Below are 57671 nucleotides of genomic sequence, written 5' to 3'. Positions count from 1 at the left end.
AAATAATTTTTGGAGTGTTAAGCTTTAAGAAAACTTTAATTTACAGAAGATTAGTTCTACAGTTATGTTTGAATTGTCTCTTTTTTTATACGACAAGTATTTATTGCTGTTAATAATGTAATCTTCGAATTGTAATTCTATATTATAAAAACCAAGATTTAGCAGAAATTTGTAAATCATTCTTCATTGGATGTATGAGCACTAATCTTTTTCTGTCTGTACGTTCATTCAGAATTTTTTAAAATAAAATTGCTATGGAACAAAATAATCAAAACAAACGTTATCGTCCCTTAAGTGTATCAGGACTGGGCGGAGTGGCAGCGGGAAACGGATTTCATGAAAATCCCGATACTAGTATTACGCAAGCCTTGGAAGAGGCATGGAATAATGGTGTACGTTATTTTGATACTTCACCTTGGTATGGCTTAGGACTTAGTGAACGCCGCTTCGGGCATTTTCTTAGAAATAAAAAACGTGAAGAATTTACTCTCTCCACAAAAGTAGGCCGTTTGCTTACTCCAGACAAAGATTTCAAATTAGAAAATGGTTTGTGGAAAGGAAAGCTTAATTTTTCTTATCGTTACGATTATTCCGCAGAAGGAATTAGAAGAAGTATCGAAGATAGTTTGCAGCGCTTAGGCCTGCCGTATTTAGATATTGTTTATATACACGATCTCTCTCCAGATAACGAAGATATGAAGGAAAACTGGACAAAGTACTTTGATGAAGCCATGAAAGGAGCGATTCCGGAACTAACCAAAATGCGTGAAGAAGGTATTATAAAGGCCTGGGGTTTTGGTGTAAATACTCTTGAACCAGCATTGAAAGCAATTGAGCAGGCAGATCCCGATATTTTCCTTTCAGCAACACAGTATTCCTTAATTAAGCACGAAGAGGCATTAAACAAATTGTTTCCTCTATGTGAAGAAAGAGATATTTCTATAGTTGTAGGTGCTCCGCTAAATGCTGGCTTTCTGGCAGGTGTTGAACGATACGATTATTTGGGAACATTCCCTGACGGTGTAATTGAAAAGAGAAACAGACTGCTTGACTTATCTATAAAACATGACGTTGATCTACGTACAGCTGCGCTTCAGTTTTCTGCAGCACCTAAGGTTGTTTCTGCGGTTATTCCGGGAGCCTGGAATGCAGAACAGGTTTTTGAAAATGCCAATTCTTTCAAGAAATCAATTCCTAAAGCTTTTTGGGAAGAACTTAAACATGAAAAACTGATTGCAGAAAATGCTCCTGTGCCTAATGATAAATAAAATGTAAATTTCCAGAGGGGGGACTTAAGACAATTTTTTTAATGCTGAATAATTTATAGTAAGTATGAAAAGTGCAAACAATACAGAGTCTTAGCTTAGATAGATTTTTGTTTTTATTAATTTTTTTTTGCTGTAATTTTGTGTCATATTTATGCCTCAAAGGTGTAAATCATTATAATAACAAATGACTATACAAGATTTAGCAGGTAAATATTCCATTTCTGGAAGTAATCAAGATGAGAGTAACGAGCTAACCTACAAGGGTATTTTAACCTTGACACTAGATAAAAATAATAGAATTGCAGCGCATTGGCTTATTAACGATTCGCAGATTCAAAAAGGACATGGCTTTTTTAAGGATAATATTTTAGTAATTAATTTTAGTTACAAAGGAGATGATAAGAAAACTTATAAAGGTGTTGCAGTTTATAGATGCATTACCAAAGATGTCTTAAATGGATTTTGGTCGGAAAAACACGGAAATCCGCTATATTTGGGAGCAGAAAATTGTTTAAGAATAGAAAGTACCGAAAGATTAAATTAAATCTCGTAGAAAATCCAAACTAAATGTAGATATTAGATTTTCATTAATCTTTATTTCACACAAGGTAACTGCAAAACATTCGCATTCAACGGCTGTTCTATTTTTCTTTCCAGCTTTTCATCATTTACGGTAATATAAATTTCCATCGAACCAGTTCCCACTTTTAGAGCAAGGATGTGACCTCCGTAAGCATCAAATTTGTCATCGGTTGCAACTCCGTGCATGTGTATAGATGGTTTGTTTTCACTCCAGGCAATAGAACCTGTAATGCTTCCCATTTCTACTTTATTGAAAGTTTTTGGGTGAAATTTCTTTTCTCCAAAATCATAAAAACCAAAAGTAGCATCTTGGGCAAAACCAATTCCTGTAAAATTTGCTGATGGAATTTTTTGTTCTTTTGCCAGATTTTCAATTTGAGAAAGAACATTATCGCCTTCGCGAAGAACCATTAAATAACCATAATTTGTTTTGGTATAACGACATTTTTGAGTGTCATTACTTTGCTGCGCTTGTGATAAATTAAAAGCCAGACAAAAAAAATAGTTCAGTGATAATTCTTTTTATTTGATTTTTCATACTGATAAATTGTAAAGTTAATTCGTATTTGTACGCGTATCTAACTGCATAATTCTATTATAATCTTCGTTATATTTTTCTGGATCTGAAGCTGCATATTCATTTTCTGGTTCTGGAATTACATGAATTTTTGAATCGCTTATAGAGATAACTGCCGAGCAGACATAAATTCCAACTTTTCCTTCGTTGTATTTAAAATCCAACAAAGTTAATTTGACAATATCATTGATTGATAGTTCGTAATAATTTCCGTAACGGATAATCTTAAAATAGATTTGTTTTTCTTCTCCAATTTCAAACTGATTGGTTTGAATATTTTCGAAGATAAAATTGTTCTTCACGTCTTTTTCATTAAATCCCCAAGCTCTAAACTGAACAAAGCCATTCATAAAATCAATCGAAATATAATATCCTGTTCCTTCTTTGTCACATTCAATTACAAAGCCGGTTTTTCCCATTCCTTCAACAGCAAGAGTTCCTTCCCAGACAAAATCGCTTGATGGTTTTTCGAAACCATAAATTTCGTAGCCGCTTCGACAGCCAAAGCGCCATTTATTTTCATTCTCTAAAACAAATTCGGCTGTTGGATTTCCTAAAATAGGCAAAGGATGAGGCAGATCTTTTTGTAGAATGGTCTTTTGATAAAGTTTTTCCCAGTAATAATAGCTTTTTAAAAGAAGTCTTCCGCTTTTATCAATATCTAATTCTTTTGGCGGCGGAATAACACGGTGTGTGTTCACATTTCCGTCAGCGAAATAAAAATTATAGACCAAAAAGTGTTTACCATCTTTTACAACACGTGCGGCATAATTTCCTTGTGGCAGCAATACATTATTATGAAAAGCAAAATATTCGCCTTTAAATTCAGGAGCAGACCAATAACGGACTTTAATATCTTCTCTAATAGATCCTAAAAGATAGTGCATTCCCTTGATTTCGAAAACGCATGGGCATTCCACATCGTCATAAACGTATGGAATATGAAGCGGTTTTTGCAACACATATACGTCTTTTTCTCTCTTGGCAACACCAATGCATCCTCGACGATAAATTGGCCCAGAGGCACTTCGAGCACAAATTAAAAGATAATCTTCACCTTTATACTGATATTTAAAAGGATCTCGAAAACTAATCCATTCTCGCGGATTATTATTTTTTCCTTCATAATGCGGAGCTTCGCTTTTAAATGGAAGTCCATATAAGTTTTCTTTTTTCCAAGTAATTAAATCGGTTGAAATTGCTCGGCCAACTTTCTGTTCAATCCCTTTATCTTGACGTTTTAAGCCAGTATAATACATTTCGTAACCATCACCTTCTGATTTTTTGCTGACATGCATAGTCCATAACATATCATCATCCCATTCTCCAGGATCACCTACAAATAAGGCGTTTTTTACCCTTTTCCACGAAAGACCGTCTTTTGATACTGCATGAGCAATATAATCGTGATTTGGAATAATTAAATGAAATAAATGGTGAATTCCTTTTTCATCTATAAATACATCAACATCTCCAATTTCCCAACTACTAAATCCTGAACCTGAATACATTTTATTACTTATTTAATCTGTTAGTGTAATTATTTTTTGAATACATAGAAATATATGCATTCATTTTTTATCAACTCAATAATATAAAATCTATATTTCTATATGTCTATTGTTTAAGAACCAGCGTGTTATTTAATGATTTTATAATGTTTCAATCCTTCTAAAATCCCTTCAGATGCTGCAGTTTTGGCGACGTAAATGCTTTTTGTTGTTTCGTAATCTGCCAGCTCGGCGCTTCTGTTTCCAACAATAATTCCTTTTACAGGACCTCTAAACATATCTACATCATTTCCTGAATCTCCTGCCGCAATGACATTTGACAACGGAATAGACCACTTACGGCATAGAAACTTGATAGCATTTCCTTTAGAAGCTCTCTTCGGAATAAAATCCAAAAACTGACCGTGACTCGGAATTATATTTACTTTGTACCAGCCCGTTCCTAAAACGCGGATTAGTTCTTCATGATCGTAGTTTTCCTTTTCATAGTAATAAGAAATTTTATAAGGATTCTGAGCTTCTTCTTCCTGTAGTTTGATCCATTTAACAGTTTTCAATCTGTTTACAATGTCATCTCTTTTCCATCTTCCTGCTAAAAATTTTGCCCAGCCTTTGTCAAGAATATAATCTTTGCCGTTGGTATAATAAATTTCGGTCCCAACAGAGCAGATAATAAAGTCGGGGAGAGGAAATTCTTCTTCGTCAATTACTTTTTTGACCAAATCTAAATTTCGTCCAGAAGCCATTGCAAAAGCCATTTTATCCGTACGATTGATAAGATGTTTTTTTAATTCCTTTAAACCAGGATTGGCAAGTTTAGGTTCAATAAGAGTTCCGTCGATATCTGAAACTAACAAATGATCGATTTTTCTTTTTAAACGGCTGATATTAATATTGGGATAATGCTGTTTTTTGATTCCAGCTCCAGAAGAAAGCGATAAATTTTCATTAATCAATTCAACATATTGATTGACGTGGCTTACCCAGCTGTAATGTTTTTGAATATTGATAGCGCCATTATTAGAATAATATTTCCATTGATTTTCATCTGTTAAAATATTTCGAAGCGCTTTTTTAATTTGATTTTCTTCCTGCGGATCTACTAATTCTCCATTTTGGCAGACGGGAATAATTTCTGATGGTCCTCCGTTTTTGGTAACAACCACAGGAAGTCCAGAACTTGCTGATTCAATAACGGTCAAACCGAAATTTTCATGCAAAGCCAAATTCACAAAAACACCTCTTTTTTCTGCGGCATATCGATAGATAATAGAAACTTCATTCTCGACATCATGCTTTTTAGGAATTGCCATTTTTCCGTACAAATCGTATTTATCCATTAGCAGAAGCAAGTCAGTCAAAACATTTTTTTCCGATTCTGGCATTTTGGCTATATCTTTTCGGATACCTGCAAAAATTACCAGATTGGCAATGCTTTGCAGTTCCTTATCTTTTCCGTAAACTTCAATTAAAGTGTTCAAGTTTTTATGACGATCAGGCCTTGAAAGTGCTAGAATAATAGGCTTATGCGGATTGGTAAGAAATTTTGAAATGCTTTCTGAAACCCAGTATTTTCGCTGTATTTCTTCCATATTTTTTTCAGAATCACCTTCTTGAAAATAATACGGAACAAATTTTCTTGTATCTATTCCTGGAGAAATCGCATGGTATTTTCCTAATTCGAAATTTTTGTAAGCTTTATAAGTTTCAATTTCCTGTTCGGTTGAAGTAACAATAAATTCGGAAAGTTCTAAGGTTCTTTCTTCAGCCGCCATTCTTGCTTTAAATTTGAATTTCTTTTCAAGATCTTCCTCAATTTGTCCGCTTTCTAATAATTTTTTCTTTTTGTAGAAACCTAATGAATGTCCTGTATGAGCAAAAGGAATATTTAAAATTGCTGATAATTCTGCAGCAGCATATCCGGCATCGGCATAATGAGAATGCAGCCAGTCGGGAAAAATGTTGTACTGTTTAATATGTTGTACAACGCCATTTACAAAAGTGTCCAAACCTTCCCAAAGCTGTTCTTTTGCCTTGTATTTTTTTCCTAAAAACGGAATTCGTCTGATGTCTAATTTTTCATTGATAATTTCAACTGGAACTGCGTATTCGGGAGAAAGAGATGGATCGTCAATTAATCTTGTAAAAAGGTGAACGTGTTCTACGTCTTCGTGTTGTGATAAAAATTCTGCTAATTCGTAAATGTATTTAGTTTGTCCTCCATTATCGGCATCTCGTCCTATTTCAAGACCAGAACCTTTTAGGAGTCCGTGAATATTTATAAGAGAAATTCGTAATTTTTTCATCATTCTTCATTATTGTTTGAATCGCCAAGTTACTATGCTCATGCTGATTTAGTAGAAATAATTACAGTTTTAATTTACATATTTCCCATGTTTTCCGTGCATTTTCTAATGTTATAACTATAAAAAAGCCCGATATTGAGATATCGGGCTTATATTAATAAATTTTAATTTAGTGCTAATTTTTATTTATTAAATCGTCAATAGCCACTAAAGGAATTTCAGGGTTTGCACCATCCGATCCTGCTACTAAGGCTCCTGTAGCACAAGCAAAATTTAAAGCTACCTGCGGTTCTTTGCCAGTTAAAAGAGAAGTCACTAGAGCGCCTAAGAAAGAATCTCCAGCACCAACAGTGTCGGCCACTTTAATGGTATAACCAGAATTTGAATAAAGATTTTTGTCCCATAGCAATAATGCTCCGTCTTTACCTTTCGTTACACATATTGCTTTTGCATTAGTTAAAGAACAGATAAAATTCATGTTTTCTTCTAAAGTATGAAAAGGAGAATTTAAAGCCTGGCTGATTTCTGTTATTTCTTCATCATTAAACTTTATAAAATCAGCAGACTGCATTAATTGTTGTAGAATCTCATATGTATAATGAGGCTTTCTTAAATTAACATCAAAAACTTTATAAGCATTCGTAATTAATAATTCTTCAAGTGCTTGTCTGGATACCTCATCTCTGCAAACTAAACTTCCGTAGATTAAAACGTCTGCCTCTTGAACAGATTTTCTAGCTGTATCATTTGGAATAATTTTATCCCAAGCAGATGGATATAGAATTTCATAAGTTGCAGATTTACTTTCGTCTAAAGTTACATTTACCAATCCTGTTGGAAAATCGTCTGATGTTAAAATCGTATCTGTATCTAATCCCAGTCGTTTTACCTCAGCAATAATCGCTTCTCCATCCATATCGTTGCCGACACAGCTTATCATATTTACATCAGCTCCTAATGATTTCATTCGAAGTGCAACATTAAGCGGAGCGCCACCGATTTTTTTTTCATTTCCAAAAATATCCCACAATACTTCTCCAAAAGCTACTGCTTTAAGTTTTTTGTTGTTAATCATTATAAATTATCTTTTTGTATGTATTCAAGCAATTTTGATTTTGCAATTTTATAAAAATAGTGAAGATAGGTGGTATATGCAACTCAATTCTTGATTGATGTCTTTGAATTTTTGGATTGTTAACTAAAATTCAGTTTATTCAAAAATTTTAGTTTAAGCCATTGCTAATAAGTTACTGTCTTGAAAATTTTTAAATCCTTAATTTTTTAAGTCATTATTTCCTTTATAAGAAACAATCAACAAAAGTTAAATTTTTACGGAAAGCCGTAAAAAAATACCAAATTATTAAATTATTTTGGCAGCATAATTTACATAACCCCAAATTATATAAAAATGCTTATGCGGAAACTTTACCTACTGTTACTTTTTTTTGTGTCTTTTATTATCCATTCTCAAGATATACTTTGGGAAAAATCCTATGGAGGCACACATGCTGATTACCTTTTTGATGCCCAGCCAACAGCCGATTATGGCTTTATTTTGGCTGGAAGTTCACTTTCTAATAAAACGGGAAATAAGGCAGAAGACAATCATGGAGATTTAGATTATTGGATCTGGAAGATGACCGAAAAGGGAGAACTGGACTGGCAGAAAAGTTTTGGCGGTTCCGGTTTTGATATGCTTCAAAGTATCAAAAATACCAGTGACGGCGGATTTATTCTTGCAGGAACTTCAAGCTCAGCTAAGAGTTTTCAAAAGAAAGAAAATTGTAAAGGTCTTTCCGATTTTTGGGTAATTAAACTTAATGCAGCGGGAGACGAGCAGTGGCAGAGAACAATTGGAGGAAATGGTCAGGAAGAATTACTCTGTGCCTTTCAAACCAAGGATGGAGGTTATATCCTTGGAGGTTCTTCCAGCTCAAGTCCGAATTCTATCTCAACTTCAAAATTTGACGAAAAATCCTTAATAACCGATCCTTATGCTAAGTCAGAAAAAAGCAGAGGAAATATGGATTATTGGATCGTTAAATTAGATAAGCAAGGTGTTATAGAATGGCAGAAAACCTATGGCGGTCAATATGCAGATTTATTAAGGAGTATGGAGCAGACTTCGGATAACGGTTATATTCTGGCAGGTTATTCGAATTCACCTATTTCAGGCGATAAAACAGAAGGAAATAAAGGAGCTGGTGATTATTGGGTTTTAAAGCTTAATGATACAGGAGAAATTCAATGGCAGAAGACCTATGGCGCAGATGGAGATGACCAGCCGTATGTAATACACCAGACTAAAGACGGCGGTTATATTGTTGGCGGAAACTCAAACAGTTCTAGTGCATTGAGTAGTCAAGGTGGCATCGTCGGAAATGGAACTGATTATTGGATTTTAAAGCTGGATGAAGAAGGAGAGGTTGTCTGGAGTAAAACATTTGATTTTGGAAAAGTTGATATTTTAACATCGCTGGTTGAAAACAATGATGGCACTTATTTAATCGGCGGTCATGCACGTAATTCTGGCCCAAGATCAGGGGGCGGGTTAATGTCAAAAGCAGCAAGTTTGATTGCTAAAGAAAAAGATGGTATTAACGATTATATAGCTTTAAAAATTAACGATCAAGGAGAAGAAATTTGGAGTAAGACTGTTGGAAGCGGTGGAGAAGATATTCTTAGAAAGTTAATAGAAACTCGTGACGGCGGTTATCTGATGGCTGGTACATCTAATTCTGGTTCATCAAAAGATAAAAATTCCAATATCGGCTCTAATGACTTCTGGGTTGTAAAATTAAAGGACAAAGCCAAGGTAGAAAAAGTTAAAGCAAGCATTGAAGCTATCCCGAATCCAGTTTCAACTTATACCAATGTGATTATCGGCTATGATTTTAATAAAGGAACAGCAAGTGTTGTGGATATGTTAGGCCGCACACTACAGAATTTTGAAATCTCCAGTAGAACGGTTCCAGTTGACTTAAGTTACTATGCTGAAGGAATCTACATTATTAAAATCCAGACCGATGTTAAAACCGAATCGGTTAAAGTAATTAAAAGAATAACAGGTAAATAAAATGAAATATTTTATACTTTTCAAAAAGGCGTCAGGTTTTCTGCTGTCTTTAATATTGTTTTTGAGTTTTTCTGAATGTTTGTTTGCACAGAGCACAAATACTCCGAAACCCGATTTTGTTCCCAAGTCTCCTGAGGCAGCGGCATTTTTAAAATATGGCGAGTATCCTGTAGATTTATCTACTGGAGTTCCTGGAATTTCAATACCATTATATACTATTGATACAAAAGATTTTAAACTACCAATATCTTTAGACTATCATGCTTCTGGAATTAAGGTAAACCAGGAAGCAACATGGGTTGGTCTTGGCTGGAACTTGAATGCTGGTGCACAGGTTATTTTAAGCCCAAGAGATGAGATTGATGAGAATAATCTTTATGTAGATGAGATTCCAGACGCGGATGGTCTTATTAATTACTTTAAACTTCATCCTTATAAACATGAAGCGATAGCTTCCATATCTCCTGAGCTAGATAAATCAAGAGTTAAGGATATATATGTTTTTTCATCTCCAACTGTCAATGGAAGTTTTTATATAAAAAATTTCTCCAGCAATGAAGTTGTAACAATACCTCCAAATGCTTTTAAAGTTGATTTGATTGGTAATGATAGAGCAAATTTAAAGTTTAAAATTACGGATTCACAAGGAAACATTTACACGCTTAACACAACAGAATCTTCTGTTAGATCAATGACTCACAGTGATCGCTATATTAGTGCTTGGTATGTGGATGAAATTAAAACCCCATCTAATAACAAAATAACTTTTGTTTATCAGAACGATGGAGTTCTAACAGACAAGAGTTTTTCGCAAAGAGTTGAAATTACAAAGAAAACAACTTATGGTTCTACTTGTACAAGTCCTGTTACTACAAATACCGTAGGCGCAGTAATTGACGAGAACAGTAATACAGAAACAACGCTAAAAAAAATAAAAGAAATTTATTTTAACGATGGAAAGTCCAGAATTTTGTTTACAAAAAATATTGGCAGACAAGACTTGTTTAATGGAGCTACAAATGGTTATTTAAGTAAAATCGAAATTCAACAAATTGCATTTGATGGCTTTGAAAGTATTAAGGGATATACATTTGAATATTCTTATTTCAATACAGGAAGCACTTACAATGATAAAAGATTAAGATTAGATCGTCTAACAAATTTATTTGGAGAAAATGAGGAAGAATTTATCTATTCAACAATTTCTTTGCCTAACAAAACATCAAAAGGGCAGGATTATTTTGGTTACAATAATGGTATGACTAATAATATTGATTTGATTCCAAAACACTATCTAAGTGCTCCTTATCCTACTGAAGTTGGTAAAGCAGATCGTTCCGTTAGTACATCGGTAATTCAGGCAGGAATTTTAAAAGAAATACACTATAGAACAAAAGGTTGGACTAGATTTAATTATGAAAATAATCAATTTTATGGAGTTGACATTTTTAATAAATACGTTCCAGTAATAGTAAATAGCAATCTAATTCAAGGTACAGGAGGTACAGTACCGGTAAAAGAAGGACCAGGACCTGATGATGGCAACATTTGTTTGAATACAAATCCTGAAGATTGTGTTAATTATGTATCCATCCCTTATGTAGCCAATAACGCTACAGGAACCCTGACATTTAAATTAAATAAGCCTGTAGGAGATAATCCTACTTTACTTAAATATCACTATGCAAAGGTGAGAATATTTTCTGGATCAAGTATGGTCTATAATTCAGGAAGTCTGGTTGGACAAGAATATAATGTTTCGATTTCTTTACCTCAGTCTGGTACAATTGAAGTTGAAGTGTATGGAAAGTATTACAGTGTTCAGAATCTACAGCTTAAATATGTTAATAATGACGCAACACTTAAAAATGTTTTAGGTGCAGGCTTAAGAATTAAGAATATTGAAAATTATGATGATAACAACTCACTATTGTTAAAAAAAGAATATGATTATTCAGATATAAATGATGCAAGCCGTACAAGTGGGAAACTGATTAATGAAATGACCACTACTTTTTCAACAAAGACTTTTACTAACTATAATTATTACACATGTGATGTTGAAGGAGCAATTTGCATGCCAGGATTAAATTCTCAAGGTACTTATAGTATTTCTTCAAATTCAAGGTTTGGTATAGAAGGAAATTCTGTTGTTTATAAATATGTAAAAGAAAAGCAGGTTGATATTAAAAATCAAACCAATAATGGTTTTACACAATATGAGTTTACTACAGGAGGAGATGAAATTCCGCTCGGTAGTCCTGCAGTACAAATTTCTACAACATGGAAAAGAGGAAAAGCTCTTTCAAAAAAGATATACAAAACAATTGGAGCCAATAACTATATAGTCGAAGAAGAAAAAAACACATATTTTGAAGATAATTCTAACACTTCTTTTTATGTTGGTTTTAAGATGTTTCGTAATTCAACAACAAATATTCGAGAAAATTCTTCTGATCCTTTTACTCCAACATGTCCCTATTTTCTTGACGGTGGTATTGAAGTTTTGCAAAGTATTGAACCCGTTAGTTTTAGGGTGCCTTTATTATGGTATTATCAAAAAACAACGCAGAAATCAAGTTATTTTTATAATTCGTCAAATAGTTTGATAGGGACGGTTGTGACCACAACAAATTTTAATTATAATCCTTCGCATCTTCAGCTGTCGTCTCAAACAACTACCAATTCTAAGGGCGAGGTTTTAGAATCAAAGTATTTTTATGCGGGAGATCCAGAAATGACTTCCAAACCATTTATAAATGAGTTAAAGAATGCTTACATGATTGGCATTCCTTTAAACACGCAGACATTTAAAGGTGGAAATAAAGTGTCAGAGCAATTAACTAATTATGATAAAAGCGTTTCTACAAATAATTTATTACTTCCTAAAGCTGTATATGCGAATAAGGGAGCAGCAGGAATAGATATTTCTACTGATAAAAAAATAACCTATGATTTATATGATGATAAAGGAAATATTTTGCAGTATACTCCTGAGAGTGGAATTCCGGTTTCAATTGTATGGGGATACAATAAGACACAGCCAATCGCTAAAATTGATAATGTAGCTTATTCTTCTATTTCCCCAGAAATAATCACAAATTTGCAGACTCTTTCCAATAGTGACAATGATAATTGTATATCTGGTAATTGTTCAGAACAGTTGTTGAGAAATGCATTAAACTCGTTTAGAGATTCTCTTCCATCCGCATTTGTCTCAACATATACCTACAATCCCCTTGTAGGAGTAACAAGTGTAACAGATCCAAAGGGATTATCTTCTTATTATGAATATGATAAAGACGGCAGGTTAAGATTTGTAAAGGATAAAGACTTAAATATACTTCAGAAATACTGCTACAATTATAAAGGCCAGACAATTGACTGTGGAGATAATTCATCAGGTAGTGTTGTAATTTATAAAAGCGCAGCACAGAACGGTTCATTTACAAAAAATAACTGCTCTTCTGGTGGTACTGGTTCAAGTGTAATATATAATCAGGCTGAAGGGGTAGCAATTTCTACAATTTCACAAGCTGATGCAAACACATTAGGACTGGCTAAATTCAATACAGATGGACAGGCTTACGCCAACTCTAATGGATATTGTACTTATTACAGCACTGCCCAAAGCGGCTCATTTATTAAAAATAATTGTTCTGCGGGAGGAACTGGATCAAGTGTGTCTTATAGCCAAGCCGCTGGAATTTTAACTTCGACAATTTCTCAGGCAGATGCAGATGCGTTAGGTGTGGCAAAGTTCAATGCTGATGGTCAAGCTTATGCCAATGCAAATGGATATTGTAATTTTTACAGTTCTCCCCAAAGTGGAACATTTAACAAAAATGATTGTGCTCTGGGCGGAGCAGGTTCAAGTGTATTTTACAGTCAAGCGGCTGGAGTTGTTACTTCAACAAGCTCTCAGGCAGAAGCAGATGCATTAGGATTGGCTAAATTCAATACGGACGGACAAGTTTATGCTAATGCGAATGGTTATTGTACTTTTTACAGTGCAGTGCAAAATGGTTCTTTTACCAAAAATAATTGTTCGGCTGGGGGAGTAGGGTCATCTGTTGCTTACAGTCAATCAGCAGGAGCTTTAACATCTACGACTTCTCAAGCAGATGCAGATGCTTTAGGATATTCTAAATTTATTACGGATGGTCAAAATTATGCGAATGCCAATGGCTACTGTACCTATTATAGTGCTGCTCAAAGCGGATCATTTACTAAGAATAATTGTGCTTCAGGAGGCATAGGTTCTAGTGTATCTTACAGTCAATCAGCTGGAGTTGTTACTTCGACAAGTTCTCAAGCAGAAGCAGATGCATTAGGATATTCAAAGTTTATTAGTGATGGTCAGATATATGCTAATGCAAACGGATACTGCACATATTACAGCATTGCACGAAGTAATTTTTTTGTTAAGAATAATTGTCCCCCTGGTGGATATGGTGCAATGGTCACTTATAACCAAGCGGCAGGAGCAGTTACATCAACAATATCTCAGGCAGATGCAGATGCTTTAGGACTTGCTAAATTTAATACTGATGGTCAATTTAATGCGAATGTCAATGGGTATTGTACTTTTTACAGTGCTGCACAAAGCGGTTCATTTACCAAAAATAATTGTAGTCCTGGATCAACAGGTTCAAGCGTAGTTTATACTCAAGATAGCGGAGTGTTATCTTCTAATATTTCACAAGCTGACGCTGATGGTATAGGATTAGCAAAGTTTTATGCTGATGGTCAGGCTTATGCTAATGCAAATGGTTATTGTACATATTATAGTGCCGCAATGAGTGGTCAATTTACCAAGAATAACTGTGCTGCCGGAGGATATGGATCAACCGTGACATACTCTCAGCCTGCTGGTTTTATGACATCGACATCCTCACAGGCAGACGCTGATGCATTAGGATTGTATTTCTTTAATGCTAATGGTCAATCGTATGCCAATGCAAATGGATATTGTACTTTTTACAGTTCTCCCCAATATGGATCATTTACTAAAAACAATTGTCCTTCAGGAAGTGCTGGTTCAACTGTCGCTTATGGGCAAAACTGGGGTGTTTTAAGTTCAACAATTTCACAGGCAGATGCAGATGCTTTAGGATATTCTAAATTTATTACAGATGGACAAGCTTATGCCAATGCTAATGGATATTGTACTTATTATAGTGCAGCACAAAGCGGTTCTTTTACCAAAAATAATTGTGCTTCAGGAGGAACGGGCTCAACAGTAGTTTATACTCAAGGAGCTGGGGTCTCTACATCTACAATTTCTCAAGCAGATGCAGATGCATTAGGATATTCTAAATTTCTTAATGAAGGACAAGCTTATGCCAATGCAAACGGGAATTGTACATTCTATAATGCAGCAATTAGCAAAACATTTTTCAGGAATAACTGCCCAGCCAATACAGACCCTGGAACCTATACTTACAATATAGGATATGGTCAATATACAAGTACTATTTCACAAAGTCGAGCAGATCAGCTGGCAGAAGATGCGATGGAAACTTATGGACAAAGGTGGGCAAATGAAGAAGCGACTTGTACTTTCTTTAGTGCTGCAAAATCAGGCACTTTTACCAGAAATAATTGTGGAGCAAATTATACAGGAGGTGCAGTTACTTACTCTTTACCATATGGTGCACGCCTCTCTACTATTTCTCAGGAAGATGCAGATAACAAGGCCCAAGCCGATGTTAATAATAATGGACAGGTTTATGCTAATACAAATGGAACTTGCACAGCTATTCCTCAGCCGGTAACTTTTACTTATGAATATCTTTTTAGCAGCACAGCTAAGTTACTTTATCTTGATGTATATGCTTCTACAGCAAATCATTCTGGTGCAACTTTGTATTTTAACATAACATATGTTCGTTTAGTAGGAACTCAACAATCCACTCAGTCTTCTACTGTAGTGGTCAATCCTCAAATGGCAGATCAAAGTTTTGCAATTTCAGTAAATGCAAAAAGTATTGTAAGTGTTGAACTTGTAAACATTGTTAGAAATTAATAGTAAAAGAAAATTTAATATAAATGAAAAAATATATACTAGTACTAATTTTACTGTTTTTTGCTAAAGTAAATGTAAAAGCTCAGACCTTCAGCGATGATAACTTTATTTATACGATAGCACCCAAAAAAGCAGTCCAGTCGGCAAATTTAAACACGCTGACAAAAGAAGAAATGACTCAGAATCTGACCTATTTTGATGGGCTTGGCCGCCCCATTCAAACTCAGATTATAGGACAGGGCGGACAGGGGCAAGATCTTATTACGCCAATTGAATATGATGGACTTGGCAGACAAATAAAAGAATATCTTCCTTATGCAGCAGCAAATAACGGAACTAACTATTCTAAAATTGATTTTAATACCGCTCTAAGCTCATCAATTTCATTTTACAGCGGAATGTATAACACATCAAACCCATATTCACAAAAAGAATTAGAATCCTCTCCCTTAAACAGAGTTCTAAAGCAGGCAGCTCCAGGAGCTTCGTGGGAAATGGGAAATGGACATGAAATAAAATTAGAGTACCAGAGCAATACTGCAGATGAGGTAAAGTTGTATCAGGCATCAACATCCTGGAGCGCTGGTTCTGGTTTGTACGATATTTCATTTTCAGATGACGGATATTATGCAGAAAACCAGTTGTATAAAAATGTAACTTATGATGAAAATACAACTGCAAGCCCTGCAGAAGGTTCTGGATCTACGGTTGAATTTAAGAATAAAGAAGGCCAGGTTGTTTTAAAAAGAACCTATGATGCAGGCGATAAACACGATACCTATTATGTTTATGATATTTACGGAAACCTGACTTATGTAATTCCTCCAATGGCCGAAGGGACTATTACTGCAGATGTTTTAAACGGTTTATGCTACCAATACAAGTATGATGATAAAAATCGTCTGGTAGAGAAAAAACTGCCTGGAAAACAATGGGAATTTATTGTTTACGATAAATTAGACAGGCCGGTTGCAACAGGACCAGCATTATCTCCTTTTAAAGATGACACGGCTGCAGGCTGGATTATCACTAAATATGATGCTTTCAGCAGACCGGTTTATACAGGCTGGAGTAACCAGACATCAAATGCTGCTACTCGTAAATCTTTGCAGGATGCCCAGAATGCTGCTGCAGTTTTATTTGAAACTAAGCAGACATCTGGAAACATTGACGGAATCGAAGCATACTACAGTAATGTAATAGCACCGACAAATTTTAAACTGCTCACAGTTAATTATTATGATAATTACGAATTTTCTAACGCACAGCCAGTTCCAAGCACGGTCGAGGGACAAGCGGTTTTAGCAAATATTAAAGGTCTGGCTTCGGGCAGCTGGACAAGAGCAGTAACTGCAGCATCTTCTACAGCCGGTGAAACGAGTACGATATTTTATGATGACAAAGCCAGACCTGTAAAAAACTATCTTCAGAATTATTTAGGAGGTTACACTTCAAGTGAGAGTAAAATTGATTTCGCAGGCAAAACGCTGTATTCCATTACAAAACACAAGAGAACTTCTGGAAATACAGAAATAACAGTACGAGAAGAATTTACGTATTCGCCTCAAGATCGTCTGCTGATCCATACACACCAAATAAATGGCGGTGCAGTACAACTGCTTGCAGATAATACCTATGATGCGCTGGGGCAGCTGGAAAGTAAAAAGGTTGGAAACAATACAGGAGACCCGCTACAAAAAGTAGACTTTAAGTATAATATAAGAGGCTGGCTTACCGCAATAAACCAAACCAGCAACTTACAGCAGGATACTGATCCAGTTGACTTATTTGCTTTTAAAATTAATTACGACACTGTTCAGACTAGCGCAGCAGGTGTAAACGCGTTGTATAATGGTAATATTTCTGAAACATTCTGGAAAACAGCTTCGGATGTATCAGAAAGGGCTTACGGGTATAAATATGATAACCTAAACCGCCTTAAAAATGCAGTTTACGAGAAAAACGGTGTAACTACAAGTGCTTACGATGAAAATCTGACTTACGATAAAAATGGTAATATTAAAACATTGAGCCGTAAAGGAGATTATGATCCTCAGGTAGGAAATATTGACATTGATGATTTAGTCTATACATATACTGCAAACACTAACCAGCTTACCAAAGTAGAGGATAGTTCTAACAACGTGAGCGGATTTAATGATGCAAATAAAGCAGACGATGATTACAGCTATGATGATAATGGTAATATGATTACCGACAAAAACAAAAACATTACAGTCATAAGCTACAATCATTTAAATTTACCAAAGAAAATAACATTTGGAACAACTGGAAGTATTGAGTATTTTTACACTGCAGCAGGGCAGAAAATTGAGAAAATTGTTACCGAAGGTGCCGTAACCACTACAACCAATTATTTAGGAGGCTACCAGTACAAAGACAATGTTTTAGAGTTTTTCCCGACAGCAGAAGGTTATGTGAAGAATACAGACGGTGCACTTTCGTATGTTTTTCAATACAAAGATCATTTAGGAAACGTTCGCTTGAGTTATGCTAAGAACCCCACAACACAAGTTCTTGAAATTATTGAAGAAAATAATTATTATCCTTTTGGATTAAAGCATAAAGGATATAATGATTATTTAGCTGGTGTAAATAAGTATAAATACAATGGCAAGGAACTGCAAGACGAGCTGGGGCTTAACATGTACGACTATGGTGCACGTAATTATGACCCCGCAATTGGACGTTGGATGAACATTGACCCATTAGCAGAAATATCAAGAAGATTTTCTCCATATACTTATGCACTTGATAATCCAGTATTTTTTATAGACCCAGATGGTAGAAAAGCCGAAGCTGGACAATCTGGAAATTATTATGATTGGGATGAAGGAATTTATAAAAATAAAGATACGGGAGAACAAGTTGATGCTAATGTGGCTATTGCAAGCCATACCAATGGTATTGACCCGCCCAAAAAAGGAAGTTCTTGGGGAGCTAAATTTAGAAGTATGGCGGACTCAGCTAGTAAATGGGTTGATAATGCTTTTGGTAACGATGCTAGACAGATGACAGATAATGCTAGTCAATGGGCAACGGATTATAGTGAAGCTCATTCGAGTATAGGTGCAGGCGATATTTGGGCTAAGCAGATGGAACCTATCAAAGAGCTTTACGAATTAGGTTTCGGTGCTACAGGTGTAGGAATTTCAAATACCAGAAGTTTTGCAAAGTTTGCACCAGAGGGTTACACTGTTGCAGCAGAAAAGTTTGATTTTTTCCTTGGGAAAGTTACTTCGTCTCCTGATAATACGAGAAGGTCTTTACAGAATTTAAGTGATTTAACAAAAATGGGCAAAGCTTCTAGAGTTGCGTTAATAAGATTGTTTAATAGAGCATTTTCATCAGGAACTGAAATAAGTACGAAGATTACTCCGTATGGAACAACAATAACAAAACAGGTACAAGTTGGTGAGCATGCATTAAATGTAGGCTTTTTCTATAAAGCAGGTAATATGGATGCTACTCCAGCTGTATCAACTATTATTCCTAAATTAAAACATTAAATATGAATATTAAATTTGAAAGAATAAAAAGAGCTGAATTTAAAAATAAGCAAAATTCTATTGTTTTATTTGAGAAAACATCAGACGACAATTTCGGAGAAATTCAATGGAATGGATGTGTTTTTCAATTTGGTTGGAGAGGAGATTTTATTTTACCTGTTGTAAAAGAGATTGATTTGATGAGATTTGGTTTAGGAGTTGACTTTAATTTTGTTATTGTAGATATTGTAAAAAAAGAAATCATATATAAAATAGAATTAGATGACTACTTTATTAATTTTATTGTTAAAGGTAATGTGATTTATATTGCTTCTGAATTAAAAGTAATTCAACTAGAGATAGATAATTTTGAAATTTTAAATGAGTTTTATTTACCTGAAATATTTGATGATTTTGTTATAACTAATGATTCAATTATAGCTTCATGTATAGACAATCAAACCATCAACTTGAGTAACTTTTAAAATACAACTCCTTTACTTTAAGCGTTTCGCTTTTGGACTCAATTAAAGTAAATAGCCACTCCGTAATTGAGTGGCTTTTGCTTTTATAGCACTTTAAACTGTACCAAACTGTTAAAATAGAACTCAGATTAGCCTGTTTTTGCTAGGAAACCTTAATAAAATGATAAGTAACGATTCAAGACGCCCGCCCGCCCGACATGAGCTATTTTAACATCAAAATCCAAGTTTTGCAAACAATTAGCTAATGGTGTAAAAAATATTACAAACAAAAGCGTTGAAAATACGAAAAATGGGTTTACAAAAAATACAGTTGATGCAATTAAAAAAAATACAAACGAATGAATAAGAAAAAAACACTTTTATTGTTGATTTTTTTAGTACTAATTTTTTTAAATAAAAATGTACTAATTTATAGACCATTATTAAATTTTGTTACTACTAAAACAATAACAGGAAAAATTATTGATAAGAAGAATTTTTTAAGAAGAGGTTATTTAACAAATGCATCTAATTTTTATTATGAATTTAATATTAATGGTAAGGAATATAGTAACCCTAGCTATGATAATAATTATAAGATTGGTGATTTTGTCCTAATTGAGTATAGTGAGTCATTTCCTTTTATAAATAGAATAAAGGAAGTTAAATAGTAAATTGTAATTCGTAATGTATAAGATGTTTTTTGTGATTAACTTTTTCATTTAACATCTACAGAAAATCAGATATTTATATTATTATGCGTAAAAACTAAAACAGCCTTCGGGCTGTTTTTTTATTTTATAATGCCTTAAAATGAAAAATGAAGTCAAACCCAACTAGGTGTTACAGATGTGTTGGTAGCAAAACTATACATTTATACTTAAAATTATATTCTTAAAAAATTGCATAATGCTATTGGGATATGTTAAAAAAATATGTTCATAAACTGTTGATAAATAATACATTGCGAATTGTGTTAAAATATTATTTCCAGTCATTAATTATTATAAATTTATAATTGAATGACAGCTAATTACTGTGAAAATTTTTTAAATATGGGAAAAGCTATACAATTACAGGTACGTAAGGAACTGAACGGAAATCAACAGTTCAATATTATTAAATTAAAAGGCAGTTTGATCTCTAAGGGATATACTGAAATTATACATATCAGCGATCAAGATGACGAATTTCATATTAATTCATTTGAGACAAAAATTGAAGCACGAAGAGAAGTACAAGAATTCATTCAGGATTTTATTATGAAAGAAGATCTAGCCAATACAATTAGTGTATTAAGTAAAGGGTAGATGCTATCAAAGTCATAATAAAAAAGCTGTACAAATGTCTCTGACTTTGCGCAGCTTTTTTGTATAAATTTCATAAATTTTAAATAAAGTAACTTTAATCCTGCTTAAAACTCTTTAGCGAACCATCCTCATTAAATTGTATTGAATATCTTTCACGGCTGCCGCTAATAGTAGTTGGATACCATTGAATTTGATTTTTATAGATTGCAATATATACATTTTCTGCAGGTACAGCTCCTTGGATAGTTTCGGCTTTTTTGTTGTAAAGGGCAAACATTTTAGCTGCATTTACAAAACTGATTTTATTCAGGGAAATTAAACGATCTTGAATATCATCTTTAACAGATAGCTGAATTGGTCTAGGCTCCGACCATTTATTATCCCTGTATTCGTAACCATCAACATATTTCGGATTTTCAGGATGCTGAAGCATAACATTTATAATTCCGTTATCATAAAAATATAGAATTGAATAAACGAAAATTTCTTTTCCATTATATTGTGGCAGTTTTCGAAGTTCTTCTTCTGCTTTTATTAGTGTATTAATATCTGAAAGAAGCGCTCGTTTTTCGGTTGAAGAATTTACTTTCGCAGGATTATTGATAATTGTTTGATCCTCTTGTTTTTTGTTTTCTTTATTTACTAATGTGTCATTGGGTTTAAATGTTTCATCAATACTTTTAGATATTTGGTTACAGCTTATAAATGATAAACCGCAAACCATTCCTATAATTAGTTTTCTCATATTTATACAATATTGTTTAAATCGCTTGCAAAAGCAATTTGTGTTGGATTTTCGGGTAAATAAAAAATCTCAATCTCTTTTTGTTTGGTCATATCAAGTTCTAGAAGTCCAATAACTTTCTTTAAACTGCTTTTATGAATATGCTGTTTGTTGTCTTTATATTCGAGCTCAAAACGCATCATTGGTTGTTCATTAATATATGTTCCCGTCTGACTGACATTAATCAATCTCGCCGCAGTTTTTATTCCTTTAAATTTAATCAGAACAGAATCATCGTTTAGACCGGTTAGTTTGCTCAAGATAAATCGTAAAAGAAAACGATAGAATAAAATTACAATTGGGCAAATAATTAACGGATGCCCAAAACTCATAAAGCGCCAGCCCATACCTTGACTTTCAGTTTTATAAGCATAAATATAATAACCAGCTACAGCAATTATAACAATTATCCAGCTCAATAGTCTTAATACCAAACCCAAATAATTGAATCCTGCATTTGTCGTTGCAATAATAAAATGGGGTAGCTGTTTAGAATTTCTATTGAGCAGTAAGTTTAGTTTCTTGCCAGTTTCAAAACGATGTTCTTGAGGTTTACTATCCGTAATAATTGTTTTATGGGTAATTTCGGTATCAGAAAGATTTTTAAACAATAACTCAAGTTCGTAAGTATTTAATTTAGATGCTGGTTTTGAAATTTTTACAGCATTTATAATTTTTGCTTCTCTTTTTACACCAGTCTCTTTTATTGCTTCTAAATTTCTTTTTGTGATAAAAACCTGCAATATCCATTTTTGGAAATATCCAATTAAAATAATCAGCCATATTACTATTGATAAAAATACTATGCAGAGCGCCAGCCACGGATTTTTATCATTTAATGCATTAATATCAAATTCGTCATTGATATTATAATACATCAGCATCGGAAAAGGAATTGCAAAAAAGAACATGTAGATTGCCCAAAATGTAATAGCAAGATATTTTTTCATTCCTTGTGGTATTTAAAGTTATGAATTTAATTATGATTTGTAAACAGCATTAAAATGCTTTTTTACAATTGGGTACTAATCAAATTTACATAAAATATTAAATTTCTTACGTACGATTTAACAAATTTTAGATATTGACTTTTTGAAATATAGCTTTTTCTAACAACAAAAAAGTCCCAGTTTTTTTCTGGAACTTTTAATTTTGTAATTGAAAATGCTATAAATCAAGATTTATTTATCCATGAGCTTCAACAGAAACGTCATTCCATTTTTCCCAATTTTCCAATCTTTGTTCATAGCTTTGTTTTACGAATGGAAGTGCCACTTTTCCAAGTAATAATCGTAAAGGAGGATTTTCGTTTTCGACTAGTTTTACGACTGCAGAAGCAGTTGCTTCTACTTTTCCGAATATATTTTCTGATGCTGTCATTGCTTTTTTAATTTCGTCATAAGCAGGTAAACTTTTGCTGGTAATTCCAGTATGCCAAATATTAGATGCGTATCCATTTGGTTCTAATAAGGTTACATGGATTCCGAATTGTTTTACTTCCGAAGCTAAAGTTTCACTTAAACCTTCAATAGCAAATTTTGAAGCGCTGTAAAGTCCCATTGTGGCTGGTAAAGTTGCCAATCCTAAAATAGAAGAAACTTGAATAATATGCCCGCTTTTTTGCTCTCTCATAATAGGTAAAACGGCTTGTGTTAACCACAAAGTTCCAAAAAAGTTAGTTTCAAATTGTTCTCTTGCTTCCTGTTCACTAGCTTCTTCAATCGCGCCGGTAAGCGCGTAACCTGCGTTGTTTATTAAAACGTCAATCGTTCCAAAATGCTGTTTTACTTTTTGTACTACTTGAAGAGATTCCTCTCTGTTATTTACATCTAGTTGTAATGGCAGAATTGCATTCCCGTATTTTTCTTTTAAATCGTTTAAAGTGTCTAAATTTCTAGCAGTTGCTGCTACATTGTATCCTTTAGCTAAAAAAGCTTCTGTCCAAGTTCTTCCAAATCCTTTTGAAGCTCCTGTAATTAAAATTGTTTTTGACATGGTAATTGTTTTTATAATTAATTAATTTTAAATATGACTGATCGGTCATTTTTATGGTAAAAAAAATTATATCGAGTTTTCAGATATAATTTTTTTAAGTGTTTCTTCTATTGTTTTCATATTGTCATTATTGCCAGACATACGGGACATTAAATGACCGCCTTCAAGCATGGCAAAAAGCACAGTGGCAAATTCTGATCCTTTCCATTTCGGATTAAATTCTCCATCAGCGATTCCTTTTTCTATTATAGCAGATAAAAGCTGTTGTCCTCGTTTAATGCCTGTGTTCACTTTTTCTTTTACAATCGGATTAGTATCATCGGCCTCAGTTCCAAAATTTAATAACGGACAGCCGCCGCTAACAGGTGGATTAAGTGGATTGCTGAAAAAATCGATATAAGCAAAAAGCTGTTCTTTGGCACTTTTCCCCTGACTTAATTGCGCCTGAAGTTTAGTGCTTAATATTTTCATATTGTGGTCTACGGCAGCGCAGGCCAAAACATCTTTATTTTCAAAATGAACATACATACTTCCTTTAGACAATTTCGTAGCCTCCATGATATCGCTCATAGAAGTAGCAGCAATTCCTTTTGTATTGAAAATAGGAGCGGCTTTTTCTATAATAAATTGTTTGGTTTCTTCCCCTTTTGTCATGATAGGTTGTATTTGATGATGCAAATATATGACCGATTGGTCATATATGCAAATATTTATGAGATTAATTTTTTAATTATTTGTTTTTAAGATTTTTAGTGAGAGTTAATTTAAGTAAAGACTTTTTGAAATCACTAGACTTAACGCAGTTTTTTCAATTTAATTCGCTCGATTTTTTTTCGTTTTTCATTTCCAAAACCACGATCTAATTTATTAGATTCATTGTTTGTACATTATTCCAAAAGATAAATAAAAGTTACTGATGGAAATCAGATTTTAACAAAAAGTGGCAATATTCATTAGACTTCCTAAAATAAGAAGTTCTGCTCTCGACACGGCCGCGCACACAAATAAAAGTTTTTTAATAGTATACGCAGGCTCCAACCAGCGCAGTATCAGGTGAGACAATCCAAAATAGATATGTATGTCGACATTCCTATGAGCAGAACCTTCTTCTTTAATTTTAAATTTAATCCAAGTTTATTTGAAATGCTTTTAAGCTGATAATTTGAATAGGGTAAATGTATTATCATCATTTTTTTCAAAACATGATTCTAATCATGCTGTTAGATATTTATTTTTTTATTTTTTGCCTAACTTTTATCGATTATATAAAATAATAAAGCTGCAACTTTTTTAGTGTTGCAGCTTTATTGTAAGAAGTATAATGTCTTTTATTTTTCTATTAACTAGAGAAATGTAAACCTTTGTTTTTAAAACTATTATATAATTCTTGTCTCGCCAGACTTATTGTTTCTTCGGTTCTGTAAATACTACACCAAAATTTGATCAGAAGTTTAAATTTTCCGTCAGAAATAGCGCTGTAATAAATCTGAGATGGTTTTGCATTATTTACCATTGGCAGATTAGCAAGTGTTTCGTTTACAACTAAATTGATTTCTTCTGGAACGGTTTCACCAACGATTTCAAAAGTAACTTCAACGAGTTTGAAATTATCAGTATAGGTCCAATTGGTAATGTTTTGAGATAATAAATTACCATTCGGAATAATGATTTCAGCACCGTTTGGCGCATTAATTTTAGTAGTTCTAAGTCCCATAGATTTTACACGGCCAGATTCTGAACTAATTTCAACAACATCACCAATCTGAATCGGTTTATCAAAAATCAAAATGATTCCTGATACAAAGTTGCTGACGATATTTTGAAGACCAAGTCCGACACCGACACCTAAAGCTCCTAATAAAATACTCAATTTGTCTAAAGGCATTCCTGACGCCGCAACCGCAAGCAGATATCCGCTTATTAAAACTACTAATCGGGTAATTAATAATTTTGAATGCTGTCTTTTGTTGACGTTTTCTTCGTTTTCATCATCAATTTCACCAAAGAAATACGCCACATACTTTTGCAATAAATGCGCAACCCAAATAATAATAAAAAAAAGAACAATGTTACCAAGTGTAAATGTGATGCTTCCGATAGTATTTGGATGATTTAATATTTTTTGAAAAGCAGCACGAAGTGATTCCCAAATATTAAGATTTGAAGCAATTACCACAAGCCACATATAGCTGATTACGATAATAAAAGGTTTTTTTAAGGTATCTGATAAATTTTCGAAATCAAACATTTTTTCGATTCCTCTTTTTACTCGCGTAGTATAAATCTGCAAAAGGATAATCTCTAAAATAATTTTTAATAAAACGCTTAAAGCGACAATCTGCGTAAGCGAAATAAATGCTGTAAGGCTTAACATATTGGAAAGAGAAACTCTTCCGAACAAATTAAAAAGAATTGATAAACCATTTAATCCGATAAAAATGATACTTGCCCATTTAAAAAATCCTTTAATGTAAAGTTCTTCTTTTAGGGTTTTAATTTGCACCAAACCATATCGAATTCCTAAAATATTAATTGCAACAAAAGCAAAACGCTGTAATAACCCTATTGTAATAAATAAGTCTAAGAAACAAAGGGCAAAAAACAATCCGAGTAAGAAAAGCCAATTGCGCATAGCAACTTTAGACCATTGATTTTTAAAGAGTACAGTTAAAACTCCAAGCAAAAGAAGCTGCATTAATTCTAAAAATAATGCCGGTGCATATAAATTGGTAACAACAGCGATGTTTAATGCAATTACTAAAACAGGCAGTAAGACACCACGATTTAAATATTTGAAATTTAAAAGAGAAAGACTTTCGCCGTATCCATTTGCTTTTAGATATTTTACGTTTCTGGAGATGTACCAAAACAAAAGTCCCATGAAGAAACACAAAGTGATCAATCCGCCTGCTTTGTAACCTAGATAATAGGCAGCAACATTTTCTTCAATTATAATTTTATTTTTAATGTTGTGTGTCACCTTTTTATTGGCAGCCGAATCTGTGATCTGCCATAAAGTTGGATATTCTTTCTTAAAAATGCTGATTCCAGATTTTTCAAGTTTACTTTCAACTGTAATTAAAGCGCTAGAAACAGCAATTTTTCGCTGTACAGTCAATCGCTTCTTATTGTTTAAAATGGTTTGGTTTTTAGTCATAAGACTATCAGTTCCAACATATCTCTTTCTAAGATCAGCAAATTCTTTCTTGAACTGCTTGCGGCGAATGGTGTCTTTAAGTAAAGTAATTAAAGTTTTGTCTTTACGAAGATCAATTACGCGGGTTTTAATTTTTTCAAGATTAAGATTTCGAGCGTTTATAGCTTTATTCTGTTCTTCTAATTCTTGCTGGATTTCTTGCAGTACAATGCGGTACATCTGCTGGTTGCGCACATTAGGATTGGCGCCTTTTAAACTGGCTAAAATAAGGTTCAGTTTACTTTCTGTACGTTTCATTTCGCCAAAAAGATGATGAGTATCACCTTCAAAATCAATGTCATTGTAAGCAGATTCTAATACTTCTCCTGCTTTTTCGATCGCCATTAGGTAATCGCTGTCTGTTGCTGTGGTGTCGTTAAATAATCTGCCGGAACTTTCTTTTTTGACAGGTTTTTGTTCTTGCGAAAAACTTTGCAGAGAACAGAAAAGAAATAAAAACAGAGCGAAAAAATAAAATGTTCTTTTTTGAAAAATCATAATGTAAATGGCTTATTTAGGGAGATCAAATTTAATTTTTTTTGCAAAACTTTTCGTGAAGAAAAAATTAAATTAGACATTTCAGCACATTTTATCGTCAGATTACGATTATATCTCTCTCAAAGCGATTTCTTGCTTAATTTCTTTTAATGAATTTGAGTTGTCAATTATAATTGAAATCATCGAAAAGGGAATTACAATTAAAGCGCTAAATTCCTTTTTTAGAAATAAAAACACGATAATTAAAAGTAAAAGTATAGAAGCGCCGAGTAGAATATATATCATAAATTGTATTGTTTTCTGTCTTTTTAATAGTTGCTCGGTCGTCATTTCGCTAGGTTTCTTTGTTTTCATTTTATATTTTTACATTAAGTTTTATACAAAATTTAATTAAAAAACATTCCGAAACAATAGGTCAGATTTTCTTGACTACCCAGTAGATTATGGAAGAAACAGAAACTTGTCCAGCACAAAGACTTTTAAAAATGTTATCTGGAAAATGGAAAGCAGAAATTTTTCGTTTAGCAGTAGAATCACCTCTACGATTTAATACTTTGCTGCGACAAATTCAGGGTTCCAACAAACAATCTTTGTCTACCGCTTTGAAAGAATTGGAAGAAGAAGGACTTTTAGAAAAAACGACAATTAAATTAAAGCCTTTGCATATTGAATATTATCTGACAGAGAAAGGAAAAGCTTTGATCCCAGTTTTTGAACAATTGGAAGGATTATCCTAACTGAAATGGAAAAGATTTGCTGTTGTTACTAAAACAAACCTAGTAAATTTAGTTTTGATTATTTTTTAAATTTTACTTTAAATAAAATGCTGTAAATTGCTTATTATCAATTTTATAACATAATGTGATAATGTTTTTTTATTCTTTACTAATCTGAATTACCTCATTTCCAGCAATAGCATAAACTATATCTTCAACATTAGGTTTCAGAAAATACTTTCCAGTAAACTCACCAAAAGCAGGTAAAATCATTTGATTTGGTTTATGAAAAAAGCAGGGAAGTCTAAGACTTTGTAAACCTAAACCACGCAAGAGAATTCCAGGATGAATATGCCCAGAGAAATTAAAAGAATTCTCTTTTTCAGTCGGGTGATGTGTAAAAAAGAAGTGATCAATTTCTAACATTTCAACTACAATTACGCCAATTTTTCTATAATGAACATCATCGATAATATCGTGATTTCCTGTAATTAAATACGTTTCATGATTATTATCTAGAACCCAGTTTTCAAACAAATCCCATTCTGCATTTTTGGTACTGTGGAATAAATCTCCTAAAAAGATAATTTTCTTTGGATTAAAATAATCTAAAACTTCTGTAATTTTTCTGAAATTCTCTGAAATGGCATTTTGCGGAATAGCGATTCCGTGTTTTCTAAAATGCGTCACTTTTCCTAAATGAACATCAGAAATAATTATTGTATTTTTTTCTTCCCAAAAAACAGCTCCATTGCAATGCAATATAAATGTTTCGTTATTGATCTTAATTTTCATAAAGTATTATTTCATGTAAGAAGCGGTCATTTTCTGAATTCTCTCCGCTAATGTTTCACTTGAAAGTTTTTCTCTTAAACGGTCCGTAATTATAGGAAAACTAAACGGAGTAGGTTTAAGACATTGTTTCCAAACTATTTTTTGATTTGCAATTCGTTCCAAAGCCAAAATCAAACGTCCTTCTTCCAGTTGATGTTCGAAGGTCTCACGATACGCTTGATGCAGCAATAAGTTATCAGGCTCAAAATCTCTGAATACTTCAAACAGCAATTGAGAACCACTTTGTAGATGTTTTGTTTTGACCATTTTTCCAGGAAAACCTGTAAAAACCAATCCAGCGATTACAGCAATATCTCGAAATTTTCTTCTTGCCATTTCCGTCGAATTTAAACTTTTCTGCAAATCATGATGTACATATTCTGTTGATAATAGATTGTTATCCAATACCGCTTCAATATCAATTTCCTGATCAGAAAGCAATTCAAATCCGTAATCATTATAAGCCAGAGAAAAACTGATCGATTGCAGTAAACTAATTCTGTAGGCTAATAAACTTGCCAGCGCTTCGTGTACAAAACGTCCTTCAAACGGATAAAATATCGCGTGATAGCCTTCTCGGCTTTTAAAAGTTTCAATCAAAAATTCATTGTTATCAGGAACAATCGATTCTTTTCGCTGTCTATTAAACAATGGCTGGAGCGCTTTTAATTCGGGTGAAAGATTATCAGTATTGGCTCGATATAATTCCTGACGAAGCAATTCACTCATTTGTGCAGATAACGCCATGCGTCCGCCCATCCAGCTGGCAATTTTCGATTCTTTTTTTGGACTGGCTTTTTTGACCAAAACCTGCATATTTCGAATTCGGAATAATTCCAGTTTCTTTCCCGCAAAAATAAAAGTATCGCCAGGTTTCAATTTCGAAATAAACCATTCTTCAATAGTTCCAATATAACCGCCGCTCATATATTTTACATTCAAAACAGCATCGCCTACAATTGTTCCAATCTGCATTCGGTGATGCATTGCAATCATTCGGTTATTAATTTTATAGCGCCCGTCTTCTTCAATTTCTACTTTTTTGAATTCGTCGTAAGCATGAAGGCTCTGACTTCCGTTTGTAATGAAATTGAGTATCCAGTTCCAGTTTTCTTTTGTAATGGTTTGGTAGCTGAATGTTCCCTGTACTTCTTTAAAAATTTCATCTGGAAAGAAACCGTCAGAAACCGCTAAAGTATTGAGATACTGAACCAAAACATCCCAACTGTTTAAATATGGAACACGATCTTCAATTACGCTGTTTTCTACGGCTTTTTTTAAAGCAGAAGCTTCTATAAGTTCAATAGCATGAGTGGCAAGAAAATAAATTACACTTTCTTTTCCTGGCTGATGACCGCTTCGTCCTGCTCTCTGCATAAATCGTGCAACACCTTTTGGGCCGCCCACCTGAATAATAGATTCGACTGGAGCAAAGTCAACTCCCAAATCTAAACTAGAAGTACAAACTACGACTTTTAATTCTTCATTTCGAATGGCATTTTCAACCCATTGTCTGGTTTCTCGATCAATGCTACCGTGATGCATTGCCATTTCGCCAGCAAATTCAGGATATTTTTCTAGTAATCGCTGGTACCAAATTTCGCATGCCGAACGAACATTGGTAAAAATAAGTGTTGTTTTACTAGCTTTTACAATTTTTGCCGCTTCATCAATTAAATGTAAGCCCATATGTCCGCGCCAAGGATAAGTATCCATTTTCTCTGGAATAATCGAAACAACTTTTATTTTTTTATGAATTACAGCTTTGATTAAAACAGAATTATGATACGCTTCAGAATCGACACCGAGCAAAACTTCCTGAGCCTGCTGCAAGTTGCCAATTGTTGCAGAAATTCCCCAAATGCGAATGTTTTTAGCGATTGTTTTGAGTCTCGATAAACCTAATTCTACTTGAACGCCACGCTTTGTTCCCAGCAATTCGTGCCACTCATCAATTACAATTGAGCTGCAATTTTTAAAAGTAGATTCGTATCCTTTTGAGGCTAAAAGCAATTGCAGGCTTTCTGGAGTTGTAATTAATAAATCTGGCATTCTTCCTTTTTGCTTGGCTCTTTCCGCTGCGGAAGTGTCTCCAGAACGGATTCCAACCGTCATTTTAATATCTAAATCATTTATAACTCTTTCTGCAGCTTGTTTGATTTCGACTGATAAAGAGCGCAAGGGCGTAATCCAAATAGCTTTTAAACCAGGAGTTTGTTTCGTTTTATAGTTTGGATTTTCTTTAATATAATTTAAAATAATTGGAAGCCAGAGTGCATACGTTTTTCCGCTTCCGGTTGGAGCGTTTAGCAATCCATTTTTTCCCTGCAGGAAAGCAGTCCATGTCTGAGTTTGAAATGGAAAAGGTTTCCAGCCTTGATTTTCAAACCAATTGCTGGCAATCGTAAATAACTGCTCTCTATTCATTTATGAAATCATATTTTTTAAATCTTCGATCGAATTGGCATCTTCTATTTTTTTATCCTGACGCCATCTTAAAATTCTGGGAAAACGGGTTGCAACACCGCTTTTATGTCTTTTAGAAAGTGCAATTCCTTCAAAACCAATTTCAAATACTAATTTTGGAGTTACACTTCTTACAGGCCCGAATCTTTCTAGAGTATTTTTTTTGATAAAATCGTCTACCATTCTAAATTCAGCGTCAGTTAAACCAGAATACGCTTTCGCGAAAGTGACGAGTTCACGTTCATTGTTTTCATTTTCATGCCATAAGGCAAAAGTATAATCGGTAAACAAATTAGATCTTCGTCCGTGGCCACGCATGGCGTAGGTCAGTACCGCATCTATTGTTAAAGGTTCAATTTTCCATTTCCACCAATCGCCTTTTTTTCGTCCAACTAGATAGGGAGAATTTTTTCGCTTCAGCATTAAACCTTCGCTTCGCATTTCGCGCGATTTTAGTCTTTCAGCTGTTATTTCTTCCCAAGTTGAAAAATTAAGTCTTTCTGATAATTGAAGCGGAATATCTTTTCCGATTAAAGTCGTAAATAATTCTTCTAATAATGTACGGCGTTCTTCATAAGGCAGATTTCGAATATCATTTCCCTGCCATTCCAGTAAATCATAAGCTTTGATGATAACTGGAGTGTTTTTTAAAACAGAAGCTGATACATTTTTTCGTCCAATTCTCGTCTGCAGATCATTAAAAGTACCAATTTGATTATCAATGAAAGGAAGAATCTCGCCATCAATTACAGTTCCATTTGGAATATTTCCGATAAACGAATTGAACTCTGGATATTTATCGGTTACCAATTCTTCTCCTCGGCTCCAGACGTAAATTTCATTATCGCGGATAATAGTTTGAGATCGAATTCCGTCCCATTTATGTTCGGCACTCCAATCTTCTGGATTTCCAAGATTTGAAAGTTCTCCTTCAACTGGATAAGCTAAATAGAACGGATATGGTTTTGATAAATAATCGCTGCTTCTTTCGTCTAAAATTAACTCTTGAAAAGTAATCGTGTTCGGATTCCAGTCTCCCATTAATTTGTACGCTAGGGTATCTTCGTCAATATTCTCAGATTTAGAAAGCGCGCGAGTCATTAATTTCTGACTTAAACCAATTCTAAAACTGCCTGTAATTAACTTTGTGAAAACGAATCTTTCGTAATAATTTAAATTAAGCCAATTGGTTTGTAAATATTCTTTTTTTTCGAAATCGGTTTTCTTTTTTAAAGCTATAATTTCTTGTAGAAATTCAGTCAGACTTTTATCAGAATGTTCTTTTGTAGTCGGAATTACCAATGCAATAGTTTCAGCCAAATCACCTACAATATGATAACTTTCCTCAAACAGCCAAAGCGGAATATTCGCCAGTTCGTTTGCCCACAATCGTAATAAAGTTGTATTAACAGGTCGGGGAGGGCGACGGTGAGAAAGAATAGCTATTGTCCACACTTTATCTTCATCGCTGGCTTTTTGAAAGTAATTCGTTAAAGCATCAACTTTTACCGATGTTTTATTAGAACTATCCAGGGTTTTTATAAGCTCGGCAAAGTTTTTCATAGTTTTTTTGGTTGATGGTTAATGGTTAATGGTTAATGGTTGATGGTTAGTGGTTGATGGTTGATGGTTGATGGTTGATGGTTGATGGTTGATGGTTGATGGTTAATGGTTGATGGTGATAGTTGATGGTTATTGTTAATGCTCTGTATTGGTGATCGATGTTTAGGGTGTGATTTTGAATAAATTGACAACTCACAACTCGCAATTCACAATTCACAATTCACAGCTCAAAACTCCTTTCAGTTTTCTTCAGAATCATTCGTTTCTCCTTCGTATTGTGTGTGGGCGGTTCTTGCATCGTAACCCAATTCTCTTAAATATTTAGAGAATATATCAGAGTATCCGTGGGTGCAGATTACTTTTTCTGCGCCGGTCGCTTGAATGCTTTCTAGTAATCCTGTCCAGTCGCAATGATCACTTAAGACAAATCCGCGGTCCACAGCTCTTCTTCGTCTTGCGCCTCGAAATGCCATCCAGCCGCTTGCTGAACCTGTTACAAAAGGCGTCATCCTTCTAATCCAAGTACTTCCATGCGCGCTTGGAGGTGCGATAACGATACTTCCCAACAAATCTTCTTTTTTAGTTTCAGGCGTTACTCGAATTGTTGCAGGTAAATCAATTAACGGACGAACAACTTCGGTCATATTTTCGATTGCACCATGAGTGTAAATTCTTCCAATATTTGGATCCAAATTTTTTAATAAACGTTGTGCTTTTCCTAACGAATAACCAAATAGAACAGAGGTTTTTCCTTCAGCGCGATTTTCTGCCCACCAATTATTAATATCGGTCATTACATCTGTCTGCGGTTCCCATTTAAAAGCGGGAAGTCCAAATGTACATTCCGTTATAAATGAATGGCATTTTACGACTTCATAAGGGACAGAAATTCCATCGTCTTCTGTTTTGTAATCTCCTGTAAATACCCAAATCTCACCTTTGTATTCTACTCTTATTTGAGCAGAACCAATTATGTGGCCAGCAGGATGAAAAGAGAATTTTACACCGTTTATAGTAAAAGTTTCGTTCCAGTCTTTGCCGGTTACATTAATATCGCCAAGACGATGTTTAATGATAGGTACATTGGTATAATGAGTAATATAATTTTGATGTCCCCACCTTGAATGATCAGAGTGACCGTGTGTGATAATAGCATTTTTAACGGGGCGCCAAGGGTCAAGATAAACATCTGCCTGCTGACAGTAAATGCCTTTATCATTAAATTGTAATAATGGTGGATTCATCTTTATAATTTTAATAATTAGATAATTTGATAATTTGATAATTAGAAAATTACAATTTATGTACTTGCAGCAATAATAAGATAAGCAATGAGAGAAATACTCAAAACAAAAAGCATCATTGTTATAAACGTCAGCATTGCAGTTGAATATTGGTATTTGCCCTGTTTCAATAATTTGACAGTTTTAGTGTAGCGCAAATAAGATAGAAGAATCGTTAAAGCGCCTGCAATCAATAATCCAATTCCTAAATAGATAGTAAAATTACTATTTGGAGGTACAGTTTCTGCTAAATATTTAGCCGGAAGCTGTTTTAAAAACAATGAAAATTTTACCGCTACAAAACCAAAAACCATTATGCCAATTCCAGTACGAAGCCACGCTAACAAAGTTCTTTCGTTAGACAAATATTCATTCATTATTTCTTGATCATTTTTTGGCGACATAATTTACTAAAGGTTTTTTAATTTTCAAGATTTTTATAAGGAGGATTAGAGTATTTTTCGTCTTCATGATCCAAATTATAACTATCATACGGATTTGATTGATCATAAGTTGAAAATGAAGTATTATCTTCAGCTAGATTTAATCCGCTTTCTATAATTTCATAACTATCTTCAGAAAACTGATCACATTTATTTCTATAAGTAGTATCAGGATTTTGGCCAGTTGTGAATTCTTCATCCATTGCCTCATTTTCATGAGCTGTATCAATATGATCTGGTCTACTGCATATGAAGTGATTTTTCGCAGCAATGCTGTTGTCGGCATTTGTTTTCATAGCTGTTATTTTAAATTAATAAACATTCAACTTTTGCATATATACAAATTTGAAAATTAGTTATTTAAAAAAATTATAGGATTTAATTTTAATCTTACATGATTGTTTGCTTTTTATTTTATAAGATTCGAATTTAATTCTATAAAAAAATCAATCGCCTATTTTGCAACTTTGTATATCAATAATTTAAAAAATTATATTATCATGGAAACTTCAAGAAAAGATTCGAAATCTGGAATGAAAGATTCTGGAAATACTCAAAAATCATCAACTGGTTCTAGAGGAAAAAGCACTACAACAAAATCAACAGATTCAAAAGGTAGAGGTAGTCATTAATTTTTAGTTTGAAATAAACTAAATAATAAAAGCGTGCTGTTTAAATATAGACAGCACGCTTTTACGTTTTTTTAAATGTTTCTTTTATTTGAGAATTTCTTCAATAGTTTTTATAAAGGTTTCTACAGGCTGTGCTCCAGAAACTGCGTATTTGCGGTCGAAAACAAAAAACGGAACTCCTTGAACTCCAATTTCACCAGCTTCTTTAATATCTGCTTGTACTTCTTTTATAAATAAATTATCGCTTTCAAGTACTTCTCTAATTTCATTTTCTTCCAAACCCGCTTCAATTCCTAATTGAATTAAAGTAGGACCGTTGTTTAAATCTTTTCCATCAGTGAAATAAGCTTTGAAGAAAATTTCTTCCATACGATCGCCAATATTTTTAGTTTTAGCCAATTGAATGATTCGGTGGGCGTTTAATGAATTTGATATAACGGCTTTGTCAAAATTATATTCTAAACCAACACTTTTAGCGCGTTCAACGACTCCTTTGTGCATTTCTTTAGATTGTTCGATTGACATGCCTTTTCTCTCAGCTAAAAACGTGTAAACGTCCATATTTGGCTGAGAAGTAATAGTTGGATCCAATTGAAAGCTTTTCCATTCAATTTCAAAATCATTATTTGGGAACACAGCAAGCGCTGTTTCCAACTGTCTTTTTCCGATATAACAAAACGGACACATGATGTCCGACCAAATTTCTATTTTCATTTTACAAAGTTACAGAAAATTTTGTTTCAGGTTTTCAAGTTTCACGTTTCAGGTTTAAAGTTTAACCGCAAAGGTCGCAGAGGTTTTTCGCAAAGGTCGCAAAGTTATCATAGAGCTTTGCGAACTTTTTGCGTTTGTAGACATATAAAGCTTAGAAAAAAAAACTTAGCGAACTTTGCGGTTAAAAAACATACAGCATATGTGCCAACCTGAAACATGAAACCTGAAACAAAACCAACCAAACCTTAAAATAAAAAACCGCAACTCTTTATAGGAATTGCGGTTTCTAGGTATAAAAAATGGTTGGTTAATAGCGATATCTTTTTTTTTACAATGATAGATCTTTAATCTGAAACTAAAAAATATCCCTGTAACAGAAAGAAACTTTAATGTTAACTATTTAACATTACAGGCATTACAAGCATAGTAACTGTTTCTCCCTCTTCTAAACCATCTACAGGCGTTAAAATACCTGCTCTATTTGGTAATGACATTTCAAGCATAATCATGTCAGATTGCAGGTTTGTCAGCATCTCAGTTAAGAAACGAGAGTTGAAACCAATTTGTAAATCATCTCCTTGATAATCACAAGTCAATCTTTCTTCTGCTTTGTTTGAGTAATCAATATCTTCTGCCGAAACATTCAATTCAGCTCCAGCAATTTTTAAACGAATTTGGTGTGTAGTTTTATTAGAGAAAATCGCAACACGCTTAACTGAACTTAAGAATAAAGAACGGTCAATCATTAATTTGTTTGGATTTTCTTTTGGAATAACTGCTTCGTAATTAGGATATTTTCCGTCGATTAGACGACACATTAAGATATAATTGTCAAATGAGAAAGTCGCATTTGAATCGTTGTATTCAATTTTTACTTCAGCATCAGAAGTTCCTAAAATACTTTTTAAGATATTCAAAGGTTTCTTCGGCATAATAAAATCTGCTACTTGAGAGGCTTTTACATCTGTACGAGCATATTTTACTAATTTGTGCGCATCAGTTGCTACGAAAATTAATCCTTCAGGTGAAAACTGGAAGAAAACTCCAGACATTACCGGACGTAAATCGTCGTTTCCAGCAGCAAAAATAGTTTTACTTACCGCAGTTGCCAAAACTTCTGCAGGAACAAGTGTTACAGACGGATCTTCTAAACTTACCGCTTTAGGAAATTCTTCTCCAGCCGCATAAGCCAATGCATATTTACCAGAATTTGAACTAATTTCTACTGTATTGTTATCCTCAACAGTAAAAGTTAATGGCTGTTCTGGGAAAGTTTTTAAAATTTCAAGCAAAAGTTTAGCTGGTACAGCTACGCTTCCTTTACTTGTAGAATCGATCGATAATGTAGCCGACATTGTCGTTTCAAGATCTGAAGCCGAAACTGTTAACTCATTATTGTTTAGTTCAAATAAAAAGTTGTCTAAAATTGGCAACGTGTTGTTGCTATTGATTACACTACCTAAAACTTGTAATTGTTTTAATAAGTACGAACTCGATACTATAAATTTCATCTGTTTTATTTTATTTTTTGATGGATCTTTTAGCAAATAAAGGGCTAAATATACGGATTACAAATATATCTTAAACAATCCAAAGTATTACATTTTTTTATTAACATCTACTTACTGTACCTTCTTTTTCTGATAAAGGTAAAGGCAAGTCCAAAAACTAATAAAATTAGAATTGGAACTCCGATAGTTATGAATTGGGTCATAGTGTAGCTTTCGTAAACTTTTTCTTTATCTAATAAAGGCAGCTCCACATCTTTACTTCTAATGTTAATAAGTCCAGTATCATCCAGCAGATAATTGATGCAATTCATGATAAAGTCTTTATTGTCGTAAAGATTTCCAGTTCTTTGATCGTAACCTAATTCTACAGGCATTCTGTTTTTGTCTAATTGATTTCTTGCCAAGTCTCCGTCAGCAATAACAATCATTTTATTTGGTTTTCCTTTTGCGGTAAAAGAATTGTCTTTAAATGGCAATACTCTATTTTCAAAAGCAGAATGAAAAGATCCTTCTAATAATACGGCAAGAGGTAAGTTTCCTTTATTCAAATACTCTTCTGGAGTAGATTTTTCGGTTACCATATTCAGATTGATTTCTGCGGGCGAACCAATGGTTTTAGAATATTGAGAAGACTGCAGTAAAACAGTTTTTTTAATTCCATTTTTTAAGGTGTCAATTGGGCTTGCAAAATCGAATTTAATGCCACCAAGATTTTTCACGATAGGATGCTGGCTTGCTGGGTAAACCTGAGGTGCGAATTTCCAGACAAAATCCTGATATTGAGTTGCACTTCCTTGTTCGCCGGTTGCCAGTTTTATTGGGCTTCCCTGTTCATCTTTTATCAAATCAGGATTAATTCTGAACCCGTATTTAAAGAACATATCGTTCAAATTTAAATCTCTCGGATATGCTAAAGTGGCGCCCATATCATTATACAAACTATCCATATCGGCAGCAACTTGGTCAATTAACCAAATTGTTTTTCCTCCGTTCATTATAAACTGATCTAGAACTTCTTTTTCTTCGTCAGTGAATTTTTCTGTTGGTTTTGAGATAATGGCTAAATCGTATTTTTTTAGCGCATTTAAAGTTCCATTTGGATCTTTTGCAACAGAATCTAATGTAAAAGGTCCAATGAAATAACTTTCTCTAATCTGCAGCAGCATTTTAGCAATATGAATTTCTTTCAATTCACCGTTACCTCTTATAATTGCAACTTTTTTCTGTTTGTTTTTAGTAATTTTATTGATGGCATCTGCGATAGAATATTCTAAATGCTGAATAGATCCCATTACTTTTTGTGTAGTCGAAGCACCCATTATATTTTTCAATAATGGAATATTAACTTCTTTTCCGTTATAAACTGCGATTGCCCAAGGAAAAACCATTGCTTGAGATTGTTTTCCTTTATCGTCAACTGTTATGTTTACTGGCGTTAATCCTTTTTTGAAAAGTGATTTTGTAAGTTCGTCACTTTCTTCTTCATTTTCTAAAGGATCGACAAATTCGAAAACAATATTTTTATTATACGCTTGAAATTCTTCTAGTAATTGTTTGGTTTCCTGCTGCAAACGTTTAAAATCTGCTGGAAGATCGCCAGCCATATAAATTTTTATAGAAAGCGGATTCTCAACTTGTTTTACAATTCCTAATGAAGTTGGAGATAAAGTATAACGTTTGTCTTTCGTTAAATCAAAACGCTGGAAAAATAGGGTACCAAGTACATTTAAAACAACTAAAATGAATATAGTAATGCCTAATGTTTTTAAATTCTGCTTTGTAGATGCTTTCATTACGCTTTATAAGATTTTAATTGGTAAACAGTAAAAGATAGAAAAGCGATTGTAATGCTTAAAAAATAAATAACATCGCGTGTATCAATAACACCGCGGCTCATGCTTTTAAAGTGATTCTGCATTCCTAAAACTGCAACAATATTGTTTGAACCAGGAATTAAAGAACTTAAACCTTCAAAACCAAAATACAAGAAAAAGCATAAGAAAACAGCAATAATAAAAGCTACAATCTGATTTTCTGAAAGGGTAGAAGTGAAGATCCCGATTGCTGAATAAGAAGCGATTAAAAATAACAATCCGAAGTAAGAACCAATTGTGCTTCCCATATCAATGTTACCTTCTGGCAAACCTAAATCTGAAATTACTTTTACATAAATAAGTGTCGGAACAATTGCCAAAATAATCAAAAGAAAAGAGCCGAAAAATTTTCCGTTTACAATTTCCCAGATTGATAAAGGTTTTGTCAGTAACAATTCTAAAGTACCTTGTTTCTTTTCGTCAGAGAAACTTCTCATAGTTACGGCTGGAATTAAGAAAATTAGAATCCAAGGCGCTAAAGTAAAAAATGGAGTTAAATCGGCATAACCTGTATTTAGAATATTGTAATCTCCTTCAAAAACCCATAAAAATAGTCCGCTGCTGATTAAAAAAATCGCAATGACCAAATAGCCGATAGGAGAGCCAAAAAAAGATTTTATTTCTCTTAAAATGATTGATTTCATTCGTGTTTTGTTTTTATTGTTTCATGTTTAAGGTTTCAAGTTGCCTGCTTAACGTGAAACTTGAAACTTTAAACTATTTTAAACTAACCAATTTATCCAAGCTCCAAGCTTCTGGCTTTGCATTGAATAATTTTTTTGTAAAATCCCAAACCGTATTAAAAAGCTCAGAATTCCTATAATTTTCCAAATCAGCTTCGGTTTCCCAATAACTGTAAGTGAAAAAGAGGCATTTATCATTTTTATCCTGATACAATTCTAAAAAACGATTTCCCTCAGCATTTCTTATTTTTTCTTTCACGGATTCAAAATTCTCCAGAAAATCAGGAACTTTTTCTTCATGAAAACTCATTTTTACTATTCTGACAAACATGTTGTTATTTTAAATTTGATAGTTCAAATTTTAGATTTTTTTAAATTGTCTAAAGTCTTACAGGTGCGCAAAAATACCAAATTTGATTGTTGTTTTTATAAAAAAATAAAATTCCAATAGAGAAATTCCAAATTCCAAACTTTAGAGTTTCCTTAATCTAAAATCTATCCCGTCCTGAGGTTTCGGGATCGGGACTAAAATCTAAAATTATTTACGAAAACTTAATCGTAATCACATCACGATAATTCAATCCTAATAAGCTATTGGCAGAACCTACTTTAGAAGGATTACTTCTAAATATTGCGATTTCAAGAAAACCAGCTTCATTAAAAATAGCCAGTTTCTCTCCTTCATACGTTTTAATCGGATATTTATCAGAAGTTGCAATAGCCGAATAATTAGGTAAAATCGTTTTGATATTTTTAGGTTTCATTACAATTTCATACTGGCGTCCACGTGAAACTTCTAAGAATTGTTTCTTTGAAATATTAGTGACAACGTTTCCAAAATGATCAATATAAATTATATAGCCTTTTAACGAGTTTCCATCGTCGGCAACAATAGCTTGAAGTTCAGTTGCTTCTTTTATTGAGGTGATTTCTTTTCCAATTACATTCAATAAACCGCCTTTTGATAAATGAGAAGCCACTTGAATAAAGATATCCATATCCGTTGACTCTATCGGGAAACGATCATGAATATTTATCGCAACAATTTTTTGCGGTACGATCTTCTGCGTAAGCATGCTCAAAATTCCGTTATCGGCACAAATAAAATAGTGGTCATTCCACTGCATGGCGATATGCTGGTTCTCTTTATTACGTTCAATATCGACGCCAATAAGGTGTACAGTTCCTTTCGGGAAGCTTAAATAAGAGGCGCCAATTACATAACTGGCTTCTGCAGTATTAAAGGGATCAATGTCATGAGAAATGTCAATTATTTGAACCTCTGGATTTTCAGAAAGTATTTTACCCTTCAGCGACCCCACAAAGTGATCTTTTAAGCCGTAGTCTGTAGTAAGGGTAATTATTGACATCATTTTGTTTATAACTATTGATAGTATTTAAATCTAATTTTCATTAAATTTGAGAAATGCAAAGCTAATAATAGTAAACACAAATTGAAAGAAAGAAAAGACAAATTGTGATTTTAAAAATTAACTTGCTGTTATAGAAGTCTCTGTGGGAATGCAGGTCCAAGTTTCTACAAAAATGGAAAACTGAAACTGCAGCTGGAAACTGAGACTAATAAAAAAGACCCGACAACCCCTAAATAAGAAAAAAGGAATTTTAATTTAAAACTACTTCATTTGAACGAAAGAATAATCGAGCTAGTAGATATTGCTCCAAAAGAATTTTGGGGCGCACAGGACAGCCATCTAGAAATTATTAAAAAGTATTACCCAAAGCTTAAAATCGTAGCGCGAGGGACAACTTTAAAAGCATTTGGCGAAAAAGAAGTTTTAGATGAATTTGAAAAAAGATTTCAAAGATTAATGCTTCATTTCACACGATACAATAATATTGATGATAATGTAATTGAACGTGTAATCATGAGTGATGGTCAAGAAGATAAAAGAGCTTACGATCATGACAAAATCTTAGTTCATGGTGTTGGCGGTAAGATTATCAAAGCGATGACGCCAAATCAGCAATTGCTGGTTGATACCATTAAGAAAAATGATATGGTCTTTGCTATTGGTCCTGCTGGAACTGGAAAAACGTATACCGGTGTCGCTATGGCGGTTAAAATGTTAAAAGATAAAGAAGTAAAAAGGATTATTTTGACTCGTCCTGCAGTGGAAGCCGGAGAAAATCTCGGATTTCTGCCTGGGGATATGAAAGAAAAACTCGATCCTTACATGCAGCCACTTTACGATGCGCTGCGTGACATGCTTCCCAACGAAAAACTCGAAGATTACATTTTAAAAGGGATTATTCAGATTGCGCCGCTTGCGTTTATGCGCGGTCGAACGCTTGATAATGCGTTTGTAATCCTTGATGAAGCCCAGAACACCACTCACTCACAGATGAAAATGTTTTTAACCCGTATGGGAAAAAACGCTAAATTTATGATTACTGGCGATCCTGGACAGGTCGATTTACCACGAAGAACTATTTCTGGTCTGAAAGAAGCAATTTTGGTTCTGAAAGATATTGACGGAATAGGAATTATTTATCTGGATGATAAAGATATCGTTCGCCACAGATTGGTTAAAAAGGTAATTGACGCCTACAAACAAATAGAGAATCACGACTAATTTTTAATTTTAGTAAAATGTTAAATGTAAATCGTGAATTGTGTTTTAACATTTATTGATATTCGTTTTACACTTGTTTCTTTGGAAAAGTGTAAAACGAATATTTTTTTTAAATTAATAAAAATGAAGACTTTAAAAATCATTGGTAATAGAGTTTTTGCATTTAAAATTTCTTTATTTTATGTAGGATTAGGAACGTTGTCTGTATGCTCCATTTATCCTAAAGATTTATTTTATGGAAGTTGGTCATTGTTTGGATTAATAATAACTTTTCCTGTATCAATTGTAAGCTTTGGTTATAGATATGCTAACGCTGATTTGCTTTATCCTGTTTTTTTAATTCAGTTAATTATGTTATTTCCAACATTTTTAATTTTAAGTCGATTTATTAAAAAGTGAAGATACAATGAAACAATTAGATGATTTCTACTTAAATCAAGAAGAACCTGTAAAAGGAATATTTTTGGCATTAAAAGAAATCATTTTGAAACAAGATGAAAATATAACGAATACTTTAAAATACGGAATGCCTTTTTTCTGTTATAAACGTAAAATGTTTTGCTATTTATGGATTTATAAAAAACTTAAAAAACCGTATATCGGAATTGTGGAAGGAAAACATTTTGACGAACCATTTCTGATTCAGGAAAAGCGTTCGAGAATGAAAATTATGATGTTTGATGTTAATGAAGATTTACCTTTAGAAGAAATTGAAATTGTAATTCAGAAAGCTGTAAACTTATATAAGTTAGGAATTATAAAAGTTTAAAATATTTAAATCGCAATATTTAATCAAATAGTTAAATAAATAATAAACTTAGCCCATTTTTAGATTTCAAAGTTAGGAAACTTTGTCTAAACGAGCTTAAAGCCGTAAATTTGCATAACATCAATATTTGATAATTAATATGACAAAACTTAAAAATATAAAAGTTGTAGTAAGTGACCTTGATGGAACTTTACTCAACCCTCAACACAGAATTTCAGAATATACTAAATCAATTTTTCAAGAACTGCACAATCAAAATTACCTTATAGTTGTAGCAACTGGCCGTCATCATCTTGATGCAATGGCAATTATTGAAACACTTGAAGTTCCGGTATATTTAGTGAGTTCAAACGGAGCTAGAATTCATTCACCAAATAAAGAAGAGCTTTTTGCTTTTAACCTAGACAGTGATGTGGTTAAAGCCGCATTGAATGTTGAAATTGATCCTGCAATTACAGTAGTTTTATTTAAGGAAAATGTTTGGCAGACTAACAAATGGAACGAAAGACTTAATTCTTTTCAAGCCGAATTAAAATACCGCCCAGAATTAGTAGATTATAAAAATCTGGAAGATTTTGGCGCAATCAAAATTTTCTTTTCATGCGACGATCATGAAAAATTAGTAAAACTAAAGGACGATGTTTTGGCCAATTCTTCAGAACATTTGCATCATGCTTTTAGTTTACCAACCTGCTTAGAGTTTATGGATAAATCTATAGATAAAGCAGTTGCAATTGAACAAGTATTAGAAAAAGAAGGTTACACTTTAGATCAAGCAGTTTCTTTTGGCGACGGATTTAATGATGTGCAAATGTTATCTGCGTCTGGAAAAGGCTTAATTATGGGCAATGCTCCAGCGGTTCTAAAAGAAACTTTACCAGATTTAGAAGTTATTAAAACCAATGCAGAAGATGGTGTAGCAAGATATATTGCATCTAAAATTTTAGATAAAGAATTAGCTTCAAGTTAATTTTGAATCATATTCAAACTAAAATCCTTAAATATTTTATTTAGGGATTTTTTTATTTCTGAATCTTAAAATTTCATGGTGTAACTCTCTGAAATAATTTTAAATTTGCATTCATAAAAAACAACACAACTAGATAATGAGCAATACAATCACAACTACAAATTTTAATTTCCCAAATCAGAAATCAGTTTACCGCGGAAAAGTTAGAGAAGTTTATAATATCAACGACGAACTTTTGGTAATGGTAGCAACTGACAGACTTTCTGCTTTTGATGTAGTTTTGCCTAAGGGAATTCCATATAAAGGACAAATCTTAAATCAGATTGCTACTAAATTTATGGAATTGACTCAAGATATTGTTCCAAATTGGTTAATTGCAACTCCAGATCCAAACGTTGCTGTTGGACATTTATGTGAGCCTTTTAAAGTAGAAATGGTAATTCGTGGTTATTTGTCTGGACATGCAGCTCGCGAATATGCAGCAGGAAGAAAACAAATCTGCGGTGTTACTATGGCTGATGGCTTAAAAGAAAATGATAAATTTCCTGAGCCAATTATTACTCCAACTACAAAAGCAGATAATGGTTCTCATGATGAAGATATTTCTCGTGAAGCTATTTTGGCAAAAGGAATTGTTTCTGAAGAAGATTATTTGATTTTAGAAAAATATACTCGTGCTCTCTTTCAAAGAGGAACTGAAATTGCAGCTTCTCGCGGATTAATTTTAGTGGATACAAAATACGAGTTCGGAAAAACTAAAGACGGCGTTATAGTTTTAATTGATGAAATTCATACACCAGATTCTTCTCGTTATTTCTATGCTGACGGATATGTCGAAAGACAAGAAAAAGGGGAGGAGCAAAAACAACTTTCTAAAGAATTTGTTCGCCGCTGGTTGATCGAAAATGGTTTTCAAGGGCAGGAAGGACAGCAGATTCCAGATATGTCTGATGAATATATTGAATCTGTTTCTGAAAGATATATTGAATTATACGAGAATATCTTAGGAGAAAAATTCGTAAAAGCTGATATCGATAATATTGATCAGCGTATTAATAAAAACGTATTAGAATACCTATCTTCTAAATATTAATTTCTGGTTTAAACTAACTATTAAAACCGTAAAGTAAAAAGAGTGCCCTGCTATTTGTATATCTTACAGCAGGGCATTTTCTTTTGTGAAGATTGATTTGAAATAGCAAATTCAAATTAAAAATATAATGTTAATTATGCAAAAAGCGCATTTCAGTTTTTCTGATTGCGCTTTGTTGTTTTAAGAGTTTTTAAATTTTTTTTCATTTTGATGCAACGTTTTACCTATAAGATGCGTCTAATTAGAAATCATCACAATCATTAATCATTTAACAAACATCAATCATGAAAAAGAAAGTAATCATTCTGGGAACGGCTTTGGCTGTATTTACAAATTTTGCAACAGCTTCTAATCAAAAGCCGGCAATTAAAAATCAAATTGAAATTTCAACTTACTTAGCATCACCTTTGCATGAAGCTATATGTCAGGGTAATCTTGAAAACGTTAAAAAAAGTATCGAATATGGTGCTGATGTTAATAAAATTGTACGAAATATGACGCCTTTAATGCTGGCCGCTCGTTTTAATCATGTGGACATCATTAAAATTTTATTAGCCAATGGAGCCAAACCTTCAATCGAAAATGACCATGGCTTAAAAGCATTAGATTATGCCAAATATGCAAAATCAGATGAATCTGTAGCTATTTTAAAAGGGTTGAGATAATACCATTAAAAAAAGAAAAGCATCATTGATAAAATGATGTTTTTCTTTTTTTAAAGTCTATTTTATTTTTCTTCCATTATATTTTTCAGATTTTCCAAACCTTTTTGTAAATCTTTTCCAATCATTTGGTCTAATCTAAGCATTGGAAGCATAATATTTGTTGGATACGGAATTTTACCATTTATTTCCCATTTTACTTTTGTCTGATTTCCAGAAAGAGGTTCTGTTGACATAAATCCAACTGCTGTATCTTCCATTGGTTTTTTAAAGCGAAGTGCAAAATCTATTTGTCTGTTTTCTTTTATTTTAGTTATTTCTTGTTCACCAACTCCAACTTCTTTTACATTACTTTCCCAAGAAGAAATAGAACCTACAGTTCCATCGGTACCTTTGTAACTCACTTTCATTTTCGGATCAATATTGGCCCAAACACTAAATTCATTCTGATTTCTTAATGATTTTACATATTTAAAAACGCTGTCAACTGGTTTATTAATTGTAATTTCTCTTTCAACCATATATTCTTTTGGCATAAAATAAGCCACTATTAATACTAATGAAATAATTAAAATTAAAACGACGAGTATTCTTTTTATAATAATCATAGCTATTGATTTATTGGTTATTATTTTAAGTAAAATGCTATAAATCTAATGGTTTATAGTTTGAATAGAATAGTAAAATTAAAAAATAAAGATTTCGATATACGCTGATGGACAGAATTTTGAAAAATAAAAAAAAAGTTTTTTCGAATTTATTGTAACATTTTTCATTTTTTGTAGTCTATTATAGTAAAACCATGAATTTGGTAACATTCAAGTCTTTTAATTATGGTTTTATTAAGTTACTGTTAACAATTGATTAAAACATGGTACTTTGTAATGCATAATACGATAAAAATAGTTACTTTTACATGGAAATTAAAAATCATCATCATCAATCATTTTAACAACAATCAATCATTATGAAAAAATCAGTTATTTATTTAGGACTAGCCTTGGTAACATTTGGAAATGTAGCAATGGCTTCAAATGGAGTTTCAACAATTAAAAATCCAATTGAGCGTACAGGTTATACAGCAAACCCATTAAATATTGCAATTAGTAAAGGAGATTTGCAAACCGTTAAAAAGTTTATTGAATACGGTGCAGATGTTAATCAAATCTCTGAAGATTTTACACCTTTAATGATCGCTGCTCGTTATAACAAGCATGAAATTGTTAAAATTTTATTGGAAAATGGAGCTCGTCCAAATTTGAAAAATGAAAAAGGATACACTGCATTAAAATATGCAGAATTATCAAATGCTACAGAATCGATTGCGATTTTGAAAGAATTGAGATAACAGTTTAAAAGTTTTGAGTTAGTATTAAAAAGACCTTTCTGAGCAAAAGGTCTTTTTTTATGCTTTATTTTCTTGTACAGTTTATAAACAGAAAAGCACCATTACAAAGAATGATGCTTTCCTTTTTTAAATCCAACAAATTGATTTAAACTAAAACTATTAAAATTATTATTCAATTGGTACATGTTTTTTTCTGTTGAATACCCAGAATAAAATTGGAAATACCAATAAAGTTAAAACTGTGGCTGTTATAAGCCCTCCGATAATTACAATTGCAAGTGGTTTTTGTGATTCTGATCCAATTCCTGTAGAAATTGCAGCAGGCATTAATCCGATTGAAGCCATTAATGCTGTCATTACAACCGCTCTTGTTCTGGCTTTTACCCCCATAAAGATGGATTCTTCGAGCGTGAATTTGGCCTTTAAATTATGATGGAATTCAGATATCAAAATAACTCCATTTTGAATACAAATACCTAACAGGGCAATAAAACCAACACCAGCAGAAATTCCGAAATTCATTCCTGTAATATGTAGTGCAATAATTCCTCCAATTATGGCAAACGGAACATTTGCTAAAACAAGAAGAGAATCTTTAAAGTTTCCGAACAATATAAACAACAATACAAAAATTCCAATTAAACTGATAGGCACAACTTGAGCCAAACGCGCACTGGCACGAACCTGATTTTCAAATTCTCCGGTCCATCCAGTTGTGTAACCTGCAGGAAGTTTCAATTTATTGACTTTTGACTGTGCTTCTGCAATTGTACTTCCTAAATCTCGATCACGAACAGAGAATTTTACACCAATAAAACGTTTTGTATTATCTCTATAAATAAATGCTGGACCGGTAATGGTTTTAATATCGCAGATTTCTTTCAAGGGAATTTTGATGCCGCTTATGGTTGGAACTTTAATTTCTTCAAGATCTTTTTCATCTTTTCTGTATTCTTTAGAAAAACGAACACGAACATCAAATTTCTTTTCATCCTCGTATTTTTCAGTAGCAGTTTTTCCTCCAAAAGCTAATTCTAATACCGCTTGAGCATCACTTAAAGTTACTCCGTAAGCTGCCATTTTTTCACGATCTAAGATTACGCTTATTTCCGGCTGTCCCACATTTCTTAAAATTCCTGCATCTTTTATACCTGGAATATCTTTAATTTGAGCTAGGACTTCATTGGCAAGCTGATCTAATTTATTTAAATCATCACCATAAATTTTAACAGCATTTGAAGCTTTAAATCCAGCTACAGATTCTGCGACGTTATCAATTACGGGCTGCGAATAATTATAAGTAATTCCTTGGTGGACTTTTAATTTATTATCCATTTCATTAATCAGCTCATCCATAGAAATTTTTCTTGTCCATTCTGCTTTTGGTTTTAAATCAACTTGAAGCTGGATAAATCCAAAACCATTTGGGTCGGTTCCATCATTGCTTCGCCCAGTTTGCGATAAAACATTTTTAACTTCTGGAAAACTTTCTAGGTCTTTTCTAATTATTGCTGCTGTTTTAACACTTTCTGGCAATGAAGTACTCATTGGTAATTCAGCAGTAACCCATAATGCACCTTCATTTAACTGCGGCAAAAATTCCGTACCTAAAAATCCTGCAGAAAAGAAAACTGCGGCTAACAAACCAATAGAAGCAATTAAAGTTTTTGCTTTATGCTTAAATGTCCATGCAAAACCTTTAGAAACAATTCTGTCCCAAAAATTTACAAACGGGTTATGTTTCTCTTTTACATTTTTATTCAATAAAATATGTGAAAGAACAGGAACTAAAGTTAAAGTGAAAATAAGTGCCCCTAATAATGCAAAACCTAAAGTAAAGGCTAGGGGAGAGAACATTTTCCCTTCAACTTTCTGGAATGAAAAAATTGGAAGTAAAGCTGTAATAATAATCAATTTAGAAAAGAAAATAGCCTTACCCATTTCTGTTCCTGTTTTCTTAATTAAGCTTCCTTTTGCAATTTTATTAAATTTTTCCATTCCCAATTGATGCGCTCGATGATCTAAAACCACAAACAAACCTTCGACCATTACGACGGCACCATCAATAATAATTCCGAAATCGACTGCACCTAAACTCAATAAGTTGGCGCTCATTCCCATCATTTTTAGACATAAAAACGCAAATAATAACGAAAGCGGAATAACAATAGAAACTGTAAAAGTAGTTCGCCAGTCGGCCATAAAAAGAAATACAACACAGGTAACCAGGATAATACCTTCAAATAAATTGTGCATTACCGTTTCGGTAGTGAAATTCATTAAATTATCTCGATCGTAGAAAGTTTCTATTTTAATGTCTTTTGGAAGAACATTGTCATTTAAATCTTTGATTTTTGCTTTTATTAGAGCAAGCGTTTCCTGCGGATTTTCTCCTTTTCGCATTACAACGATTCCTTCAACCGCATCATCATTATTTCCAAGACCAGTTTGTCCAACCCTTGGCATAGAACTTTCGTAAACATCAGCTAGATTTTTAACCAAAATTGGGTTTCCACCAGCATCATCAACAATAATATTACCAATATCAGCTTTAGATTTTAATAAACCAACACCTCGAACGACAAAAGCTTGTCCATTTTTTTCAATTACGTCACCACCAACATTTAAATTTCCTGCATTTACAGCATTGTAAACTTGTAATGGAGTAATATTATATTTGGCAAGTTTAATAGGATCTACACCAACTTCGTAAGTTTTAGTCTGCCCTCCAAAAACATTTAAATCTGCAACACCAGGAAGAGAGCGAAGCTGTTTATCTATTACCCAGTTTTGATAAGTCAATAACTCCCTGCTGTCTCTACTGTTACTTTTTACAATATATCTGAAAATTTCACCAGTTGGGCCGTATGGAGGCTGAACATCTGGTTCTACATCATCTGGTAAAGAAACGTTTTTAAGCAGATTATTTACTTGGAAACGAGCAAAAGTATCGTCGACACCATCATCAAAAATGATTTTAATAACTGATAATCCAAACATAGTAATGCTTCGAACACTCGTTTTTTTCTGAACTGAGTTCATTGAGATTTCGATAGGAGAGGTAACAAAGCGTTCTACTTCTTCAGCACTTTTCCCATTCCATTGTGTAATTATAATAATCTGTGTATTGGTAACGTCTGGAAAAGCATCAATTGGCATATTTTTGAATGAAATAAAACCTGCCACAGCCAATAATCCAACCCAAAAGAAGGTAAATGCTTTATTCTTTAATGAAAAAGCAATAATATTTTTAATGAATTTGTTCATGTTTTAATTATTTAAAGCACCATAAATAAACAGCTGATTGTTTGTGATTACCTTTTCGTTTTCTTTTAAACCACTTGAGATATAAGTAATATCGCCAACAACTCTATATACTTCTACTTGTCTAGTTTCTATATTATTACGGTCTTTAAATACCACAACAAAGTTTTTACTTTTATCAAATACAATAGCTTTACTAGGTACGGCTATCATAGATTGATTTTCGCTAAAAGACAATTTTATATTTGCATTCATATCCGGTTTAAGCAGGTAATCCGTATTTTTTAATTTGATTCTTGCCTGCATCGCTTTAGTTTCGGGATCAATTACGTTGTAGATTTTGTCAACTTTTCCGTAAAATGTTTTATCTGGATAACTCAATGTAGTAACCGCGGCACTTGTTCCCAGTTTTACTTTATTAATATCAATTTCGTTGATGTTGGCCATTGCCCAAACTTCACTGATTTCTGCTATATCAAAAATGTTTTCAGAGCGGTCATTACGTAAAAGCATGTCTTGATTAATACTTTTTTGAATAATAAAACCACTGATAGGCGCTGTTACTTCGTAAATTGATCCTGGCTTTATGTTATAAATTTTGTAGGTTTCCTGAACCTTGCTCAATTGCGACTGCGCTTTATTTACTTCAGATTTGGCTTGGAGAACATCACTTTCAGAGTTTAATTTACCATCGAATAATTCTTGGGCAACTTTTAAGTTGTTTTTAGCAACAAGCAAATCACTTTTAGCATCTATAGACTGCTTTTCAAAATCTGCTACATCTGTACTTTTTATAGTTGCAAGGACTTGCCCTTTCTTCACATAATCTCCAAGTTCAACGTTTACTTTCATTACATTTCCTCCAACTAACGGATAAACATCGATCATTTTATTGTTGTCAGCAGTAATTTTTCCATAAAAACTAAGTTCATTTTTTAACGGCTGAGTTTCCGCAGCAGCAGTTGTAGTTGTTTTGAGCATATCGTTACTTAAAACAAAAGAGGTATTTGTTTCAGGATTTTCTACTTCTTTTTTGCAGCTTGCCAGAGATAGACTTACAATTGCGATTCCTATGAATAATGTATGTTTCATTGCTTTAATTTTTTAAAATAAATCTTTATTTACTGTACTGTTTAATTCTTCACCGGCCAACACTACTTTTTTCTTTAATTCATTTAATTGAATTATAGCTTGATTGTAGCTTTCCATAAAATCGGTAAATTCTAAAAGACTTACGTTTCTTTTCTGAAAGTTGGTCAGCATTCCGTTGTAAACAGCTTCAAAGTCTGAATTTACAGTAGGTTTAATAACAGCATAATTTTGTCTCGATTCATCCCATTTAGTCCAAGCCGAAGTAATCTCTGTTTGAAGCTGCAACTCGAAATTTTGTTTTTCAATTTTAGATTGTTCCAGAATAGTTTGGGCATATTTGATATTTCCTTTGTTTTTATTCCAAAGCGGTAAAGGAATTCCAACTGTTAAATTAGCTTCATTATTAAAAGCTCCACTTCGCTGATCGTAATTTGCTCCCAATGTAATATCCGGAACAGAAAGTGATTTTTGCCATTTTACATTCAATTCATTAGCATCAATTTCTTTTTGTTTTGCTAAATAATCTGGTCGATTGGCAATTGCTTGGTCTTCGAAACCTTTTAGATCAAATGGAATTGTTTTCAAATATTTATCAGAATCATCTTTGCTTACAACTGGAATCACATTTTCAGTTTCATTGAGCAGCAGTTTTAAGTTTGCCTGTTCTTCTATATTGTCATTAACGACTTCCATTCGTTCATTCTTAAAATTAAGATAGAGCGATTGTAAACGCACAACATCTTTTAATGGAATATTTCCTTTTTGAGCCTGAACTGAGTACGAATTAATTAAGTTTTCAATATGTACAATTTGCTTATCAGTATTTTCAAGATTCTTTGTGTTGTAATACACGGTGAAAAAACTTTTGCGTAGCTGTAATTTTAAGTTGCGAAGTAAATCGTTGAATTGAAGTTCTGCAAGCTTTTCATTTGCTTGCGCTAATCTTACTTCATTTCTTTTTTTTCCGCCAAGATAAATTAACTGTTCTACCGCAAAAACTTTCTGGCCATCTTTACCAATGTCAAAATACTTATCGCGTTCTGGATTATAAGCATTCAATTCTGCAGAAAGTGTGGGGTTATCCCAAATACGAGCTTGAATGGTTAATGCTTTTGAGGCATCGATGTTGTATTGAGATGCCAGTAAAAAAAGATTCTTTTTTAAGAATTGGCTTTCGCAGTCTTGAAGTGTGACTGTTTTTTGAGCCATTACTATTTGATTGAGCAATACAAATAGTAAGAATGCATATAGTTTTTTCATTCGTATCAAATTTATTTTATACAAATATGCTATCGGCTGACTTTAAGACACCTTAAAATCCACCTTAAAAATAGCTTAAAATAAATTATTTACGAAAAATAATACAAAATAAATTTATGTTATTAACTGGAATACTGTATGTTATGTATGAATTATGAAGAGTAAGGATTCTATTTACAATACGAAGTCCAAGTCCAAAACCTGTTATTCCTTTCGCATTTTCTCCGCGCATAAAAGGCTGGAAAAGATTTTTTTGTTCTAACTCTGTCAAAGTTCTGCCAGAGTTAGAAATCGATAAAACAAGCAAATCGTCTTCTGTACTAATTTTAACTTTAGCCTGCTTATTATCGGAATAAACATAAGCGTTTTTTAAAACGTTTGTAATGGCTATTTCTAAAAGATTTCTGTTCCCCTCAATTTCTAATGCAGTTTCTAGATCATCACTTTCCTCCATTTCAAAAAGAATCACAAAATCTGGAAAAGTTTTGTTTATCTTTTCAATAGATGAAAATAAGATTTCGTCTATGCGCTGAATTTCATGACTTTCAGCATTTCGATTGTCGATTTTTGAAAGAATTAATAACGAATTGATTAATTCACTTAAGTGGTTAACATCTGTTAATATTGCATTTAAGAAGGATTTACTTTTAGGTTTAATATCAGGATCTGCAACTGCATTTTCTATTTGTGAAGTCATTCTAGAAAGTGGTGTACGCAATTCATGCGAAGCGTGTGCCGTAAACTCCTTTTGTTTTTGGTAGGAGATTTCAATTCGATCCATCATAAAATTGAATTCGTCGGCAATTAGATCAATTTCATCTTTACTGCTTTTAGATTCAATCCTGGTATCGAGATTATTTTCGTTTATGTTTTTTATTTTTTGATGAAAAGCATTAAGCGGATTCATAGCTTTCCTAACCATAAAAGAGGTCAAGAGCCAGCAGATAGTAGTGAAAAAAATGTATGAAATGACCAAAGTATATCGAAGAAAAAGCAGTTTTCTATTTCCGTAATCATCTGTTGCAGAAATTAAAGCATAAAAATCTTTATCATTAGTATCATAAAAGACACCATAAACTTCATAATTACCCTGTTGTTTAAAAAAAGTTTTATTCTTTTTTAAATACTTTAAATCGTCAACAGACCAATTAATTTTAGCATCATCAATACTGCTGTAAATCAATTTATAATTAGAATCGAAAACTAATGTTTTTTCATCATATAATTTATTAATAGAATTTTGATCTATTATTTTAAGAAGCTGATTGTCAACTTGTTTTACATTTACTAATAATTTTATATTAGATAATGCTTTGATTTCAAGTCGTTCACGAAATTCTTCTTTTCTATAATTAGAATATAAAATGAATATCACCGTAGATGCCAATCCAAATAGAATGGTAAACAGTAAACTAACTAAAAGTGATATTCGATTTTTTAATGTCATTCTTGATCGCTTAGATAATATCCGTAACCAACTTTGGTGCGAATAAGTTTTGTATCATGATCTTTGTCTATTTTCTTTCTCAAAAAATTAATATAAACTTCAATAGTATTTTGATTGGTTTCAATATGATAATCCCAAAGCTTTTCTGCAATAAATTGCTTTGAAAGAACCTTTCCTTTTGCATGTGCGAGAATAAGAATAAGTTTAAACTCTTTTGGAGTAAGTTTAATTTCCTCACCAGATCTAAAAACCTTCATGTCGTCTTCAAAAATCTCAAGATCTTTTATCACTATTTTATTATCTACCTGCTGCGGAACATCTTTTCGTCTTAAAAGAGACTGAACTCTAGCATACAATTCATCAAAGTGAAAAGGTTTTACTAAATAATCATCTGCGCCATTATCAAAAGAAGATAGTTTATCTTCAATTTCGCTAAAAGCAGTCAGCATAATAATAGGTGTCTTTTTGTCGACTTCTCGAATACCTTTGCAGACATCGATTCCGTTTGTGCCAGGTACATTAATATCAAGAATGATTAGATCATATTCATATGGAAAATATTTTTTCAGCAATAGCGAACCATCATAATAAGGAATACACTCGAACGTCTTTGAAGTAAAGAATGCTGAGATTTCCTTTGATAAAGTAAAGTCGTCTTCGAGTAGTAATATTTTCATGTGAATTTATTATTTGTAAACCCGGTTAAATCAAATCCAACCGGATTTACATTTATGTCTTATTTAAAATATGAAAAAGTCTCGTTATTTTCAATTTTCAAAAGCGATTCATAAATCAATTGAATTACATTTTCAACATCATCTCTATGAACCATTTCTACAGTCGTATGCATATAACGCAATGGAAGTGAAATCAATGCTGACGGAACTCCGCCATTACTATAAGCAAAAGCATCAGTATCTGTCCCTGTAGATCTTGATGTAGCATGACGCTGAAATGGAATTTTATTTTCTTCTGCAGTATCAACAATCAAATCGCGTAAATTATTCTGTACAGCAGGAGAGTAGGCGATAACTGGACCTTTTCCCATTTTCAAATCACCTTCTACTTTTTTATCAATCATTGGAGTTGTTGTATCGTGACATACATCAGTCACAATAGCAACATTTGGTTTTATCCTATGTGCAATCATTTCAGCTCCGCGAAGACCTATTTCCTCTTGAACAGAATTAACAATATATAGACCAAATGGTAGTTTTTTATTATTCTCATGAAGTAATCGAGCCACTTCGGCAATCATAAAACCACCCATTCTATTATCGATAGCGCGACAGACAAATTTATTTTCGTTTAAAACCATAAATTCATCAGGATAAGTAATCACACATCCAACATGAACACCAAGAGCTTCAACTTGCTCTTTATTTTCGCATCCTAAATCAATAAAAATATTACTTGTTTTAGGAACTTCTTCCTTATCACGTAATCTAGTATGAATCGCCGGCCAGCCGAAAACACCATTAACAATACCTTTTTTAGTATGGATATGAACGCGCTTAGAAGGTGCAATCTGATGATCTGAACCTCCATTTCTAACAACATACAATAATCCATCTTCAGTAATATAATTGACATACCACGAAATTTCATCAGCATGACCTTCAATAACAACCTTATAAGGAGCATCAGGGTTAATTACTCCAACAGCCGTTCCGTAAGTATCAGTGATAAAAGTGTCAACATAAGGTTTCAAATAATTCATCCAAAGCTTTTGTCCTTCGCTTTCGTAACCAGTAGGAGAAGCATTATTTAGGTAGCTTTCTAAGAAAGCTATAGAAGTATCTTTTAAGATAGATTTTGTACTCATAAAAATATTTTTCCGCTAAAATATAAATTTGGTATTAGAGTTGTGTATAAATATATAATTTTACATTTAAATTATGATTCAATGAGATTTACCAGTTTTATTTTGTTTATACTATTAGTTTCCTTTTCATCCAGCGCTCAAGTTACTCCAAAAGAGAACGAACAAATGGGGTATATATTAACAGAACAAGATTCTATTTTAAACGATACCATCCAGTTACCTGAAATAATTATTTCAAAAGGAGAGAAGATGAACCCTGAGGAATTGAAACAATTTCAAATTCTTCAGAACAGAGTATATAAGGTTTATCCGTACGCTAAATTAGCCTCGGATAGATTGACAGCTTTAAACAATGGGATGGCGCGTTTAAAAACAAACCGTGAAAAAAAGAAGTATTTTAAAATAGTAGAAGATTATTTAAATAACGAATTCGAAGAAAGACTTAAAAAGCTTTCTAGAAAGCAAGGACAGATTCTTGTAAAATTAATTCATCGTCAAACGGGAATCACAACTTACGATCTCATCAAAACCTTGAAAAGCGGTTTTAAAGCTTTTGTGTCTAATACGACCGCAAACTTATTCGATATAAGTTTAAAAACAGAATACAAACCATATGATGTAAACGAAGATTATTTAATAGAAACAATTTTAGTTCGAGCGTTTGAGTCCGGAAGATTAGTAAATCAAAAACCAGCCAATCCCGTAAACTACGACGACCTTTCTGTTAAGTGGCAGCAAAGAGCAAAAGAGCTAAATAAAAAATAACTCCTATATATAATATGTTCTGCAACCCGACAGGTTTTAAAAACCTGCCGGGTTTGTTTTTTATACATATATATAAGGAGAACTATAATTTAATTTAAATGTCAAGTGTCAGGCTGAGCGGAGTCGAAGCCCAATGCTATGATTTGGAATTTGGAATTTAAAATTTAGAAATTAGAATTTAGAATTTGTTTTTAATTAGAAGCTATTCCCGCTGTCCGCTTCAATCTTTTTGGGTCGAACCCCGCCCCAAAAAGGATTTCCTCCCGAATCCTCGGGACTATCGGGGCTGGGACATTAGTTTTCAGAAGAAAAAATCGGCAAGAAAAGACCATTTCAGAAGAAAAAACGAAGTAAAAAATAGAAACTTAGCGCCTCTGCGGGATTTAAAAAAACATAGAAAAAACCACACTTCGGACCTTAGTGCCTTGGCGGCAGAACCATGCAAAGCGAAGCAAAACAGCCAAAATCCCCAATAAAGGCAAAACGGCGAAAAAAACTTTGACTTGTAAAAAACACAAAACCAGTTATTTATAAAAAAGATGGAAAAAATATAAAAAAAAGTCTTGCAGATGTAAATAAAGGTGGTACTTTTGCACCCGCAACAACGCAATGTTCACAGACAGACTGGCAGGAAAAACTAATTAAAAGAGAAAAGAAATTTTCGAAAAAAGATTAGAAAAAGCTTGTGGGAATGGAAAACGGATATTACATTTGCACCCCGCAAATACGGGAAGTTCCTTGAGATACTGAGAGAAGAAT

The 57671-nt window shown here is 33.0% G+C and carries 46 protein-coding genes; 18 read left to right on the top strand and 28 right to left on the bottom strand.

Annotated elements, in window-relative coordinates:
• Positions 1–254: 254 nt before the first annotated feature.
• Positions 255–1268 carry an aldo/keto reductase gene (locus tag EDB96_RS20895; protein WP_134142905.1) on the top strand — a complete coding sequence of 338 codons (1014 nt, stop codon included), beginning with the start codon at positions 255–257 and terminating at the stop codon, positions 1266–1268.
• Positions 1269–1452: 184 nt separating this feature from the next.
• Positions 1453–1812 carry a hypothetical protein gene (locus tag EDB96_RS20890; RefSeq protein WP_134142904.1) on the top strand — a complete coding sequence of 120 codons (360 nt, stop codon included), beginning with the start codon at positions 1453–1455 and terminating at the stop codon, positions 1810–1812.
• 50 nt (positions 1813–1862) lie between these two features.
• Here EDB96_RS20890 and EDB96_RS20885 read toward each other — a convergent pair whose 3' ends face one another.
• The 4 genes from EDB96_RS20885 to EDB96_RS20870 all read right to left on the bottom strand — a co-directional run bounded on the left by EDB96_RS20885 (position 1863) and on the right by EDB96_RS20870 (position 7319).
• Positions 1863–2261, bottom strand: coding sequence for a PPC domain-containing DNA-binding protein (locus EDB96_RS20885; protein ID WP_166669341.1), 399 nt, complete (start codon positions 2259–2261; stop codon positions 1863–1865).
• A gap of 144 nt (positions 2262–2405) precedes the next feature.
• The gene (locus EDB96_RS20880; protein WP_134142901.1) at positions 2406–3938 is read right to left on the bottom strand and encodes a glycosyl hydrolase family 32; all 1533 of its coding nucleotides are present in this window, start codon (positions 3936–3938) and stop codon (positions 2406–2408) included.
• 128 nt (positions 3939–4066) lie between these two features.
• Positions 4067–6247, bottom strand: coding sequence for an HAD-IIB family hydrolase (locus EDB96_RS20875; protein WP_134142900.1), 2181 nt, complete (start codon positions 6245–6247; stop codon positions 4067–4069).
• A gap of 172 nt (positions 6248–6419) precedes the next feature.
• Positions 6420–7319, bottom strand: coding sequence for a carbohydrate kinase family protein (locus EDB96_RS20870; protein WP_134142899.1), 900 nt, complete (start codon positions 7317–7319; stop codon positions 6420–6422).
• 372 nt (positions 7320–7691) lie between these two features.
• Here EDB96_RS20870 and EDB96_RS20865 point away from each other — a divergent pair, with 372 nt between their 5' ends.
• From EDB96_RS20865 to EDB96_RS20840, 6 genes are all read left to right on the top strand, one after another.
• Positions 7692–9320 carry a T9SS type A sorting domain-containing protein gene (locus EDB96_RS20865; RefSeq protein ID WP_243839392.1) on the top strand — a complete coding sequence of 543 codons (1629 nt, stop codon included), beginning with the start codon at positions 7692–7694 and terminating at the stop codon, positions 9318–9320.
• Position 9321: 1 nt separating this feature from the next.
• Positions 9322–15348 (top strand): DUF5977 domain-containing protein, encoded by a 6027-nt coding sequence (locus EDB96_RS20860; protein ID WP_134142898.1) that lies wholly within the window; start codon positions 9322–9324, stop codon positions 15346–15348.
• Between the two features lie 23 nt (positions 15349–15371).
• Positions 15372–18878, top strand: a complete 3507-nt coding sequence (locus EDB96_RS20855) for a DUF6443 domain-containing protein (protein ID WP_134142896.1) — start codon at positions 15372–15374, stop codon at positions 18876–18878.
• Positions 18879–18880: 2 nt separating this feature from the next.
• A complete protein-coding gene (locus EDB96_RS20850) occupies positions 18881–19342 on the top strand; it encodes a hypothetical protein (RefSeq protein ID WP_134142895.1) in 462 nt (153 codons plus the stop codon).
• A 338-nt stretch (positions 19343–19680) separates the two neighbouring features.
• On the top strand, positions 19681–19992 hold the full coding sequence (locus EDB96_RS20845; RefSeq protein ID WP_134142894.1) for a hypothetical protein: 312 nt from the start codon (positions 19681–19683) through the stop codon (positions 19990–19992).
• Positions 19993–20376: 384 nt separating this feature from the next.
• Complete coding sequence (locus tag EDB96_RS20840; RefSeq protein ID WP_134142913.1) at positions 20377–20631, top strand: hypothetical protein; 255 nt, start codon at positions 20377–20379, stop codon at positions 20629–20631.
• A 94-nt stretch (positions 20632–20725) separates the two neighbouring features.
• Here EDB96_RS20840 and EDB96_RS20835 read toward each other — a convergent pair whose 3' ends face one another.
• From EDB96_RS20835 to EDB96_RS20815, 5 genes are all read right to left on the bottom strand, one after another.
• Entirely contained in the window at positions 20726–21376 is a 651-nt protein-coding gene (locus EDB96_RS20835; RefSeq protein ID WP_134142892.1) for a hypothetical protein, read from the bottom strand.
• 2 nt (positions 21377–21378) lie between these two features.
• Positions 21379–22365 carry a hypothetical protein gene (locus tag EDB96_RS20830; RefSeq protein ID WP_134142890.1) on the bottom strand — a complete coding sequence of 329 codons (987 nt, stop codon included), beginning with the start codon at positions 22363–22365 and terminating at the stop codon, positions 21379–21381.
• Between the two features lie 235 nt (positions 22366–22600).
• Positions 22601–23410: an SDR family NAD(P)-dependent oxidoreductase gene (locus EDB96_RS20825; RefSeq protein WP_134142889.1), complete on the bottom strand. Its 810-nt coding sequence runs from the start codon at positions 23408–23410 to the stop codon at positions 22601–22603.
• Positions 23411–23476: 66 nt separating this feature from the next.
• Complete coding sequence (locus tag EDB96_RS20820) at positions 23477–24064, bottom strand: TetR/AcrR family transcriptional regulator (protein ID WP_057115010.1); 588 nt, start codon at positions 24062–24064, stop codon at positions 23477–23479.
• A 685-nt stretch (positions 24065–24749) separates the two neighbouring features.
• A complete protein-coding gene (locus EDB96_RS20815; protein ID WP_134142887.1) occupies positions 24750–27104 on the bottom strand; it encodes a mechanosensitive ion channel family protein in 2355 nt (784 codons plus the stop codon).
• Between the two features lie 443 nt (positions 27105–27547).
• On the opposite strand from EDB96_RS20815, the gene EDB96_RS20810 reads away from it, so the two are divergent.
• The gene (locus EDB96_RS20810; protein WP_134142886.1) at positions 27548–27841 is read left to right on the top strand and encodes a winged helix-turn-helix transcriptional regulator; all 294 of its coding nucleotides are present in this window, start codon (positions 27548–27550) and stop codon (positions 27839–27841) included.
• A 138-nt stretch (positions 27842–27979) separates the two neighbouring features.
• On the opposite strand, the gene pdeM is transcribed toward EDB96_RS20810, so the two are convergent.
• The 6 genes from pdeM to EDB96_RS20780 all read right to left on the bottom strand — a co-directional run bounded on the left by pdeM (position 27980) and on the right by EDB96_RS20780 (position 34705).
• The gene (gene pdeM / locus EDB96_RS20805) at positions 27980–28615 is read right to left on the bottom strand and encodes a ligase-associated DNA damage response endonuclease PdeM (RefSeq protein WP_134142884.1); all 636 of its coding nucleotides are present in this window, start codon (positions 28613–28615) and stop codon (positions 27980–27982) included.
• Positions 28616–28621: 6 nt separating this feature from the next.
• Positions 28622–31081 carry a ligase-associated DNA damage response DEXH box helicase gene (locus tag EDB96_RS20800; protein WP_134142883.1) on the bottom strand — a complete coding sequence of 820 codons (2460 nt, stop codon included), beginning with the start codon at positions 31079–31081 and terminating at the stop codon, positions 28622–28624.
• Entirely contained in the window at positions 31082–32683 is a 1602-nt protein-coding gene (locus EDB96_RS20795) for an ATP-dependent DNA ligase (protein ID WP_134142882.1), read from the bottom strand.
• Between the two features lie 239 nt (positions 32684–32922).
• Positions 32923–33927 (bottom strand): ligase-associated DNA damage response exonuclease, encoded by a 1005-nt coding sequence (locus EDB96_RS20790; protein WP_134142880.1) that lies wholly within the window; start codon positions 33925–33927, stop codon positions 32923–32925.
• Between the two features lie 56 nt (positions 33928–33983).
• Positions 33984–34370 carry a YidH family protein gene (locus EDB96_RS20785; RefSeq protein WP_057115018.1) on the bottom strand — a complete coding sequence of 129 codons (387 nt, stop codon included), beginning with the start codon at positions 34368–34370 and terminating at the stop codon, positions 33984–33986.
• Between the two features lie 17 nt (positions 34371–34387).
• A complete protein-coding gene (locus EDB96_RS20780) occupies positions 34388–34705 on the bottom strand; it encodes a hypothetical protein (RefSeq protein WP_057115019.1) in 318 nt (105 codons plus the stop codon).
• Between the two features lie 204 nt (positions 34706–34909).
• Here EDB96_RS20780 and EDB96_RS21280 point away from each other — a divergent pair, with 204 nt between their 5' ends.
• On the top strand, positions 34910–35041 hold the full coding sequence (locus EDB96_RS21280) for a hypothetical protein (RefSeq protein ID WP_262712692.1): 132 nt from the start codon (positions 34910–34912) through the stop codon (positions 35039–35041).
• A gap of 84 nt (positions 35042–35125) precedes the next feature.
• Here the strand turns inward: EDB96_RS21280 and EDB96_RS20775 are convergent, their stop codons facing one another.
• The 6 genes from EDB96_RS20775 to EDB96_RS20750 form a co-directional block, all read right to left on the bottom strand.
• Positions 35126–35755 (bottom strand): DsbA family protein, encoded by a 630-nt coding sequence (locus EDB96_RS20775; protein ID WP_057115021.1) that lies wholly within the window; start codon positions 35753–35755, stop codon positions 35126–35128.
• 392 nt (positions 35756–36147) lie between these two features.
• Positions 36148–37266 (bottom strand): DNA polymerase III subunit beta, encoded by a 1119-nt coding sequence (gene dnaN / locus EDB96_RS20770; RefSeq protein WP_008469033.1) that lies wholly within the window; start codon positions 37264–37266, stop codon positions 36148–36150.
• Between the two features lie 107 nt (positions 37267–37373).
• A complete protein-coding gene (gene gldG, locus EDB96_RS20765) occupies positions 37374–39059 on the bottom strand; it encodes a gliding motility-associated ABC transporter substrate-binding protein GldG (protein ID WP_057115022.1) in 1686 nt (561 codons plus the stop codon).
• The gene (gene gldF, locus EDB96_RS20760; protein WP_134142879.1) at positions 39059–39784 is read right to left on the bottom strand and encodes a gliding motility-associated ABC transporter permease subunit GldF; all 726 of its coding nucleotides are present in this window, start codon (positions 39782–39784) and stop codon (positions 39059–39061) included. The genes gldG and gldF overlap by 1 nt, the downstream gene beginning before the upstream one ends.
• A gap of 73 nt (positions 39785–39857) precedes the next feature.
• On the bottom strand, positions 39858–40154 hold the full coding sequence (locus EDB96_RS20755; protein ID WP_134142878.1) for a putative quinol monooxygenase: 297 nt from the start codon (positions 40152–40154) through the stop codon (positions 39858–39860).
• 211 nt (positions 40155–40365) lie between these two features.
• Positions 40366–41193 (bottom strand): S-adenosyl-l-methionine hydroxide adenosyltransferase family protein, encoded by an 828-nt coding sequence (locus EDB96_RS20750; RefSeq protein WP_057115025.1) that lies wholly within the window; start codon positions 41191–41193, stop codon positions 40366–40368.
• Between the two features lie 273 nt (positions 41194–41466).
• Between EDB96_RS20750 and EDB96_RS20745 the strand changes: the two genes are divergently transcribed.
• The 6 genes from EDB96_RS20745 to EDB96_RS20720 all read left to right on the top strand — a co-directional run bounded on the left by EDB96_RS20745 (position 41467) and on the right by EDB96_RS20720 (position 45914).
• The gene (locus tag EDB96_RS20745; RefSeq protein WP_134142876.1) at positions 41467–42417 is read left to right on the top strand and encodes a PhoH family protein; all 951 of its coding nucleotides are present in this window, start codon (positions 41467–41469) and stop codon (positions 42415–42417) included.
• Positions 42418–42540: 123 nt separating this feature from the next.
• Positions 42541–42816 (top strand): hypothetical protein, encoded by a 276-nt coding sequence (locus EDB96_RS20740; RefSeq protein WP_134142875.1) that lies wholly within the window; start codon positions 42541–42543, stop codon positions 42814–42816.
• A 7-nt stretch (positions 42817–42823) separates the two neighbouring features.
• Complete coding sequence (locus EDB96_RS20735) at positions 42824–43186, top strand: DUF1801 domain-containing protein (protein ID WP_134142873.1); 363 nt, start codon at positions 42824–42826, stop codon at positions 43184–43186.
• A gap of 139 nt (positions 43187–43325) precedes the next feature.
• On the top strand, positions 43326–44156 hold the full coding sequence (locus EDB96_RS20730) for a Cof-type HAD-IIB family hydrolase (protein WP_134142872.1): 831 nt from the start codon (positions 43326–43328) through the stop codon (positions 44154–44156).
• 136 nt (positions 44157–44292) lie between these two features.
• Positions 44293–45249, top strand: a complete 957-nt coding sequence (locus tag EDB96_RS20725; protein WP_134142871.1) for a phosphoribosylaminoimidazolesuccinocarboxamide synthase — start codon at positions 44293–44295, stop codon at positions 45247–45249.
• A 284-nt stretch (positions 45250–45533) separates the two neighbouring features.
• Positions 45534–45914 carry an ankyrin repeat domain-containing protein gene (locus EDB96_RS20720; protein ID WP_134142869.1) on the top strand — a complete coding sequence of 127 codons (381 nt, stop codon included), beginning with the start codon at positions 45534–45536 and terminating at the stop codon, positions 45912–45914.
• Between the two features lie 62 nt (positions 45915–45976).
• Here the strand turns inward: EDB96_RS20720 and EDB96_RS20715 are convergent, their stop codons facing one another.
• Positions 45977–46519 (bottom strand): SRPBCC family protein, encoded by a 543-nt coding sequence (locus EDB96_RS20715; RefSeq protein WP_057115032.1) that lies wholly within the window; start codon positions 46517–46519, stop codon positions 45977–45979.
• A gap of 359 nt (positions 46520–46878) precedes the next feature.
• On the opposite strand from EDB96_RS20715, the gene EDB96_RS20710 reads away from it, so the two are divergent.
• Positions 46879–47259: an ankyrin repeat domain-containing protein gene (locus tag EDB96_RS20710; protein ID WP_134142868.1), complete on the top strand. Its 381-nt coding sequence runs from the start codon at positions 46879–46881 to the stop codon at positions 47257–47259.
• Between the two features lie 168 nt (positions 47260–47427).
• On the opposite strand, the gene EDB96_RS20705 is transcribed toward EDB96_RS20710, so the two are convergent.
• The 6 genes from EDB96_RS20705 to EDB96_RS20680 all read right to left on the bottom strand — a co-directional run bounded on the left by EDB96_RS20705 (position 47428) and on the right by EDB96_RS20680 (position 56147).
• Complete coding sequence (locus EDB96_RS20705; RefSeq protein WP_134142867.1) at positions 47428–50526, bottom strand: efflux RND transporter permease subunit; 3099 nt, start codon at positions 50524–50526, stop codon at positions 47428–47430.
• 3 nt (positions 50527–50529) lie between these two features.
• Positions 50530–51615, bottom strand: coding sequence for an efflux RND transporter periplasmic adaptor subunit (locus EDB96_RS20700; protein WP_057115035.1), 1086 nt, complete (start codon positions 51613–51615; stop codon positions 50530–50532).
• Between the two features lie 12 nt (positions 51616–51627).
• Positions 51628–52875 carry a TolC family protein gene (locus EDB96_RS20695; protein ID WP_134142865.1) on the bottom strand — a complete coding sequence of 416 codons (1248 nt, stop codon included), beginning with the start codon at positions 52873–52875 and terminating at the stop codon, positions 51628–51630.
• 85 nt (positions 52876–52960) lie between these two features.
• On the bottom strand, positions 52961–54322 hold the full coding sequence (locus tag EDB96_RS20690) for a sensor histidine kinase (RefSeq protein ID WP_134142864.1): 1362 nt from the start codon (positions 54320–54322) through the stop codon (positions 52961–52963).
• Entirely contained in the window at positions 54319–54999 is a 681-nt protein-coding gene (locus EDB96_RS20685; protein ID WP_134142862.1) for a response regulator transcription factor, read from the bottom strand. The genes EDB96_RS20690 and EDB96_RS20685 overlap by 4 nt, the downstream gene beginning before the upstream one ends.
• A 59-nt stretch (positions 55000–55058) precedes the next feature.
• Entirely contained in the window at positions 55059–56147 is a 1089-nt protein-coding gene (locus tag EDB96_RS20680; RefSeq protein ID WP_134142861.1) for a M42 family metallopeptidase, read from the bottom strand.
• A gap of 81 nt (positions 56148–56228) precedes the next feature.
• Between EDB96_RS20680 and EDB96_RS20675 the strand changes: the two genes are divergently transcribed.
• The gene (locus EDB96_RS20675) at positions 56229–56912 is read left to right on the top strand and encodes a DUF4294 domain-containing protein (protein WP_134142859.1); all 684 of its coding nucleotides are present in this window, start codon (positions 56229–56231) and stop codon (positions 56910–56912) included.
• The last annotated feature ends 759 nt before the right edge of the window (positions 56913–57671 follow it).

This window comes from Flavobacterium sp. S87F.05.LMB.W.Kidney.N, assembly GCF_004366435.1.
Taxonomy (GTDB): Bacteria; Bacteroidota; Bacteroidia; order Flavobacteriales; family Flavobacteriaceae; genus Flavobacterium.
Note: the sequence above shows the minus strand (reverse complement) of the source record. Positions and strands in the feature narration are given on the sequence as shown.

Coding starts and splice junctions, on each gene's coding strand:
- EDB96_RS20715 (WP_057115032.1), bottom strand. CDS start 46,519: ATGATTATTATAAAAAGAATACTCGTCGTTTTAATTTTAATTATTTCA.
- EDB96_RS20740 (WP_134142875.1), top strand. CDS start 42,541: ATGAAGACTTTAAAAATCATTGGTAATAGAGTTTTTGCATTTAAAATT.
- pdeM (WP_134142884.1), bottom strand. CDS start 28,615: ATGAAAATTAAGATCAATAACGAAACATTTATATTGCATTGCAATGGA.
- EDB96_RS20725 (WP_134142871.1), top strand. CDS start 44,293: ATGAGCAATACAATCACAACTACAAATTTTAATTTCCCAAATCAGAAA.
- EDB96_RS20750 (WP_057115025.1), bottom strand. CDS start 41,193: ATGTCAATAATTACCCTTACTACAGACTACGGCTTAAAAGATCACTTT.
- EDB96_RS20810 (WP_134142886.1), top strand. CDS start 27,548: ATGGAAGAAACAGAAACTTGTCCAGCACAAAGACTTTTAAAAATGTTA.
- EDB96_RS20680 (WP_134142861.1), bottom strand. CDS start 56,147: ATGAGTACAAAATCTATCTTAAAAGATACTTCTATAGCTTTCTTAGAA.
- EDB96_RS20800 (WP_134142883.1), bottom strand. CDS start 31,081: ATGAATAGAGAGCAGTTATTTACGATTGCCAGCAATTGGTTTGAAAAT.
- dnaN (WP_008469033.1), bottom strand. CDS start 37,266: ATGAAATTTATAGTATCGAGTTCGTACTTATTAAAACAATTACAAGTT.
- EDB96_RS20720 (WP_134142869.1), top strand. CDS start 45,534: ATGAAAAAGAAAGTAATCATTCTGGGAACGGCTTTGGCTGTATTTACA.
- EDB96_RS20860 (WP_134142898.1), top strand. CDS start 9,322: ATGAAATATTTTATACTTTTCAAAAAGGCGTCAGGTTTTCTGCTGTCT.
- EDB96_RS20675 (WP_134142859.1), top strand. CDS start 56,229: ATGAGATTTACCAGTTTTATTTTGTTTATACTATTAGTTTCCTTTTCA.
- EDB96_RS20835 (WP_134142892.1), bottom strand. CDS start 21,376: ATGAGAAAACTAATTATAGGAATGGTTTGCGGTTTATCATTTATAAGC.
- gldF (WP_134142879.1), bottom strand. CDS start 39,784: ATGAAATCAATCATTTTAAGAGAAATAAAATCTTTTTTTGGCTCTCCT.
- EDB96_RS20855 (WP_134142896.1), top strand. CDS start 15,372: ATGAAAAAATATATACTAGTACTAATTTTACTGTTTTTTGCTAAAGTA.
- EDB96_RS20730 (WP_134142872.1), top strand. CDS start 43,326: ATGACAAAACTTAAAAATATAAAAGTTGTAGTAAGTGACCTTGATGGA.
- EDB96_RS20690 (WP_134142864.1), bottom strand. CDS start 54,322: ATGACATTAAAAAATCGAATATCACTTTTAGTTAGTTTACTGTTTACC.
- EDB96_RS20880 (WP_134142901.1), bottom strand. CDS start 3,938: ATGTATTCAGGTTCAGGATTTAGTAGTTGGGAAATTGGAGATGTTGAT.
- EDB96_RS20885 (WP_166669341.1), bottom strand. CDS start 2,261: ATGGTTCTTCGCGAAGGCGATAATGTTCTTTCTCAAATTGAAAATCTG.
- EDB96_RS20735 (WP_134142873.1), top strand. CDS start 42,824: ATGAAACAATTAGATGATTTCTACTTAAATCAAGAAGAACCTGTAAAA.
- EDB96_RS20705 (WP_134142867.1), bottom strand. CDS start 50,526: ATGAACAAATTCATTAAAAATATTATTGCTTTTTCATTAAAGAATAAA.
- EDB96_RS20845 (WP_134142894.1), top strand. CDS start 19,681: ATGAATAAGAAAAAAACACTTTTATTGTTGATTTTTTTAGTACTAATT.
- EDB96_RS20830 (WP_134142890.1), bottom strand. CDS start 22,365: ATGAAAAAATATCTTGCTATTACATTTTGGGCAATCTACATGTTCTTT.
- EDB96_RS20825 (WP_134142889.1), bottom strand. CDS start 23,410: ATGTCAAAAACAATTTTAATTACAGGAGCTTCAAAAGGATTTGGAAGA.
- EDB96_RS20895 (WP_134142905.1), top strand. CDS start 255: ATGGAACAAAATAATCAAAACAAACGTTATCGTCCCTTAAGTGTATCA.
- gldG (WP_057115022.1), bottom strand. CDS start 39,059: ATGAAAGCATCTACAAAGCAGAATTTAAAAACATTAGGCATTACTATA.
- EDB96_RS20850 (WP_134142895.1), top strand. CDS start 18,881: ATGAATATTAAATTTGAAAGAATAAAAAGAGCTGAATTTAAAAATAAG.
- EDB96_RS20780 (WP_057115019.1), bottom strand. CDS start 34,705: ATGAAAACAAATGCCGACAACAGCATTGCTGCGAAAAATCACTTCATA.
- EDB96_RS20755 (WP_134142878.1), bottom strand. CDS start 40,154: ATGTTTGTCAGAATAGTAAAAATGAGTTTTCATGAAGAAAAAGTTCCT.
- EDB96_RS20870 (WP_134142899.1), bottom strand. CDS start 7,319: ATGATTAACAACAAAAAACTTAAAGCAGTAGCTTTTGGAGAAGTATTG.
- EDB96_RS20700 (WP_057115035.1), bottom strand. CDS start 51,615: ATGAAACATACATTATTCATAGGAATCGCAATTGTAAGTCTATCTCTG.
- EDB96_RS20795 (WP_134142882.1), bottom strand. CDS start 32,683: ATGAAAAACTTTGCCGAGCTTATAAAAACCCTGGATAGTTCTAATAAA.
- EDB96_RS21280 (WP_262712692.1), top strand. CDS start 34,910: ATGGAAACTTCAAGAAAAGATTCGAAATCTGGAATGAAAGATTCTGGA.
- EDB96_RS20775 (WP_057115021.1), bottom strand. CDS start 35,755: ATGAAAATAGAAATTTGGTCGGACATCATGTGTCCGTTTTGTTATATC.
- EDB96_RS20785 (WP_057115018.1), bottom strand. CDS start 34,370: ATGTCGCCAAAAAATGATCAAGAAATAATGAATGAATATTTGTCTAAC.
- EDB96_RS20875 (WP_134142900.1), bottom strand. CDS start 6,247: ATGATGAAAAAATTACGAATTTCTCTTATAAATATTCACGGACTCCTA.
- EDB96_RS20685 (WP_134142862.1), bottom strand. CDS start 54,999: ATGAAAATATTACTACTCGAAGACGACTTTACTTTATCAAAGGAAATC.
- EDB96_RS20710 (WP_134142868.1), top strand. CDS start 46,879: ATGAAAAAATCAGTTATTTATTTAGGACTAGCCTTGGTAACATTTGGA.
- EDB96_RS20790 (WP_134142880.1), bottom strand. CDS start 33,927: ATGAATCCACCATTATTACAATTTAATGATAAAGGCATTTACTGTCAG.
- EDB96_RS20840 (WP_134142913.1), top strand. CDS start 20,377: ATGGGAAAAGCTATACAATTACAGGTACGTAAGGAACTGAACGGAAAT.
- EDB96_RS20695 (WP_134142865.1), bottom strand. CDS start 52,875: ATGAAAAAACTATATGCATTCTTACTATTTGTATTGCTCAATCAAATA.
- EDB96_RS20820 (WP_057115010.1), bottom strand. CDS start 24,064: ATGACAAAAGGGGAAGAAACCAAACAATTTATTATAGAAAAAGCCGCT.
- EDB96_RS20815 (WP_134142887.1), bottom strand. CDS start 27,104: ATGATTTTTCAAAAAAGAACATTTTATTTTTTCGCTCTGTTTTTATTT.
- EDB96_RS20890 (WP_134142904.1), top strand. CDS start 1,453: ATGACTATACAAGATTTAGCAGGTAAATATTCCATTTCTGGAAGTAAT.